Origin of the sequence: Alkalihalobacillus alcalophilus ATCC 27647 = CGMCC 1.3604, assembly GCF_000292245.2 — a bacterium.
GTDB lineage: Bacteria > Bacillota > Bacilli > Bacillales > Bacillaceae_D > Alkalihalobacillus > Alkalihalobacillus alcalophilus.
Genome location: NZ_ALPT02000034.1, coordinates 1 through 48,417, shown reverse-complemented (window position 1 = coordinate 48,417; position 48,417 = coordinate 1). Strand labels below are relative to the sequence as shown.

General features: G+C 38.7%; 47 protein-coding genes and 1 riboswitch. Of the genes, 45 read left to right on the top strand and 2 right to left on the bottom strand.

Features of this window, described 5'->3' with window-relative positions:
• Window positions 1-187: 187 nt before the first annotated feature.
• Window positions 188-1,105 (bottom strand): nuclease-related domain-containing protein, encoded by a 918-nt coding sequence (locus tag BALCAV_RS10870; protein ID WP_040323890.1) that lies wholly within the window; start codon window positions 1,103-1,105, stop codon window positions 188-190.
• A 705-nt stretch (window positions 1,106-1,810) separates the two neighbouring features.
• On the opposite strand from BALCAV_RS10870, the gene BALCAV_RS10865 reads away from it, so the two are divergent.
• The 37 genes from BALCAV_RS10865 (at window position 1,811) to BALCAV_RS10680 (ending at window position 37,807) form a co-directional block, all read left to right on the top strand.
• Entirely contained in the window at window positions 1,811-2,665 is an 855-nt protein-coding gene (locus tag BALCAV_RS10865; RefSeq protein ID WP_003322494.1) for a DegV family protein, read from the top strand.
• A gap of 119 nt (window positions 2,666-2,784) precedes the next feature.
• The gene (locus BALCAV_RS10860; RefSeq protein ID WP_003322493.1) at window positions 2,785-4,281 is read left to right on the top strand and encodes a DEAD/DEAH box helicase; all 1,497 of its coding nucleotides are present in this window, start codon (window positions 2,785-2,787) and stop codon (window positions 4,279-4,281) included.
• Window positions 4,278-4,988, top strand: a complete 711-nt coding sequence (locus tag BALCAV_RS10855; protein WP_003322492.1) for a ComF family protein — start codon at window positions 4,278-4,280, stop codon at window positions 4,986-4,988. Before BALCAV_RS10860 ends, BALCAV_RS10855 begins: the two co-directional genes overlap by 4 nt.
• Window positions 4,989-5,187: 199 nt before the next feature.
• Window positions 5,188-5,613, top strand: a complete 426-nt coding sequence (locus tag BALCAV_RS10850) for a TIGR03826 family flagellar region protein (RefSeq protein WP_003322491.1) — start codon at window positions 5,188-5,190, stop codon at window positions 5,611-5,613.
• A gap of 72 nt (window positions 5,614-5,685) precedes the next feature.
• A complete protein-coding gene (flgM, locus tag BALCAV_RS10845; protein WP_003322490.1) occupies window positions 5,686-5,952 on the top strand; it encodes a flagellar biosynthesis anti-sigma factor FlgM in 267 nt (88 codons plus the stop codon).
• A gap of 12 nt (window positions 5,953-5,964) precedes the next feature.
• Window positions 5,965-6,462, top strand: coding sequence for a flagellar protein FlgN (locus BALCAV_RS10840; RefSeq protein ID WP_040323889.1), 498 nt, complete (start codon window positions 5,965-5,967; stop codon window positions 6,460-6,462).
• 20 nt (window positions 6,463-6,482) lie between these two features.
• Window positions 6,483-8,150, top strand: coding sequence for a flagellar hook-associated protein FlgK (flgK, locus tag BALCAV_RS10835; protein WP_003322487.1), 1,668 nt, complete (start codon window positions 6,483-6,485; stop codon window positions 8,148-8,150).
• A 12-nt stretch (window positions 8,151-8,162) separates the two neighbouring features.
• The gene (gene flgL, locus BALCAV_RS10830) at window positions 8,163-9,341 is read left to right on the top strand and encodes a flagellar hook-associated protein FlgL (RefSeq protein WP_003322486.1); all 1,179 of its coding nucleotides are present in this window, start codon (window positions 8,163-8,165) and stop codon (window positions 9,339-9,341) included.
• Window positions 9,342-9,386: 45 nt separating this feature from the next.
• Window positions 9,387-9,971 (top strand): DUF6470 family protein, encoded by a 585-nt coding sequence (locus BALCAV_RS10825; RefSeq protein WP_003322485.1) that lies wholly within the window; start codon window positions 9,387-9,389, stop codon window positions 9,969-9,971.
• 286 nt (window positions 9,972-10,257) lie between these two features.
• A complete protein-coding gene (gene fliW, locus BALCAV_RS10820) occupies window positions 10,258-10,704 on the top strand; it encodes a flagellar assembly protein FliW (RefSeq protein ID WP_003322484.1) in 447 nt (148 codons plus the stop codon).
• Between the two features lies 1 nt (window position 10,705).
• Window positions 10,706-10,930 carry a carbon storage regulator CsrA gene (csrA, locus tag BALCAV_RS10815; protein ID WP_003322483.1) on the top strand — a complete coding sequence of 75 codons (225 nt, stop codon included), beginning with the start codon at window positions 10,706-10,708 and terminating at the stop codon, window positions 10,928-10,930.
• 765 nt (window positions 10,931-11,695) lie between these two features.
• A complete protein-coding gene (locus BALCAV_RS21190) occupies window positions 11,696-12,316 on the top strand; it encodes a response regulator transcription factor (protein WP_003322482.1) in 621 nt (206 codons plus the stop codon).
• A 373-nt stretch (window positions 12,317-12,689) separates the two neighbouring features.
• A complete protein-coding gene (locus BALCAV_RS23265; RefSeq protein ID WP_040323888.1) occupies window positions 12,690-14,696 on the top strand; it encodes a flagellin N-terminal helical domain-containing protein in 2,007 nt (668 codons plus the stop codon).
• A gap of 134 nt (window positions 14,697-14,830) precedes the next feature.
• Window positions 14,831-15,592, top strand: a complete 762-nt coding sequence (locus BALCAV_RS10800; protein WP_003322769.1) for a hypothetical protein — start codon at window positions 14,831-14,833, stop codon at window positions 15,590-15,592.
• Window positions 15,593-15,857: 265 nt separating this feature from the next.
• Window positions 15,858-16,352, top strand: a complete 495-nt coding sequence (locus BALCAV_RS10795) for a JAB domain-containing protein (protein ID WP_003322770.1) — start codon at window positions 15,858-15,860, stop codon at window positions 16,350-16,352.
• 13 nt (window positions 16,353-16,365) lie between these two features.
• Complete coding sequence (locus BALCAV_RS21185; RefSeq protein WP_003322771.1) at window positions 16,366-16,689, top strand: hypothetical protein; 324 nt, start codon at window positions 16,366-16,368, stop codon at window positions 16,687-16,689.
• 503 nt (window positions 16,690-17,192) lie between these two features.
• A complete protein-coding gene (locus tag BALCAV_RS10785) occupies window positions 17,193-18,068 on the top strand; it encodes a tyrosine-type recombinase/integrase (RefSeq protein WP_003322772.1) in 876 nt (291 codons plus the stop codon).
• A gap of 15 nt (window positions 18,069-18,083) precedes the next feature.
• On the top strand, window positions 18,084-18,482 hold the full coding sequence (locus BALCAV_RS10780) for a hypothetical protein (protein ID WP_003322773.1): 399 nt from the start codon (window positions 18,084-18,086) through the stop codon (window positions 18,480-18,482).
• Complete coding sequence (locus BALCAV_RS10775) at window positions 18,475-18,774, top strand: DUF960 family protein (RefSeq protein ID WP_003322774.1); 300 nt, start codon at window positions 18,475-18,477, stop codon at window positions 18,772-18,774. The genes BALCAV_RS10780 and BALCAV_RS10775 overlap by 8 nt, the downstream gene beginning before the upstream one ends.
• 107 nt (window positions 18,775-18,881) lie before the next feature.
• The gene (locus BALCAV_RS10770) at window positions 18,882-19,079 is read left to right on the top strand and encodes a hypothetical protein (RefSeq protein ID WP_003322775.1); all 198 of its coding nucleotides are present in this window, start codon (window positions 18,882-18,884) and stop codon (window positions 19,077-19,079) included.
• A gap of 267 nt (window positions 19,080-19,346) precedes the next feature.
• Complete coding sequence (locus BALCAV_RS10765; protein ID WP_003322776.1) at window positions 19,347-20,369, top strand: hypothetical protein; 1,023 nt, start codon at window positions 19,347-19,349, stop codon at window positions 20,367-20,369.
• A gap of 260 nt (window positions 20,370-20,629) precedes the next feature.
• Window positions 20,630-21,229, top strand: coding sequence for a hypothetical protein (locus BALCAV_RS10760; RefSeq protein WP_003322778.1), 600 nt, complete (start codon window positions 20,630-20,632; stop codon window positions 21,227-21,229).
• A gap of 82 nt (window positions 21,230-21,311) precedes the next feature.
• Window positions 21,312-23,852, top strand: a complete 2,541-nt coding sequence (locus BALCAV_RS10755) for a hypothetical protein (protein WP_003322780.1) — start codon at window positions 21,312-21,314, stop codon at window positions 23,850-23,852.
• Window positions 23,853-24,034: 182 nt separating this feature from the next.
• Window positions 24,035-24,889, top strand: coding sequence for a tyrosine-type recombinase/integrase (locus tag BALCAV_RS10750; protein ID WP_003322781.1), 855 nt, complete (start codon window positions 24,035-24,037; stop codon window positions 24,887-24,889).
• A gap of 58 nt (window positions 24,890-24,947) precedes the next feature.
• On the top strand, window positions 24,948-25,736 hold the full coding sequence (locus BALCAV_RS10745; RefSeq protein WP_003322782.1) for a hypothetical protein: 789 nt from the start codon (window positions 24,948-24,950) through the stop codon (window positions 25,734-25,736).
• A 405-nt stretch (window positions 25,737-26,141) separates the two neighbouring features.
• Window positions 26,142-27,611 carry a flagellin N-terminal helical domain-containing protein gene (locus tag BALCAV_RS23260; RefSeq protein WP_081939257.1) on the top strand — a complete coding sequence of 490 codons (1,470 nt, stop codon included), beginning with the start codon at window positions 26,142-26,144 and terminating at the stop codon, window positions 27,609-27,611.
• Window positions 27,612-27,819: 208 nt separating this feature from the next.
• Complete coding sequence (locus tag BALCAV_RS10735; RefSeq protein WP_003322784.1) at window positions 27,820-28,410, top strand: hypothetical protein; 591 nt, start codon at window positions 27,820-27,822, stop codon at window positions 28,408-28,410.
• Window positions 28,411-29,031: 621 nt separating this feature from the next.
• On the top strand, window positions 29,032-29,910 hold the full coding sequence (locus BALCAV_RS10730) for an Rpn family recombination-promoting nuclease/putative transposase (protein WP_040323885.1): 879 nt from the start codon (window positions 29,032-29,034) through the stop codon (window positions 29,908-29,910).
• Between the two features lie 121 nt (window positions 29,911-30,031).
• A complete protein-coding gene (locus BALCAV_RS10725) occupies window positions 30,032-30,424 on the top strand; it encodes a PD-(D/E)XK nuclease family transposase (RefSeq protein ID WP_081939253.1) in 393 nt (130 codons plus the stop codon).
• A gap of 453 nt (window positions 30,425-30,877) precedes the next feature.
• A complete protein-coding gene (locus tag BALCAV_RS10715) occupies window positions 30,878-31,117 on the top strand; it encodes a hypothetical protein (protein ID WP_003322786.1) in 240 nt (79 codons plus the stop codon).
• A 490-nt stretch (window positions 31,118-31,607) separates the two neighbouring features.
• Window positions 31,608-31,691, top strand: a riboswitch (cyclic di-GMP riboswitch).
• A 133-nt stretch (window positions 31,692-31,824) separates the two neighbouring features.
• Window positions 31,825-33,909 (top strand): sensor domain-containing protein, encoded by a 2,085-nt coding sequence (locus BALCAV_RS10710; protein ID WP_003323040.1) that lies wholly within the window; start codon window positions 31,825-31,827, stop codon window positions 33,907-33,909.
• Between the two features lie 34 nt (window positions 33,910-33,943).
• Window positions 33,944-34,315, top strand: a complete 372-nt coding sequence (locus tag BALCAV_RS10705; RefSeq protein WP_003323041.1) for a PilZ domain-containing protein — start codon at window positions 33,944-33,946, stop codon at window positions 34,313-34,315.
• A gap of 153 nt (window positions 34,316-34,468) precedes the next feature.
• A complete protein-coding gene (locus BALCAV_RS10700) occupies window positions 34,469-34,669 on the top strand; it encodes a YjfB family protein (RefSeq protein WP_003323042.1) in 201 nt (66 codons plus the stop codon).
• Window positions 34,670-34,788: 119 nt separating this feature from the next.
• The gene (locus BALCAV_RS21180; protein WP_003323043.1) at window positions 34,789-35,163 is read left to right on the top strand and encodes a flagellar protein FlaG; all 375 of its coding nucleotides are present in this window, start codon (window positions 34,789-34,791) and stop codon (window positions 35,161-35,163) included.
• A gap of 141 nt (window positions 35,164-35,304) precedes the next feature.
• Window positions 35,305-36,891, top strand: a complete 1,587-nt coding sequence (gene fliD, locus BALCAV_RS10690) for a flagellar filament capping protein FliD (RefSeq protein WP_003323044.1) — start codon at window positions 35,305-35,307, stop codon at window positions 36,889-36,891.
• 86 nt (window positions 36,892-36,977) lie between these two features.
• Complete coding sequence (gene fliS / locus BALCAV_RS10685; RefSeq protein WP_003323045.1) at window positions 36,978-37,382, top strand: flagellar export chaperone FliS; 405 nt, start codon at window positions 36,978-36,980, stop codon at window positions 37,380-37,382.
• Window positions 37,382-37,807, top strand: coding sequence for a flagellar protein FliT (locus tag BALCAV_RS10680; RefSeq protein WP_040323882.1), 426 nt, complete (start codon window positions 37,382-37,384; stop codon window positions 37,805-37,807). The genes fliS and BALCAV_RS10680 overlap by 1 nt, the downstream gene beginning before the upstream one ends.
• A gap of 231 nt (window positions 37,808-38,038) precedes the next feature.
• Here BALCAV_RS10680 and BALCAV_RS10675 read toward each other — a convergent pair whose 3' ends face one another.
• The gene (locus tag BALCAV_RS10675) at window positions 38,039-38,986 is read right to left on the bottom strand and encodes a DUF6612 family protein (RefSeq protein WP_003323047.1); all 948 of its coding nucleotides are present in this window, start codon (window positions 38,984-38,986) and stop codon (window positions 38,039-38,041) included.
• Window positions 38,987-39,125: 139 nt separating this feature from the next.
• Between BALCAV_RS10675 and BALCAV_RS22795 the strand changes: the two genes are divergently transcribed.
• From BALCAV_RS22795 to prfB, 8 genes are all read left to right on the top strand, one after another.
• The gene (locus BALCAV_RS22795) at window positions 39,126-39,302 is read left to right on the top strand and encodes a hypothetical protein (RefSeq protein ID WP_235213106.1); all 177 of its coding nucleotides are present in this window, start codon (window positions 39,126-39,128) and stop codon (window positions 39,300-39,302) included.
• A 241-nt stretch (window positions 39,303-39,543) separates the two neighbouring features.
• Window positions 39,544-39,741, top strand: coding sequence for a cold shock domain-containing protein (locus BALCAV_RS10670; protein WP_040323881.1), 198 nt, complete (start codon window positions 39,544-39,546; stop codon window positions 39,739-39,741).
• A 454-nt stretch (window positions 39,742-40,195) separates the two neighbouring features.
• Entirely contained in the window at window positions 40,196-40,951 is a 756-nt protein-coding gene (gene pxpB, locus BALCAV_RS10665) for a 5-oxoprolinase subunit PxpB (RefSeq protein WP_003323050.1), read from the top strand.
• Window positions 40,945-41,706, top strand: coding sequence for a LamB/YcsF family protein (locus BALCAV_RS10660; protein ID WP_003323051.1), 762 nt, complete (start codon window positions 40,945-40,947; stop codon window positions 41,704-41,706). Before pxpB ends, BALCAV_RS10660 begins: the two co-directional genes overlap by 7 nt.
• Entirely contained in the window at window positions 41,706-42,671 is a 966-nt protein-coding gene (locus BALCAV_RS10655; protein WP_003323052.1) for a 5-oxoprolinase subunit C family protein, read from the top strand. The genes BALCAV_RS10660 and BALCAV_RS10655 overlap by 1 nt, the downstream gene beginning before the upstream one ends.
• A 380-nt stretch (window positions 42,672-43,051) precedes the next feature.
• The gene (hpf, locus tag BALCAV_RS10650) at window positions 43,052-43,606 is read left to right on the top strand and encodes a ribosome hibernation-promoting factor, HPF/YfiA family (protein ID WP_003323053.1); all 555 of its coding nucleotides are present in this window, start codon (window positions 43,052-43,054) and stop codon (window positions 43,604-43,606) included.
• A 670-nt stretch (window positions 43,607-44,276) separates the two neighbouring features.
• The gene (secA, locus tag BALCAV_RS10645; protein ID WP_003323054.1) at window positions 44,277-46,796 is read left to right on the top strand and encodes a preprotein translocase subunit SecA; all 2,520 of its coding nucleotides are present in this window, start codon (window positions 44,277-44,279) and stop codon (window positions 46,794-46,796) included.
• A gap of 92 nt (window positions 46,797-46,888) precedes the next feature.
• Window positions 46,889-47,993, top strand: a protein-coding gene (gene prfB, locus BALCAV_RS10640) for a peptide chain release factor 2 (RefSeq protein WP_136446155.1) whose coding sequence is annotated in 2 segments (ribosomal slippage) — window positions 46,889-46,960 and window positions 46,962-47,993 — 1,104 coding nt in all. Because the reading frame shifts where the segments join, the coding sequence is not laid out codon by codon here.
• Window positions 47,994-48,417 lie beyond the last annotated feature (424 nt).

Below are 48,417 nucleotides of genomic sequence, written 5' to 3'. Positions count from 1 at the left end.
GTGCTATAGGAAATTACGGTGCGAAAAGTGGTGAATAAGTAATCAAAATTGCGTGTCGGGGAAATTAAGGAGCGAAAAAAAGACCCTCAACCTGTGCCTATTAATAGGTCACTGTTTGAGGGTGAATGAGAGGGGAGTGATCTTCGCTTTTACAACTGGCATTTATTAAATGGGATTTGAAAGTTTTTTAGATATAATAGGCACCTTTAGTTTGTCCAATTCGTTTATAGTTGGTTGTTAAAATTCGACCAATGCTTCTTTTATTAATAGTAGGGATGTTGCACCAATCATATATTTTGTTTGTGGTTATAAAAGAATTGGGGAACAAAGTTTGATAGTCTTCTATGCTTCTTGATATGGATTGGTGGAGCTTCTCTGTTTTAAAACAATTTCTACATTTGGTCATTCGGCCGAGAGGAGAAAGATTAAAGGAAAAACAATATTTACAATAAAGGCCATTTTTGTACTCTCTTTCTTTAAAAGTGGGCTGTTTAAAAAAGGGAGACTCTGAAAGTTGAGAGGAAAGCAATTGACTTGCTATATTTTTATGTGACTGATTGATAGAGCCAGTTTGTTGAGTAAGTTTTTCGAGAAATCGGTTGAGTTGGTTAGGAAAGACAAAAGTAGGGGATTTCGGTCTTGGTAGGAATAAATAAAAATTAGGGTTAATGAAAATAATAAAAGAGGTAATTTGAGGATGTTTGATATTGTGAAGCTGAAACCATTGTCTTAATAAGGATTCATTTCTTTCAAGTTGATTAAGTGGGTTTTTAACCTCGGAGCTATTAAGCGAATAAAAACGCTGATCTTTGTATTCATAATCACCTTCGTAATTTTTAACTTCAAAAAGGAAAAGAAAAGTGGGTGAAATGACAAGAGAGTCGATTTGAAACGGGGAATCATCTTTTTGAAGCCAGAGGTCCTGAATTTGCAGCCAATCTTTAGGGAGCTGAACGGCCCAGTTATCAAAAGCTTGTTCCCCAGCAAAGCCCTTTTCCATTTTAAATAAACGCCTATGATCTTTTGCACTAAAAGACTTGAGCCTCCAGCTGAGTACTCTTTGGAGTAGTAATTCAGAAGACTCCTTTCGTTGTTTAAGAATCATTTAATGAATGGCACCTCCAAACTGTAATGATAATTAAATTATACAAAATTTAACTAGATAGTAGCTCAAGTATGTGCGAAAATATCACATAGTTTTTAGTTTGTGGAGAATTAGTAATGAAAAATCTGGATTGTGGCGATTAGGGTGCGAAAGACTGTGGATAAGTAATGAAAAAGCCGAGCTGTCCAAATTACGGTGTGAAAAACAAGTAATAGGTAATAAAAAAGCCAGCCAGTGAAAATTAGGGAGCGAAAAACCAGTAATAAGTAATAAAAAAGCCAGCCAGTAAAAATTAGGGAGCGAAAAACCAGTAATAAGTAATAAAAAAGCCAGTCAGCGAAAAATACGGTGCGAAAAACTAGGAATAAGTAATAAAAAAACCAGCCAGTCCAAATTACGGTGCGAATAACCAGTAATAAGTAATAAAAAAGCCAGCCAGTCCAAATTACGGTGCGAAAAACCAGGAATAAGTAATAAAAAAGCCAGTCAGTCCAAATTAAGGTACTAAAAGCCTGAAATAGTTCAAGAAATCAGCGAGCTATTACACTTAGAGTACGGTAGTTTAAAAAAATAAAAGAACTAATCAATAAGTCTTGAAAGTAGTCGTGATTCAAGGTACATTTAGATGAGATAGATTGACAGCTTTCGGAAAATGGGAAGAGAGAAAAGTAAGACAATATGAGAGAAAAAGTGAGGACTATTAAGATGAGAAAAGTAGCGATAGTGACAGATAGTACAGCTTATCTTCCAAAAGAATTACGAGATCAGCTCGGTATTCACATGGTTCCACTTAATGTTGTGTTTGGACAAGATTCTTTTCAAGAGGAATTAGACATTGCAACAGAAGAATTTTATTCTAAGATGGAACAGATTAAGGAATTACCAACTACTTCACAACCTGCAATTGGGCAATTTGTTGAGTTATTTGAAGAACTTGCTAAAGAAGGCTATGAGCAAGTCGTTTCAATTCACTTATCTAGTAAAATTAGTGGGACTTATCAATCGGCTGTTGCTGCTGGTGATATGGTCGAATCGATTGAGGTCATTGGTTTTGATTCGGCGATTAGTTGTTCACCACAGGCACGAGTTGTATTAGAAGCGGTTCGTTTGGCAGACGAGGGTAAAAATGCGGAAGAAATTATTGAGCATTTAAATAAAGTGAGAGAAACGATTCGTGCTTACTTCGTGGTCGATGATTTGAATCACTTACATCGCGGTGGTCGTTTAAATACTGCACAGTTATTTGTCGGCAACCTTTTAAAAATTAAGCCAATTCTTCACTTTGTTGATGGGAAAATTGTTCCTTTTGAAAAGGTGAGAACAGAGAAAAAAGCTTTTGCAAAGATTAAAACGATGCTTGAGCAGGAAGTGTCTGAAGGTGGGCAATTCCAAGTGACGATCATTCACGCTAATTGTGAAGAGGAAGCCACAAAGTTATTGGAAGATTTTAAAGCGAGTTTCCCAACCGTTGATTTTGAATTAAGTTATTTTGGACCAGTTATCGGTACGCATTTAGGACAAGGCAGTATCGGGGTTACTTGGTCACAAACAGTGAACTAATTACTATTATTTAAATTTGATTATTCAACAAGACTGTATGCATCCAGAAATCGGACATGCAGTCTTTTTATAGTTATCCTTCCTCCTATATTAAAAATCCCCTAATCGAGGTGAATTTGATGAAAGTTCCACCACCACTCGACTCCCTCAAAACAGAAAAAGCTCAAAGGCTGTATGTCACTAACGCCAAGAACCAGGAAGTTTCTTTTCACCCTCCTATTCCTGACCTCATTCCACACACAATACCGACGTTAGAACCTGAGCAATCTTTAGTCCCCAAAAAAAGTGAGCCCTATCTCTATGGAAAACTGTTATTAAAACGAGAACTCCCCCTTTCTGAAGAAAAACTCCAGCAACTTATTAATGAAAATAAAATCGAAGCCATTTCTGCCATGATTAAAAAGGGAGGTAAATTGGTTTGCGTGCGTTGTAATAATCAAAAGAAAAGTGAGTTTGGCCAGCATCCTTGTGCACTGTGTGGGCAGTTATGTTTGTATTGTCGTCATTGTCTTTCGTTAGGGAAGGTGCAAAGCTGTCAGAAGCTCTACCGCTGGATTGGCTTGGTCCCACCACAACGGCAGAAGCCGAACACCTTAAAATGGGACGGGCGTTTATCGTTAGGACAAGAAAGGGCATCGGTAGCGATTGGTGAGTGGATTCGAGAGCAGAAGCGTGGTCTCATTTGGGCGGTTTGTGGGGCAGGGAAAACGGAAATTGTCTTTAATGGGTTGGAGGAGGTTTTTGAAAAAGGGGGACGAGCGTTGCTGGCGACACCGAGGACGGATGTGGTGAAGGAGCTTGTGCCGAGGTTCAAAAGTGCTTTTCCTTCGATAAAAATCGCGGCGTTATTTGGTGGAAGCGAGGACCGAGATGAATATGCGGATTTTGTAATAGCTACTACTCATCAAATTTTGCGGTATGAGCGGTCTTTTGATTTTATTATTGTTGATGAAGTCGATGCGTTTCCATATTCCTTTGATAAGAGTTTGCAGTTTGCCGTTCGACGTGCTCGTAAAGAGAATTACCCCCTCGTTTATTTAAGTGCGACTCCTAGTCGAGAACTGCTGAGACAAAAATCGCTTGAGGTTACCAAAATTCCGAAACGATTTCATGGTCATCCTTTACCAGTTCCTACGATGGTTTGGGGAGGGGATTGGCAAAAGAGGATGAAAAAAGGAAAGTTGCCGGCTCGTCTAAAAAAATGGTTAATCAGCCATCAACACCAGCCTGTTCTGTTGTTTGTGCCAACCATTTTTGCTCTGGAGAAAGTCTCGGCGATTTTGACAAAGGAAGGAATGGTACACGGAGCGGTTCATGCAAGTGCGAAAACGCGGCACCAGGCAGTCAACTCGTTTCGTTCAGGAGAGATTCCATTACTAGTGACGACAACTATTTTAGAACGTGGTGTGACGATTTCGAATGTCGCTGTCGCGGTATTAGGAGCAGAAAATGGTGTTTTTAATGAAGCGGCACTTGTACAAATTGCGGGGCGAGTAGGGCGAGACCCACACTTCCCAAGTGGTGATGTTTGTTTTTTTCATTATGGGAAGTCGTTAGCGATGAAACGGGCCATTCAACAAATCAAAAGGATGAATCAGGAAGGTGGGGGCTTATGAGTGAATGTTTATTTTGTCGAAATGCTTATAAAGACGTCCCGAGTTGGTTTTCTGTACTACTCAACCAAAAAAGAGAGCCAATTTGTGAGCGGTGTTTATCACAGTTAAAACCGCTGGAAGGGAATCGTTGTCAAATTTGTTCACGGCAGTTAATGGAGACAAACCGTTTTAAAGATGTTTGTTTTGATTGTTACCGCTGGGAACAGCAGTCAGCAACAAGGCTTTTATTAAATGAAAATCACTCTCTCTATCATTATAATGGATTTATGAAAGAGCTTTTGGCGACGTATAAATATCGTGGAGATGCCATGATGGCCACGTTTTTTGCTCCCAAACTACTCGCTCTTTATGAAAAAAAGTTTCGAGGGTTTCAAGTGATGTCCATCCCTTTAAGTCAGGAACGTTTGCAAGAGCGAACCTTTAATCAAACTGAATTGCTTCTTCAGAATTGGCCGCAAGACTGTATTTGTCTTCATTTGAAGAGGAAAAATCGTGAGAAACAAAGCAAAAAAACACGCCAAAATCGGATACGGTCGTTTGGGGATAACCCGTTTGAACTGGATGCCAACATCTTCTTAGCCGAAAAGCTAAACAAAATTGTCTTAGTGGACGATATTTATACTACGGGGACAACATTAAGACAAGCTGCTAAGACATTAAAGCAAGCAGGAGCAAAACAAGTTGTTTCCTTGACGATTGCTAGGTAAGACTAAGCGATTGAAAAAGTAGATTTTATTTTTCTAATGAAAGAAAATCGCTCAGAAAGTTCATCGTGATGTCCTGTTCCGAACGATGCTTCGTTACCAATATGAAGATTCAAAATGTAGCTAGCTGAATATATTTTATATTACTATAAAGTCATAAATAAAACTAAAGAGATACATCCGTTTGGGAGGAGTAGGGAAGATGAGAGATCTGACCAATTGTCCGAAGTGTGGGGCCTTATTTGTAAAGGCATTACGGCCGATTTGTAACCCTTGTTTTAAAGAGCAGGAAGACTGCTTTATGAAAGTGAAAACCTATATGAGCAAAAAAGAAAATCGAATGGCAACCGTACAAGAGGTGCATGAGTATACCGGTGTTTCCTATGAGATGATGCATCAGTTTATTCGTGAAGGAAGATTGTTGACGACACAGTTTCCAAACCTTGGTTATCCATGTGAATCATGTGGGGAATCGATTAATGAGGGAAGAATTTGTAGCGATTGTCGTGGTCAAATTACAAAGGGACTTGATCAAATCGAGCGTGAGGAGCAATTAAAACAAAAGATGAAAGAAGAGGAAAAACGTTCTTATCAGACATATCGTTCGATTGAAATTGAGCGTGATTAACTAATAAAGATTAACGGTAATAATCCGATAAAAGAAATAAGAGAATGTGAAGCTAGAAAGAAGGTGTTCAGTTTGGAAATTAATCCATACCGTCGCGTCGCAAATTATAGCTATCAAAAACCAGTAGAGAAAATGGGAGCAACTCCAAAAAAGGCGTTGCAGCGTGATCAATTACAAATCTCCACAGAGGCTTTGAAATTGCAGCAAACAAACCCTCTTATTACGGAACGTCAAGTACGTGTAGACGAACTTAAGAAACAAGTGGAACGTGGCGAATATAAAGTCAATCCAGAGAAAGTCGCTCAAGCTTTTTATGATTATTGGAATGATAAATTCTAAAAGAGGGAGCAGATGATGATTGAAAAAATTAAACAAGCGTTAAGTCAACTTGTTGAAGTACAGCAACAGTTGCTAGAAATCGCTGTGAATAAGACGGAGCTCATTAAAGAAAATCGAATGAAAGATTTGGAACTAGTAGTGCGAGAAGAAGCAAAAGCGATCCAAAAACTTAGAATAACGGAAATGGTTAGGGTTAAAGAAGTGAAGAGCTTTTTTGAGACGAGGAACAAACCATTGCTAGAACCGACGATGACAGATTTAATAGCAGAAGTGGAACCGAGTGACCGAGAAGGACTCCAGAGCTTGCAACAGTTACTTCTTGAGCAGATTTTAGAATTAAAAAAGGTGAATGAGCATAATGAGGAGCTAATTCAAGAATCGATGAAGTTTGTCCATTTCTCGCTTGATGTGCTCTCGCCTCAGTTATCTGAGATGCAGTATCAACGAAAACCACAAAATGGTAATGGATACGAAAATGGAGAGCATTCCATTTTTGATTCAAGAGCGTAAAAGCGAAGGAGCGAGAAACGATGCTATCGACATTTACAGGATTAGAAACGGCTCGTCGTGCATTAATGACGCAGCAAAAAGCCCTTTATACATTAGGACACAATGTCGCGAATGCGAATACGCAAGGGTATTCAAGACAGCGGGTTAATTTCCAAACAACAGAAGCGTATCCTTCTGCCGGTATGAATAGCCCAGCCATCCCTGGTTCGATGGGAACAGGGGTTAAAGCAGGGTCGATTCAACGGGTAAGAGATCAGTTTTTAGATGTACAATTTCGTAATGAAAACAATAAGACAGGGTATTGGAATTCTCGTTATCTAGCGTTTGAAAAGATGGAGTCGATTTTAAATGAGCCATCAACAGATGGTTTAGCTGCACAAATCGAGTCTTTTTGGTCAGCCTTTCAAGATTTAGTGATGAACCCTGCTGAATCTGGAGAACGCTCAGTCATTCGAGAAACGGCGAAAGCTTTAACCGAAACGTTTAATTATTTATCTGATTCGCTCACACAAGTTCAAAGTGATTATCAAAATGAGCTAGAAGTGAATACAAAAGATTTAAATTCGCTCTTAACGCAATTAAATAATGTTAATAAACAAATTCGTGATGTTGAGCCACATGGGTATGTACCGAATGACTTATATGATGAACAGGACCGCTTATTGGATGAAATCTCTGGTTATATTAACATCTCAACAGAACGGATGGAAAGCAAAGGCCAACCGAACTCAGCTGCAGAAGGTGCTGTAACCCTTTATTTTGTCGATGCAAATGGAACAAAGCATCAGCTTGTGAATGGTGCTGATCACAATGATCTTCAGCAGTTAGAAATCGAGAGTGATGAGGATGGACATTTTGTTTCGATGAATTTCGGTACACAATCTTTTTCGTTTGAAGAGATGTCTAATGGAGCATTAAAAGGAATTGTTGAGGCATTGGGATATGTGACGGAGAGTGGAGAGGTCAAAGGGACGTATCCAGATATGTTAGCGGAACTAGATGAAATGGCTTGGGTATTTGCCGAGAGAATAAATCAAATTCATCAAATTGGTTTTACTTTGCCTGATATTAATGGGGAAGTCCATCAAGGGGGATTGTTTTTTGACTTTAAACCTGGTGCCCCAGATGAAACCGATCCGAAAAAAGGAGCTGCCGCACGATTAATCGTGGCTGAAAATCTTAATGATAGTATTGACAATATTGCAGCGGCTGGTGTCAATAAGGAAGCTTTAGTTGATAAAGATGAATATGAACGGCTGTATAAACAAGCACTAGAAGCTGGAAATTATGAAGAGCTTATTCAGTTTTTAGGGAATGATGGAAACTTTAAAGAGGGTGTTCCTAAAGCGTTTCCTGGCGATGCTTCCAACGCGGCTCTATTAGCGGATGCCAAAAAAATGCAACTTCATTTTGGAACGAAAATCGCAACGATTGGTGGTTTTTACCAAGGGTTGATAGGGAAAATGGCCGTTGATACAAAAGAAGCTGGGCGAATGCTTGCGAACTCAGCCAACCTTCTCTCAAGTGTTGACTACAACCGCCAATCCGTTAGTAACGTCTCTTTGGATGAAGAGTTGACGTTAATGATCCAATATCAGCATGCCTATAGTGCTGCGGCACGAAATATTACAATGGTCGATGAGATGTTAGATACAATTATTAATAGAATGGGCCTTGTCGGTAGATAGGAGGAATAAGAAATGCGTGTAACACCAACGATGATTTCTCATAATACACTTCGCAATATTAATCAAAGTTACCAGAAGCTCGGGATGTTGTCTGATCAAATGGCGACTCAGAAAAAAATTACCCGTGCTTCACAAGATCCAGTAGTTGCGATGAAAGGAATGCTCTATCGCTCGCAAGTCGCGGAGGTTACCCAATTTAAGCGTAATTTAAGCGAAGTGTATCATTGGATGGATACAGCTGATTCGGCACTCGATGAAGCGACCGAAACGTTAAAACGAATTCGCGATCTAGCAACTCAAGCGTCGAATGATTCCTATGATGCGAGTGAACGAGCGAATATAGCCAAAGAAATTAAGCAGTTACGTCTTCACTTAGAGTCGATTGCCAATACAAAATCAGGTACTAAGTATATTTTTAATGGGACAGATACAATGTCTCCACCTGTCATTAATTCAGATAATATGAACTTGCCAATCTCTTCACTATTTGAGGGGGAAACAAATCTCGAAGGTTTTCAATTGATTCATGGAGGTAGAACCTTTGAAGTAGTTGGGGAAGATGAAGAGTCTGGTCAATTAATCTTTCAAGACGTGAAGCAAATTGGAAATCCAGCTTACGGCGAGGAAGGTTTTGAAGAAAATGCGTTCCAGTTGAAAGTGACGGAAGGTGGAGAAATCACGTTTTCACAGCCGAACCGTGAAACAGGTGAAGCGACTACGAGTAACGTTCGAACAAACGATTTAGTTATTGCGAGCAAGGACGCTGTTTCAGCTAATTCACAGCCCGTTGAAATTGAGCTTTTAAATGGTGTCAAAGTCCAAGTGAACATCAATCCAAATGATGTGTTTAGCAACCAATTATTTGGCGATATTATTCGCCTTGAGCAAGCACTAGAAGATGGTTCTGTCACGGGTGAAGAACTAACGGGCTATATTGATGAATTTTTTGCCCATATCGATCATTTTGTTTCCCAACGAGCTGAGCTTGGGGCGAGGACAAATCGTGTCGAGATGATTGAGAACCGCATTCTTGATCAAGAAATCAGCGCGAAGAAAATGATGTCTGATAACGAAGATGTTGATATGGAAGAAGTTATTATGAATCTAGTCATCCAGGAAAATATCCATAACGCGGCTTTAGCAGCCGGAGCGAGAATTATGCAACCATCCTTATTAGACTTTTTAAGATAAGATTGCTGTGAAAGGTTTTTAAATACGTACAGAGGGGAAGTTTTAATGATGCAAATGCCGAGTATAAGAATTAATCAAGTCCATGCTCAAATCGCGATCCAAAAAAACGAACCCCCTGTGCAAATCAAGCAACGTCAAGCCGATATGCATATTGACCAAAAAATCAACGAAATTATCCAAATTCAAACAACACCAAGTCGGCTTCACATCGACCAAACGGAAGCATTTGCCGATGCTAATCTCAAACACCCTTTAAGGTTTTCTTCTGAATTTTATGGGAAAATGATCAGTTCGGTTTATTCTTATATTGCGAAAAAAGTAGGCGAAGGGAAGCAGTTAGCGGCGATTCACACAGGTCAAAATGCGATCGCTAATATTGCGAGACAAACAACCACTTCTCCTCCTCCAAGTAGTCAAATCGCTTATATGCCAAAAGGTTTAGACCGCGTGAGGTTTTCTTATCAACCTAGTACGGTCCATTATGACGTGCCAAATGGGCATATAGATATTCATGTCCAAAAAAACGATCCGATTATTCAAATGGCAAAATGGCAGTCAGATGTATATTTAAAGCAGAAGAACCAGATCATATTTGATGTAGTCGGTGGACATATTGATCGGGGGATGTAGAGAGTAGTATCAAATGTATCACTCATGATCCTTCGACAATAAATGTCATACTGTATAAATCAGTTTAGCTCAACCTACAAATACTACCAGTCTCCTACTCGCCATTTCTCCAAATAGAGCTTATTCGCTTTACCATCCTGTTTTTCTCTCAATCTTTTACATAATCACTCCAGACTTTTTACTTTTTCCCAAATTTAGGTCGATACCTCATAAAAGAGGATATGCTACAATGAATTTATTCCATAAACGAACTAGTGATGATGATTTTATATAAGGAAGTGTTGTCATGTACATACGAACAAAATATAACGGAGAAGTGGAAGTAGATGCTAATCAACTGTTCCACTTTGACAAAGGAATTCCAGCTTTTGAAGAGGAAAAAGAATTTGCTCTTATCTCACTTGAAGAAGGCACTCCATTTTTTGTTTTACAATCAATAAAAACGGCGGATGTTGCCTTTATATGTGTTGATCCTTTTCCATATGTCCATAACTATAAGGTGAAACTACCAGATTCACTTATTGATTCATTACAAATAGCAAAAGAAGAGGATGTTGCGATTTTTGTGTTTTTGACCATTCAAGAGCCTTTCCATGAAACGACCGCTAATTTACAGGCACCGCTCATTTTAAATACTGTGACGAAACAAGGAAAACAATTTATGATGAGTGATTCCACTTATCGAACGAAGCAACCTATTTTTCAGCAGCCTGCTATGAAAGGGGACCGCTAATATGCTTGTGCTTTCTAGAAAAAAAAATGAAGCCATTCAAATAGGCGACGATATTGAAATTACGATTCTTGCAATTGAAGGAGAACAAGTGAAACTAGGTATTCAAGCCCCAAAACACATTGAAATTCATCGTAAGGAAATTTATTTAGCGATTCAAACAGAAAATCATGAAGCTGTCAAAACAGTTTCTTTAGAGAGCCTAAAATCATTTATTCACAACAAGTAGGCAAATAAGCAGGCTACAAAAGATGTAGTCTGTTTTGTTTGGCACAAAGGTAACATTTTTGGAGAAATATTCTCCTTTTTTCAAAAAATAATCGGTACAAATACCAATTTACAAGCGACTAGAAGTTTAATAAGATAAAATTAGCAACATTATGTAATTGAAATCAAATAAGTTTTAATAAAATGACACCTAATCCCACTAATTTCTAACATTTCGTATATAGTAATTTTCGTTGCACTCATCTCATTCCAGGTTATTAGACTATTCATTCGATTTCCATTTCAACCCATTTTCGTTTGTTTTTTCTCCCAATTTATCCAATGAGAGCGACAACAAACAACAATTTTCGATCTTTTTTGTTCGTTTCATAGAATGGATGGGTATAAAGTCCTTGTGTGATACTGACAAAATTTGATGGAGAAACAAACTTTTTTTGGTTAAATGCGCATAAACAGATTAATACTTTTCTGGGAAAATATTAGAGTATTAATAAAATGCAACTAATCGAACAGAAAAAATTAAAATTTTGGTATTTAAGGAGTGAATTATTCTTGAAAATGTCAATTTTGTTCTAAATAATGAACGGATTGGGTCTATCTATCTATGAAAAAGACCTATTCACACATACTTCTGTTAGTAGTACATTCATTATAGTAAAGTGTGATGGTAAGAATGAGACTTAGGGAGCAGTTGGAGTCATAATCACGATAGTGTTTTAACTTTTTTGAAAATATATATATTAAGATAACAAGGAGGAGAGGGCTAGTGGATTCTGTACAATCACTGCGAGAACGACAAGTAAGTATTTTATGTAGCGAGAGAAATTTAAAAACGAAGCTATATACAGAATTTATTAATGAATCCATCGAGTCAGTCCAGATTATTTGCCATCGGGAATTAGAGACAATCATTGAGAACGTTAGTATTAAAGACAACGAACAACTCTATGTCATTTTATTTGATGACCAAAGTCAATATATGCAAAAGCTTTTATTAAAATTTTCAAGAGTTCATATTTTTAAGTATTCAGATCAATTTTCTATACTGATTCAAAAGCTGCACTCAGCGAAGTCTTGTCAGCAATATATTGACCAAGCATATCAACAGGAAGTATTAAAAACCGTACAGCAGCACTCAGGTTCTGAACTTGAAACAGAGTTATTTAGCCTCACACCAAAGGCGAAAGAAGTATTTACAGAGACTGAGGGCATCGTACTTAGTTTAATGATTGAAGGGTTTTCCATTAAAGAAATCGCCGAAAAGATTTATCTATCCCCATACACTGTAACGGGTTATGTAGAAGCGATAAAACGAAAATTAAAAGTGTCAAGTAAACTCCAACTAATTAATCGAATGTTCAAAAATGGTTATGTTAACAGAGGCTGAGTTTAAACAATAAACTGGAATAAATAAAATGAAACGTATTTAGACATTGAGGGAAATCTCTTAGTGTCTTTTTTCAATATATTGAAAAAAGAAGAATTCGGTACTTGACGAAATTATAAAAAGACTCATAAAAACGTGTATCATTTCACGTTCGACAAGAAACATCCATAACTTAAGACCTAGAAACCCCCTAAGAAAAAAATCATAAAAAAAGTGAAAAAAACATTAAACATCCCAAACACAATGTCGATATAAGTAATGTAGGGACAAGCAGAAGAAATGTGGCCGGCATTTCAACTGATTCGTTTCAAACAAAAATAACAATATCCAACCACAAGGACGTGGGCGGAGCAAACTCAAGGAGGAAATGTAAATGATTATCAACAACAATATCCCAGCAATGAACACGTACCGTCAGATGGGAATCAACCAAGCTGCAGGACAAAACTCAATGTCTAAGCTTGCTACAGGTCTTCGAATTAACCAAGCAGCTGATGATGCAGCTGGTCTATCAATCTCTGAAAAAATGCGTGCACAAATTCGCGGTTTGGACCAAGCTTCTCGTAATGCTCAAGATGGTATTTCGATGATTCAGACAGCAGAGGGTGCTCTTCAAGAAACGCACAACATTCTTCAACGTATGCGTGAATTAGCGACTCAAGCTTCAAACGATACAAACGTAGAAGTTGACCGTAATGCAATCCAAGATGAGATTAACCAATTAAAAGAAGAGATTGATCGCATTGGTAATACTACTGAGTTCAATACACAGAAGTTAGTGGATGGATCAATTGGTGCGAAGAAAGCTCCTGGTGTTGATAATGCAGCGGTGTTGACTGAAGGATTAGGTAAGGCAACGGCTGCTAAGTTGGCTGGAGCAGTTGATTTTAATGATGGTACCGCTAAGATCAGTGATGTAACTTCTGCTATTAATGATGCTACGCAAACAATTACTGTTGACGGAGCTAAAATTGATTTTAATGTAACGCAATCTGGCTTACAAGCCACGGCTGGAGATACAACAGGTGCAAGTTTTGCTACCTATTTACAAAGCCAAATTAATGAAGGTATTGATGCTTATAACTCAAAGTATGGTACGGATGTTAAACATGTATCTGTAACAGCTGCTGACGATCAAATTTCGATTGAATCAGGATCAACGGGAGCTAACTCTGGTGTTGCAACGACAGTAGCTACTACTGGAGCAAATAATTTATGGGAGATCGCAGGTTTAGACGTTTCTTCTGCTACAACACATTCTGTTTCAGGTACTGATGGTCAATTTACAACTGCTGGTGCAGCAAATGTAGCGGCTATTAATGGAACAGAAGTTGCAGAAGGTACTTTAACCTTTACAGATGGACATGAACTAACAATTACTGGGACTACAGCAGCAGGTGAAAAAGGGAACATTGATATTGCAACAACAGTTGGAGATGGTGCTGCACCTACAGCAAGTATCATTGATGGCGTTTTAACTATTGCAATGGGAACTGAAGCATCCAATAATACAGTTACTGATATTGAATCACTTGTTCAAGGATTAGGAACAATTGACGGTGTAGATTACTCAGAGTTTACAGTTACAGGAACTGGGGACTTTGTTACTGCTACTGGAGTTACTGCTGCAGCTCAAACTGGTGCTATGACTGGGGGCGGTAACGCAAATGCGGATACGTCAGTGGTTACAATTGACGGTAAGGCTATCAATGTAACTTGGGGAGCAGTTGGTTCTAATGATCCTTCTCAAGGAGATTCAATGAACAGCTATGCTCAACATATCCAAAATGACATCAATGCTGCAATTGCTTCTTACAATGAAACTGTACCAGCTTCTGAAAGAGTAAATAATGTTACTGTTTCTGTTCAAGACGGAGCGTTTGTTGTACAAAGCGGTTCAGATAAAGCAACAAGCAGTATTAAATTTGATAACAGTGAAGCATCTCAGTTATTGGGATTAGCTAATCAAAGCAGTGCTACTCAAGGTGGCGGAGTGAGCTTCCAAATTGGTGCTAACCAAGGACAAACAATCAAATTAACAATTGAAGATATGCGTGCAGATGCTCTTGGTGTTGCTGATGTTGACCTTTCAACTCGTGAAGGTGCAGAAGCAGCAATCACTAGCATTAACAATGCGATTGAGTCTGTGTCTAAGCAACGTTCTTCACTTGGTGCAGTTCAAAACCGTTTAGAGCACACAATCTCTAACTTAAACAACTCTGCTGAAAACTTACAAGCTGCAGAATCTCGTATCCGTGACGTAGACATGGCTCGTGAAGTTATGGAAATGACGAAGAACAACATTCTTTCTCAAGCTTCTCAAGCAATGCTTGCACAAGCGAACCAAGCTCCACAAGCTGTATTACAGTTACTTGGATAATTTTAATATTCAATTTAAGGGAGACTCTAGTTATGCTAGGGTCTCTTTTTACATAGAACTATTTGATAAATAGATTCATCTAATAGTAAACTAACGAGAGATTTAGTACTAGTGGACTATATGGAGGAATGAAAATGAACAGGAAAAGACTAGAGGAAGATTTCGACAAACAAATTCTTCTCTTAAAAGGTATAAGAAATGAAGAAAAGTACGTTAAGGATATAGAAAATCAATTACTATATTTTACAAACGCAGAAGTATTCAGAAAAATTGGTAGAGAAACTAAGAATGATCTATTTGGAGACACTTTAGAAGGCTATTATATTTCTCCTAACAAACCGAAAGATAATTTTTTGAATATTAATAAAGGTCAAGATAGTGGTTTTGACAAGGAATATTTAGCAAAAATATATGCTTGGATGAAAGAAGTGTATATATGTAGCTTTTTTTATATTACTTTGGATGAGTTTGAAAATAATACAATTCCCAAAAGTATATTGAATGTCTTTGATAATGAATTCTCGGGTAGGAAAATCGCGGTTTTTCATGGAGTTCAGGACTTGTTAGATGGTTTAATAAGAGAACAAGGTAAAGAAGGGTATTCTTGGGCTAATTACGTTCATTACCAAGGTATAGAGGAAGATCCTATTTTTGAAGAGCGAGAGTATGATGAAGATCCTAGAATTGGTTATTTATTAAAAAGAAAAGGTTTGTATCACAATCAAAGAGAATTTAGAATTTGTTATCATAAGAATTGTTTTAGCGAAACCTTTATCAAGGAAAATAAATCAGGATTTAACCTATATTTTGGTAATATAGGTAAAAATGGAGTCCCAAGTGTGACTGTTATCGATGATGTTAGGAGCCTTAAGTATTTGTCGATTGAAAATAAATAATTTTTATAGATCAAGGGTCAGCCCTCGAATCTACTAATATGCCTCCTCTATGGAAATCGGGGCAATTCCACAAAGTCCAACTAGGCATGACAAGTATTCTACACAAAACAACATTCCTCCTAAACCTGTACCAACTTAACCTTTAACTATATATTATAACTATGATCGTTTGTTCTATGAGCACTAGATGCCCAAGAAACAAGCAACCTGCCCCTACTTCCTATTGTGGAAGTAGGGGCTATTTCTATTTTAGGAGGAATGTAAAGTGAGGAAGAATGAGTACAGTAAACAGTTACAATTGAATGAAGAGAAGGTGCAACCAGCCAAGCGAGTAAACATTGTTAGTCTAAGGATGGTAAGGGAGTCGAGTCTGTTGTACAAGGAACGAAAGATTACATCACCAGATGATGCATACAATCTACTGAAGCCAATCTTAGTAGATTCTGACAGAGAGCAATTCATTGTCGTTTGCTTAGACACAAAGAATCAGCCAACAGCGATTAACGTTTGTCATGTTGGAAGCCTAAACTCATCCATCGTACATCCAAGGGAGGTCATGAAAGCAGCTATTTTGAGCAATAGTGCATCAATTATTGTAGCACACAACCATCCTTCACAAGATCCAACTCCAAGTCGAGAAGATGTGGAAGTTACCAAACGACTAGCAGAAGCAGGTAAGGTGCTAGGGATTGAATTGCTTGATCACTTGGTTGTCTGTGATGAAAAGTATGTATCACTCAAAGAAAAAGGGCACATCTAGGAGGAGTGAGAAAGTGATAGATAAGGCTACAATGTTGTTTGTGAGTTACATGGAAAGAAAGCAAAACCTTGTAATTGAGTACAATGAGAACATCTGGGAGGCAGTCACCTTGTATCATGAAGAAATTTACCCTGAACTAATTCCAGCAGAAACACTAAAAGCTTTACCTGATCCCCTTTTGTTCATTACGACAAGCTATGAAGATGACCAAGATCAGGAGTGGATCTTTTGTATTGTTGCAGACAACGACACCTCATCAAAATGGTACACCGCTGTTTGCTCACTAGATGGAAAACTGGTGGAATCGGGTATACCGTTAGAATTGGATTTGAAGTGAAACTGCCGACAAAACTAAAGACTAGCTCACGACAAAACTTCGTCATGCTAGGTATGAATTAGTAAAACTTAGCATTACCAAGTATTACAGTAGAATTAGTTCAGAAAAAACTCACGACGTAAATATAGTACTGACATGAGTCATACCGTTGTCCCTAAAATAGCGTCAATGGTGGCAAAACCGTCAATTGTCGGTACAGTCGCAACTGACGATACGTGGGGGACAAAAAAGGAGAGAGGAGTGAGGTCGAATGTGGGGAAAAATCGCAGCAACCATTCTTGTGGCGGTAGCAACAGAAGTCATCAAGGATCTAACCAATGATGACTAGTAAGAACTAAAAAACGAAGGGAAGGTGGAAAAGATGATAATGATATTTCCATGCTCATGCCATTGTGAATGTCCGCTTTGTACAATCAAATCAATCATTGAGATCGTCAAGAACTAAATCCATTGGTGCTAACTCAGGCATCAATGGATTTTTGTATATTAGGAGTTGAATTTGTATGAACCTAGTCCAAGAATTTGAACAGTGGCTCCATGAGGAAGGAAAGGTACAAGCAACGATTCAGTCCTACGTTGGAGATGTGCAAGGATTCCAGAAATACCTAAATGAGAAAGTGGCTGACGAGAACCAGCTGCTTTCCCGTTTTGCATTTGTCAGGTACAAGCAGTATCTCTTAGACGAAGGCTTTGCCATTGCAACAATCAACAAGAAAATCAACAGTCTCAAAGTCTACAATGATTTTCTTAGAATGAAAGGAATGGTTAGTGAATCCTTCATACACATGAAACGTGATCGAGTTATGATCGCTGCAGGCAGTGAGCATGTGGTGACTGCACTGTCAGACAAAGAGGTTGAACAGCTTCTTTTTTACCTAGAGGTTTCTAGGAAAGTGACAATGAGAAATAAGCTGATTGTTTACTTACTTTTGTACACAGGAGTTCGGGTGTCAGAACTCATCAACATCAAGCTTAGCGACATCGAGTTCCTCACCCACATGCTCACGGTTCAGGGAAAAGGGGGAAAGATAAGAGAAATCAGCATGAGAAAGGACGTTCTTGAACTGATCAATCAGTACATGAAAGGTGAACGAGTGGCATCCAAATTTCAGGATAGTGAGTATCTACTAGTAAGTCAAAGAGCCCCAAAGATGCATAGAGATGCCGTTCGTGATTGGCTAGCGAAGATTTCTAATGAACTAGGATTCAAGCTGCACCCACACTTGTTCCGCCACACCTTCTGCACAAGGCTTCTAAAGAAAGGAGTTGACCTCACAACTGTAAGCAAATTGGCTGGTCATGCCACAGTAAACATGACCGCAAAATTCTATATTCAAACATCAAGAGAGGAAAAGCAAAGAGCTGTTGATTTACTTTAGGAAGGAGCAAAGGAAATGAGGATCATTCAAACAATAAATGATTTAGAATGGTTAAAAGCTGAAAAAGTTGCACCAAATGAATTAGTGGCAGTGATTGAACAAGATTTCCTAACATTGTACGAAGCAACTGGAAGAGATGATGAACTAGTAGCCTTTCGATTACCAAGCCAGGAAGCTATCATTCTATTAGAAAAAGGTGACAATGTACTAGCGTGGTTAGATCCTGATTCAATGGATCTTGAGTACGTAGAAAAGCATAAACATGGTGGAATTGAATTCTACCGCATAGCTAGGCGAATCGAACATGAATTCCAACTCATTTATACCTTAGTTGGAATTCATTCTGAAGATACAGAGCAATTTTTTCAAGAACACGCTGAATGGAATGAAGGGTTAGGTGACTTTCATGTTTGAGTCAACGAAACCGCTTTACATGACAAGAGCAGTGGCAGAAGAGTTACCAGATGAACATAAGCATTTCATGGTTCAATATTTTCATGAGAATCATGAAATGCTTAAGGATTATCTCCAAGTGTTTGAGTTCAGCATCACAGGGAAGAAGCAGCTGCTTAGACAAAAACAGGAACAACCACATCGAGAAACGCAAATTTTTGTAGCGTTGAAGGAAACTAAGGCTATTTCCAGAACAGTCTGGGCAATGGACCAAGTCGATCATGTGATAATTTTGTTTCCAGAAGACTACTAAACCCATGAATACTAAATATAAGGAGAAAATGAAAAGTAGACAAAAAAGCAGATAAAAAAATAAACAATAAATTAAATAAAAACGTCTACAACATGGGAGGAAAAAGCATGGAGAACAAACAAGTACCAACAGAAATGAAGCAATTACTAAAGCGTCCAGAAGAAAGAGAAGATGTGCGAATCACGACCTACCTAGAGTCAGAACTGTACGAAGAAGTCATGAGGCTAAAAAAAGCAGGCATAAGCGTGAAGAAAGTGGTTAATGAAGCAGTGGCTGACCTACTGAAGAAATATAATATTTTATAGTAAGTGACATTAATTTGTAGCAATTTTCATCAATAAACCCTAATCTCCTAAGTTGGAGATTGGGGCATTTTTTTTGTCATGTTTGGCGTCAGTCCTGTCAGTCTTGACAGAGTATGTCGGCAAGGACGGTACTGACGGTAAAAACAGATCATAAGGAGTAATGTTCTTGCTAACAATGTAAGTGGTGCTATACTGATGGTACATACGGTAGAAAAGATACGCTTGAATGGCAGTAGCTCAATGTTCACAAAAAAGGAAGTGAGAATCATGTTATACGAAAAAGTGAAAGAAGCCACTTTGCTAGCTCAAAATAATAATCCTGGAGCTAATTTTTATATACCATTAGAAGATTTCATGGAATTTGTGACCTATCATTTGATTGCTTTTATCAAGATGAGAAATCCGATTTCTAGTAAAAAAATGAGTATGAATCAGTATCTACGGCATGATGAAGCATATTCAACCTCCTACAAAAAGGTAGTTATCACTGACGAGGAAGAATATAAAATATTTCATAATACGCTAAGAAATGCGATTAACCGATTTAATGCACTTAACCATAAAACAAAAGCAGAGGCAGAGATTAGAAAACAGGCAGAATCTGAAAAAGGATCAAGAGGTAACCGTTTCGAAACGCCTATTACAATTCATGATTTTCAAGTAATTGGTGAAATGCCGACCTTGATGGATCTAAAGGCAACAAAAGATCCACTAAATACAGTGTATCAACGAATACTAAAAAATAACATTCATAATATTACCTTTACGAACTACAAGCTATTTTCAGAGCATTTGAATGATAGTATAACTGAACAGAATCTGACAATGGATGAAAAGCAACTGCATCACTACTTGATTGAGAAACATCTGAAATTACATACGCTAAAGTCAATTTGCAAAGAATATGAAAATATGGTTCAATCGAAAAATTTAAGTTTAACAGATGAAGAGAGAAAAGCTAGGCTACAGCTATTGTTGTATGCAACAAACATGCCAATGGTACAGCAGTGGAAAACGTATATCGATTTAGTGAAAGAACTACCGCCTTACAAATTCCATGCATTCATTCAAGAAATCGATTCTATCACCAACTTTATTAAGTGGATATTATTAATGTATTTTCAACAAAATGAAGATGTAGTTTTCGATGAGCAGGATTTAATCTACTTTAACAGCTATGTCGATCCGAAGCGTTTTGAAAACGATTTTGTGTTGCGAAGAGATTTTTCTAGTCAAACATTTAGCATAGTCATGGATGAAATTAAACAAGGGAACGAAAAAGATAAGTGAAGACTAATGGGAAGAGCGAACTTAAAAAGGTTTGTTCTTTTTTGTTTTTAATGAAATACACGGTTTTTTTTCCAGAGGGAAAAGCACTTTTCCAACTTATACTTAGAACTAGTTTCACAGGAGAAGCAACTCCTAAAAACACTCTCCTAACCCTAAATTACTGTCAGTGTTGACAGTGCGAGCAATCCTTGACGACATCGACCGTACTGACGGTAAAAACGGGGCAAAGTGGAGACAAAAAATCACTGGAGGAATGAAAAATGAGATTAGAAGATTTAGCAGTAAGAAATGTACTAGCAAGACCAGAAGGGAACAAAAGAAATGTTGATGATGGCTCCTACAAAGGGATTACAACTTTTGCTGAACTGGCTGAAAGGGATAGCCAATTCTCAGATGATGGTAAACGTGTGGTTCTAAATATCAAAGTTGAGATTGAAGATGATGAAGGCGAAATGGTTGATCTCTATATTGCTCCTAACTATTCATGGAGTAAAAAAGGGAAAATGATTAAGTTGTTAGAAAAGCTTGATTGCTTACCAGCTCCTGGGGAATCGATTGATCTTGATGACCTAGTAGGCATTCCTGTTCAAGTCATTGTTGAGAATGTTGAAAAAGACGGAGAAGTGTACTCTAACATCGTCAGCATCAAAAGAGATAAGACAGAAAAGGTAAAGAAAAAGCCAAAGCCAACTAAAGAAGCAATTAGAAAAAAGGCTTTAGCTAAGGCTGCAGAAGAACGAATCAACGCCTCAGAAAAATTGTTTAGCAACGATTCAACCGATTTAGACCTAGATGATGAGGAAGAGTTTGACGAAGTTCAACTAGATGATGAAGATGACATTGATTTGGATGATATTTAAAAGAAGGAAATAAGAAACGATTTCCCTTGTAGACGGAACGAATCGTCTACAAGGGAGTAAAAATGAAGGGGGAAAATTGGTCATGATTGATGGAACAAAGCAATCAGAACTACTAAGCACATTAGAAAAATTGAAAAAGGACAATGAAGTAATAGAGGTTCGTATTCTCAAAACAGACAAAGGAACAATCTCAGGCTACTTTGATGACCATGATTCACTAGTACAAGCCGTGAAGAAGTACATCGGAAAGTATGACATCTACATTACGTTGAATCCAGTAAAAAAAGAACTACTAGCTAGATGCAAGAACCGCTTACAAACGTATGCGAAAACGTCTAGTCAAGATGGTGATATCGAAAGAATACAGAAAATCTTGATTGACATTGATCCCATGAGAGCTAGTGGTATTTCGTCCTCAGAGGACGAAAAGAAATCCGCTCTAGAATTGGTAAAAAAGATTAGAAAAGATCTAATGGAAGAGGGCTTTTCAGAACCCGTTGTGGCAGACAGTGGGAATGGCTATCATATGTTGCTAGCAGTTGACCTAGATAATACGAAGGGAAATGTTGAAATGATCAAAGCTTTTTTAGCAGCATTGGATTTTCTCTACTCAACAGACAAGGCTCAAGTAGATGTGACGACTTACAACCCATCTAGAATCGTCAAGTTCTACGGTACAAAAGCATGTAAAGGTGATAATACAACAGATCGTCCACATCGTTGGTCCAAAATTGTAAAAGTACCTGCCCAATTGAATGGGATAAGTCAAAGTCAGATCCAAAAGATTGCTGCTAAAAAGCCTAAAGAAGAGAAACCTTCAAAGAAAGTTGCTAAAGGAAAAACGTTAGATGTGAATGAGTTCATTCAAAAGCATAATCTAGATCTAGCCTATAGTGCTGCCTATGGTGGGAATGCCACAAAGTATATTCTCGGTACATGCCCATGGAACAGTGACCATACAGACAATTCTGCCTACATCATACAATACGACAGTGGAGGACTAGCTGCTGGATGCCATCATAATACTTGTAGTGGTGAGAACTGGAAGTCCTTGCGTGATTTAGTGCAAGAAGATGAAGTTACTTCAGTTGGAGAAGAAGAAAAACAATCAGACATTATCATCAAACTAGCGGAAAACTTTCAATACTTTAGAAACGACATCGAAGAGCCTTTTGTTGCCATTCAAAAGAATGGACATTGGGAAGTGATGGAGATGAAAAGCCAAAAGTTCAAGCTGTACCTAACGAAGCTGTACTTTGAGCATACGAACTCAGCTCCTGGTAGTGACGCAATAAGTCAAGCCCTAAAGGTGCTAGAGATGAAAGCTATTTTTTCTGATGATAATGATGAAAGGACGCTCCAAAAGCGGATTGCTGAGGAGGATGGAAGTTTCTACTATGATCTTTGTGACTCTGACTGGCGAGTAGTGAAAGTCAACGAAGAAGGTTGCTGGATCGAGGAGAATCCACCTATTCTTTTTACACGTAATCGAAACATGAAAGAACAGGTGGAGCCAGACTTTGCGGTGCAGCCTAATCAGCTATTCGATCTTGTGAAAAAGCACTTTCGTTTCAAAAAGCATTCTGACACAGTTCTGTTTACAACCTATCTAGTGAGTTGTTTTTTACCAGAGATTGCTCATGTCATTCTCGTACTCTTTGGCGAAAAAGGAGCCGCCAAGTCAACCACGATGAGAATGGTCAAGCGAATTGTTGATCCAGCCATGCAGGATCTCTTGTCCATGCCGACATCAAAATCAGATTTAGCAATTGTCCTTTCCAACAACTATATGCCTTGCTTTGACAACCTAGACACATTATCAGCTGAGAAAAGTGACATGCTTTGTATGGCTGCGACTGGTGGGGCTTTTACGAAAAGAACACTTTACACGGATAGTGATGAGACCATTCTAAGATTCAAAAGAAGTGTTTCTTTGAATGGTATTAACATTGTTGCAACTAGACCTGACTTACTTGATCGTTCCATCGTTTTAGAATTAGAAAGAATCCCTAAATCAGAAAGACAGTCTGAGAGAACGATATGGAAGTCATTTGAAGCAGATATACCTAAGTTTTTAGGTGCTATCTTCAATGGCATCTCAGAAGCCATCCCTCAATATGATGAGACTGAGCTAGAAGAGGTTGGAAGAATGGCAGACTTCACGTATTGGGGTTATGCCATTGCAGAAGTTCTTGGCTTAGGAGGAGATGAATTCCGTAAAGCCTATCTGAGTAACCAAGACACAGCGAATGAGGAAGCTTTAGCCTCTCATCCAGTAGCGGCTGCAGTGATCGCACTGCTCAAAAATACGTCGAATTGGTCAGGAAGTGTGTCCTCACTTCTAAAAGAGCTAGAAAGAACAGCCGAGAGAGAACGGATCAACACCAGAGTCAAAACATGGGCGAAAGATGCCAATGTTCTCAGCAAACGTCTCAAAGAAGTGAAGTCCAACCTAGAAGAGATCGGGATCTATTATGACATTCGCCATGCAGGAGACTTTAAGAAAATCACCTTAGAAAAGCATGTTGAGATGAAACAAGAAGGCGGAACAGGTGAAAAAGCATTACACCGTCCTCTCCATGACGAAGATGATGACTATGATTTTGAGGAAGATCTAGCCTAGTTGATTGCGGGCTAACCACCAACTTGACCCATTTTTGTCGGCAGTGTTGTCCTTACCGTCCATTGATGGTACTGACGGCACTGACGGTATTTAGGGGACAAAACAATTTACAGAAATTGGATTAACTTATTTTATATCCATATATTATATACCAGATATAGGAAATGAGAGGAGATGGTATGATGCTTTTTCAAGAGCACATTTCATTGTTTGTTGATGACCTAAAGGCACTAGGCAGGAGCAAAGCAACGATTACTGGTTACACCCAGGATTTGACCTTCTTTGAGAAGTGGCTGCAACAACAGTTCAACTGTCAGGTCTTTACCGAAGACATTGTGTTAGAGGACGTTGAGAAGTTTCTGTTCATGCTTAGAGAAGAACGGCAGTACAAGCCATCTAGCATGAAGCGTATGCACATTGCTTTGAAGATGTTTTTTCAGTTGGCTTGGAAGAAGAAATGGTGCACTGTTGACATTGCTTCTGAAATCAAGCCTGTTCGCATTCCACAGAAGGAGCGTGACTATTTGACAGAGCAAGAAGTGATGGAGTTTGTAGCGAAGATGACACACAAACTTGGCAAGGTCGTTGTTCTTACGCTTTTCTACTCAGGACTAAGAATTGCTGAAGCGTTGGCACTTGATGTGGAAGATGTTGATATGGAGAAGAGGAAGATCTATGTTCGTAATGGGAAGGGAAACAAGTCTAGGACGATTCCTATTGCAGACAAGTTGTATGACATCTTAGTGGATTATTGCCAGTGGAGAGTGGAATCTGATGCCTTCTTTGCGACAGAGAAAACAGGTCGATTGTCAAAGGTACGAGTCCAAGCCCTTGTTCGTGAGACTAGACAAGCATTGGGGTGGAAGCGAACCATTACACCGCACTCGTTCAGGCACTCGTTTGCATCACGTTTGGTCGAGAAGAATGTTAACATCGTCAGTGTGTCCAAACTTTTGGGACATTCTGATCTCAAGACCACTTCAATTTATACCCATGCGTCTATGTCACAGTTAGAGGAAGCAGTTGATGTACTATAATCACAAAGGACTTTCTTAGCAGATGTTAAGGAAGTCCTTTTCAAAGGAGAGAAGAATGATGGAAAAAGCGATTCATGAATTGACCAAAAGAGAAAAGTTACAGTTAGCGAGGGAAGAAATTAGTCGTGGAAAAAGCAGGGAAGAGGTTGCTGCCGATTTAGGTTACAGTACCTATCGTTCTTTAGACAATGCTTTTCGATTAGAGGGTTACACCTTTGACAAAAGCATTGGAAACTATATCCTCAATGGTCAGAATAGCTCAACACAAAGTGTCAATTTTAGAGTTAGTAAAGCTGATGAAGTGGTTGCCTTGTTTGCGAAGAAGCAATGGAATGCGAAGGAGATTGCAGAGAAACTAGATTTTGAGAATGCGAGAGCACTAGCTTTGTACATGACTTCCAAAGGGTATGTTTGGGATGCAGACAGAAACAACTACATCTTAGATCAAGAGCCTGGTCCAGAAGTTGTGGCAACTGGGGCAGCCCCTAAAGACCACGAAGATGATGTTGAGGGAGTAGTGGCTTTTCCATCTACGAGTGAGCTAGGTTCGTTGGGCAGGTACTTACCATTATTGCAGTACCTAGACGAAAATCAACAAGTATTGGTTGAGTTGATTGACAAGATGTCAGTTCAATCGAAGGGAGCACAAGGTCTTCCAAGGTACTCAGTTCCAGGTATCTTTGTCACGAAGTCAGTCCACATGAGCAATCAGTTAGATCAAATGATTCGAGATTACAGCAAGGAGAAAAATATTGCTCAGCGTGACATCTTTGAGATTGCTCTTGTTCGATTCTTTCTAGAATTCGGTTACGAGAGAGAAGTGACGACTATGTTAGAGAGAGGTTAGCAAGTCGTAGCCGTTTTGTGCCGTTTTCATCGTCAGTAGCGACCAAGTTGACAATGATGTTGGTTCTGACACTACGTTAGGGTCAAGTGGGGGTTTACTGGAAAAACTAGATTGCACAACTAGAGAAGGTTTTCTTAGAGTTTGTCACAAGATCAGGTGGAGAGAAAGCCATTGTCACCATTGGGATTGCCACACTACCATTTGGTGATCTAATGGAAATCTTTCTTTTGAGCATTATGCTTCCAAACTATTGAGGCATTCTATGTTTTGAGAACGGAACTTTCCGTTCTGTTTTTTTGCACTAATGTTGCTCAACTAGGATTGCTGGAGTGCTTGCTACGAGTAGGTTTGAGAGTCATTGGGATTCCTTTTGGGATTGGAAAAAGTGAGGTCACTCTTCGTCAGATGGGTGTTAACCAACAAAACGGACAAAATGCAATGGAGAAGTTGGCTTCAGGTCTTCGTATTAACAAAGCTGGAGACGATGCAGCAGGTTTAGCAATCTCTGAGAAAATGCGTGGACAGATTCGTGGTTTGGATCAAGCTTCTCGTAATGCTCAAGATGGGATTTCTATGATTCAGACTGCTGAGGGTGGACTTCAAGAAACACATTCTATCCTTCAACGTATGCGTGAATTAGCAGTTCAATCTGCGAATGATACTAATACTGAAGTTGACCGTGGAGAAATTCAAAAAGAGGTTGATCAGTTAGCAGCGGAAATTACTCGTATTGCTGATACTACTGAATTTAATACACAAAATCTTCTTGGCGGAGATTTCAAAGGGAAGTTCCATATTGGTGCAAACAAAGATCAAAATATTTCTTTATCCATTAATGCAATGAGTGCTCAAGCATTGGGTGTTTCTGGCGGTGGTGAAGGACAAGCAACATATAAGATTGAAGGTTCAGGCACTGCTGCTACTGGTGGGGACTTAGATGATGTAGGTTTAGTAGCTGGTGAGCAAACTCTAAATGTTGTAAAACTTGACAATGTAACTTTAGCTGATGGTGAAGTAGCTAACTATGGTTTAGCTAATGACAAAGGTGAAGTTGTTGCTACAAGCCAAGACGGTAAAGATTTCAAACTTTTAGATGGAGCTTATAAAGCTAGTAATTTAAGCTCAGCGAATACCGATGCTGCTGGAGAGATTAGTTTTGATGATAAAGTTACTAATGGAACTGTAACATTGTCAGCTGATAATAGTGATGGTTCTATTAGTAATATTAAAGCAACTGCAACTATCGATACTAATGGTCTCCAAACAGGGACATATAAAGTAGTTACGGAAGCAGGAGGAAATCTTGCTGCTGATGATGCCGATTACTTTGAAGGAATTTCATGGCATGCTACTGAGTCTGCTTATGATGAAATCGATTCTGTTTTACTTGATTCTAATGGAAAGTTAGCTGGAATTTCATTTAACGGAACTGACTACTACAATCCAGCTGATTTGAGTTTAGATGGAGATGCTACTGGTTTAGCTGCAAATGTAATTGGTGATGCTAAAGTTATGTTCTCTGTTGGTGCAGCATTAGATGACAATGCAACTCTTGAAGTAAAAGGTTCTGGCGGTATTGATGTTTCTTCTCAGGAAGCAGCAAATGCAGCTATTAAAACGATCAACAATGCTATTGAAAAAGTTTCTGCAGAGCGTTCTATGCTTGGTGCTACTCAAAACCGTTTAGATCACACAATCAACAACCTAAACACATCTGCTGAAAACCTACAAGCAGCAGAATCTCGAGTTCGTGACGTAGACATGGCTCGTGAAGTAATGGAAATGACGAAGAACAACATTCTTTCTCAAGCTTCTCAAGCAATGCTTGCACAAGCTAACCAAGCTCCACAAGCTGTTCTTCAGTTACTTGGATAATTTTAATTTTTAACTTAAGGGAGGCTCTAGTTATGCTAGGGTCTCTTTTTAATGAAGGAGAAGGAAATGTCTTTAATTGTAATGCAAAAATGCACTTCTATAAGGTATTTATGATTCGGCGAGAGCCTGGGTTACTAAAGATTTACAAGTAAAGCATAAAGTAAATAGGTTAATATTTTATTGTTATTATTATTTGGGGGTTATATCTTTGCAAAAGTTTTATTCAATTATCTTGTTTAGTGCTTTATTAACAACTCTTATCGGTTGTCAAAACGAAACGGATGCTAAATCTAATATATCATCTAATGTGGATAGTGAAAAAGTAGTTGAGGAAACGATTTATAAGATCAATGAAGAGGCGTTTATTACAAATGAGAACTCAGAAAATGTCTATTCTATCACGATGGATTCAGTTGAAGTTGTAGAGGTAGATGGTAATTATCAAGACTATTTAGAGTTAGACTGGTTGCCTCGAGATACTAAGCAGATGTTAGTTCTTACATATACTTATAAATATGTGAGTGAGGATGATAAATTAGATGAATTAGAAATTAACCCTGAAGATTTTCAAGTTTTTGATGAGGATAATCGTGCACTTGAATATATCACAATTGGTTCTAGTGATTATCCTTTTGATGCTACTATCTTTCAGGCAATAAAGCACGGGAGAAGCGTACAGACATATGGTCCTTATGCATTAAAAAAGGATACAAATTTAATTCAAGTAGATTTTAGTAGTGAACTTTACCAACAAACACTTACTTTTGAAATTTCTCTAGGGCCAAATGATGCTTCATAAGCAACTGCTGCAATTACAGTGATTGAGCAAGTGATTTTGAGCGTTTCTTTATGTAGTGGTGCACTGTCACTCCCCGAAGATTGTAAGAATTTGTCCAGTTTTTAGAGGGAGGAAGAATGGGAAATTTAGCGAATTGTGGGGTAGCCAATGTGGGTTACTCTTTTTCTTTTTTAGTACAAGGATCGAACCCCGAAAGCTCGAAGTTTTGTAGATAGTGTGCCCTAAACATTTGTTGTAAGTGTATAACCAGTAATGATTGAATATTTAACTATTATTATTACTTTTGAGCACTAGATGCCTAAGAAACAAGCAACCAATGCCTCTACTTCCATTGTAGGAGTAGGGGCTATTTCAATTTTAGGAATGTGAAATGAGAAAGTATGATTACAGTAAGCAGTTACAGTTGCCCTTGGTTGATGTAGTGAAAGAAGAGAAGGTGCGGCCAGCTAAGTGAGTGAATATTGCTCAGCATAACATCTTTGAAATTGTCTACGAGAGGGAGCGGAAAAATAACTGAGAGAAACCTGAAAATGACTTGTGTTTTTGTCAAGTGTTTTTTATGATGAAATTGAAAATATGTTATACTGTTAGCAAGGAATACACGAGGGGGAAGTGGAACCGATGTCAGGTCAAACACCGATTAAATGGTTGAAGCCAAAGAATGATTTTGTGTTTAAACTTCTGTTTGGAAGCGAGGATGAAGCATCAAATCAACTATTATTAGCCTTTTTAAATGATGTGTTTGATGTTCCAGAAGGGCAAAGTCTTGTGAAGGTGGAGGTCCTTAATCCAACATTAAATAAAGAAAGTTTAGAAGATAAGGAGTCCATCCTAGATGTAAGGGCAAAAGTGTTAGGGCATGGATATATTAATATAGAAATTCAGTTATCGAATCAAAAGAATATCTACAAACGTTCGTTGTACTATGCATCGAAGCTGTATGAAGGTCAATTAGGGGAAGGTGGAGAATACATCGAGTTAACAAAAGTAGTAGCGATTAATCTGATTGACTTTCGATTTTTTCCGTCAGACTCTTACCGCAGTTGCTATCGATTACGGGAAGATCATACACTAGAAGCCTATCCAGATGACTTAATGAAGTTATATTTTTTTGAAATGCCAAAGTTCAAGATTCTAGATCAAAAAGGGGAGGTTGCCCCGAATGACCGTATGGCCAAATGGCTACGTTTCTTAACAAATTCTGATGAGTCGAGGTGGGAAGAAATGGCGAAACAAGACCCAATGTTAGAAATTGGAGTAGACAAATTAAGGATTGCAAGTATGGATCCGAAGATCAGAATGCAATATGAGGCTCGTGAAAAGGCATTAAAGGACATGGCTTCTCTTCGCGGGGAAGGTAGACAAGAAGGAAAACAAGAAGAAAGAGAGAGAATGGCAATCAGGATGCTTGAAAAGGAAATGGATTTAGATTTAATTATGGAATTGACTAGATTATCTCATGTAGAGTTGATAGAGCTAAGGAATAAGTTAAACAGCTAATGTGATCAACAATGGGCCGAACGGGGCGATTTTGAATTATCGATTGCCTCTTTTTGTTTTGAATGCAAACATGATATAGAGGGTTGTTGTTCAACTAGAGAATGTTGTCAAAGAAAACTTATTGATTTTCGATCCATTTTATCAAACTCTTACCGCAGTTGTTATCGATTACGGGGAGATTACCGCGAATGACCGTATGGCCAAATGGCTACGTTTCTTAACAAATTCTGATGAGTCGAGGTGGGAAGAAATGGCGAAACAAGGCCCAATGTTAGAAATTGGAGTAGACAAATTAAGGATTGCAAGTATGGATCCAAAGATCAGGATGCAATATGAAGCCCGTGAGAAAGCATTGAAGGATATGGCTTCTCTTCGAGGAGAAGGAAGACAAGAAGAAAGAGAGAGAATGGCAATTGGTATGCTTGAAAAGGAAATGGATTTAGATTTAATTATGGAATTGACTAAATTATCCCAGGCAGAATTGATGGAGCTAAAGAATAAGTTAAACAACTAATGTGATCAACAAGGGGGCGAACGGGGCGATTTTGAACCATCGATTGCCTCTTTTTGTTATGAATGAAAACAGGACAATAAGGATTGTTGCTCAACTAGAGAATGTTGTCAAAGAAAACTTATTGACTTTCGATTCTTTACATCAAACTCTTACCGCAGTTGTTATCGGTTACGCTGGTGTTCTTAGGAATCCCCTTTTTCAAACAACTTGTAAAGGTGTTAAGGAGGAGTAGTGTCACTTTTAGAAGACTTTGAAAAGTAGAATATAGGTGAGTAATACTTAGAGTAGTCAAGTGAGGTTACTCTTTTTATTTTTGGACAAATGAGGTATCTTTTACTTGTAAAATTTAAAGAGTAACAGTTCTAGAATTTATATTAATGTTTCTAGATTTTTTACCGATATATTAAAATAAACAACTGATTACTCATCCAACCACCCTCGGAGGCCATTTAAATGAACAAAGAAACCCAAGAACATAAGAGGTACCTAGAAAATCAATTACAACAGGCGAAACAACAAGACCAAATCTTAGCCCAGATAGAAGAAAAACTCTATAAAATGAAAGAAATCGCCGAATTTGCACGTGATTTTCAGTTATCTATGAGTGAGAGAAACAAACTAAACACCCGAATAAATGATTTAAAAGTAGAAGTCTCCTTACTAGAGAAAAAATTACAGCCCACTGTACATTAGAAATAAAAAGTATCACTACCTCATTATGATCCTAACAACTTTTATGAGTGAAGTAGTTAAAATAGGGATCATATGTCTAACGGCACTGAATCAATCAAAAGGATTCACTACTAGTTGAACCCCAATCGTTTTCGATAACCAAAACGGAGCCGGCGGAATGCCCGGAGACTCCTGCGGGAATAGTGAGGGACGTGAGACCCCGCAACGAAGTGAGGAGGCTCACGCTCACCCGCGGAACGCGTAGGGCATGCAGCTGGCGGAGTAAACAAACTCCACTTGTTCTCGCTTGAGACTATACAATCAATCTAGCCTTAGGCCGTTAGAAGCTCGAGAAAAACCCCTAGAAATATTCACTACTAAATTACAAATAACGAATTATTATCATAAGTATTTTCAAGCTTATCAAAAATTGTTCACTGAATATTAATTGATTTTTAGTTTTTTAGTCCTATAATAGAGGTAAGTATATCGTAGAAACTAGTAAAATATACATAGATTTGGAAGCGAGGAATGGCTATTTGTATGTGGGCACTTAAATAGCTGGGAGCGAGTAGTGCAACCGACCGTCAAGTTGAGGGTCTTTTTTTATTTATATAAAAAGAAACAAGAGAGAACTTCGCTGTAGATTTATGTAATTCTTGTTTTTGCTTTTTACAAAGATGATTACTTGGGGAGCTTTTTTAGAAAGAAAATATGGGGGAATTCAAATGGTGGAGCAACAAGTAAGTTTAAATGAAGAGGTTTTAAGGGAATTAAGAGATGTCAAATATGCGTTGGATCAATCCTCGATTGTGGCGATGACCGACCAACGTGGCGTGATTCTTTATGCCAATGAGCAGTTTTGTAAAATTTCTCAGTATTCGTTGGAGGAACTAATTGGTCAAAACCATCGGATTTTAAATTCAAGTTATCATTCGGCTCCTTTTTTTAAAGAAATGTGGAAAACGATTGGAAGTGGGGAGACATGGAAAGGGGAAATCCGAAACCAGGCGAAAGATGGGTCTTATTATTGGGTCGATACGACGATTGTGCCTTTTTTAAATGAGCAAGGAAAACCTTATCAGTATGTTTCTATTCGAAACGATATCACGCTCCAAAAACAGATGGAAGCGGATATTCGCAAAAGTGAAGAGAAATACCGGCTAATTACCGAAAATTCCTCCGATCTAATCGTAACGCTCGATTCAAACATGAATGTGCTGTATTGTTCGCCTTCATCAATTCAGTTTTTAGGGAAGCGCCTAGAAGGTGAAGCCAAGACGAATTTACTTGATTGGATTCACCTAGAAGACCACAAGCATTTTAGTGAGGGGATATCCGTTATGAGTGGGAAGGAATCGCAATCCACTGCATTAGAATTTCGGATTCAACAAAAATCAGGCCAGTATATTGATGCGGAAGCGAAGTTAAACTCGATTTATAATGAACAGGAAAAGAGTGAATATTTTTTATTAGTGATTCGTGATGTGACAGCTAGGAAAAAGAATGAGCGCTTAATCTATCAATTAGCCTATCATGATACATTGACAGAACTGCCGAACCGTCGTTTTTTTATTGATCGCTTACGGAAGGAAGTACAAAACCATAAGCATTCGCAACTCCAATTGGCTGTTTTGTATATCGATGTTGATAAATATAAATACATCAATGATTCATATGGGCATGAGGTCGGGGACTTAGCCTTGATTGAAGTAGCCAAACGGATTAGGCAATGCCTGCGTTCTTCTGATATTGTCGCTCGAATTGGGGGAGATGAGTTTACGATTTTACTTACGAGTCTATCCAGCAAAACAGAAGTAGAAACCGTTTCACAAAGAATTATCGAGAGCTTTCGAGACCCTGTTGAAATCGGTGAAAGAATGGTTGAACTTTCGTGTAGTGTCGGGATTTCGCTATTTCCTTCAGACGGAAATAGTGTCGATGAATTGTTAAAAAGAGCGGATATTTCTCTTTATACGGTCAAAGCGCAAGGGGGGAATAACTTTCTTTTCTTTCATTCGGATATGGAAGAACGCTCATTGGAACGAATTTTGCTCGAAAATGAGTTAAGAAAGGCGATTCAGCAAGAGCAGTTTTATATCGAGTATCAGCCTAAAAAAAATATCGAGACAGGAGCATTAATGGGGATGGAAGCCCTTATTCGTTGGAATCATCCAGAATTAGGAAGGATTGCCCCGAATAAATTTATCCCAATAGCTGAAGAGACGGGGTTAATTATTCCGCTTGGAGAATGGGTCCTTCGAGAAGGCTGTAAGCAAAATAAAAAGTGGCAAAAGCAAGGACACACACCTTTAACATTGTCGGTCAATTTATCGACACGCCAATTCTCTCAACCGAATTTAGCGGAGAAGATTAAATCGATTCTTGATGAGACAGAATTAAACGCAAAATGGCTGGAATTAGAAGTGACAGAAAGTATTATGATTGATTTAGAAAACACGGTCAAAACGCTTCAAGAAATTCGTGATTTAGGTGTTCATATTTCCATTGATGATTTTGGGACAGGCTATAGCTCGTTTAGTTATATTAAACATCTTCCGGTCGATACGTTAAAAATAGATGCGTCCTTTATTAGGGATATTCATGTAAATAAAGAAAGCTTGGCGATTGTTAAAGGGATTGTCGACATTGCTCAAGCATTAAATATGAATGTCATCGCCGAAGGAATCGAAAGCCAAGAACAACTGAACCGTTTAAGTGAGCAAGGTTGTAGTCAAGGGCAAGGATTTTTATTTAGCCAACCGTTATCAAACAATGAATTTGAAGACTATTTGAATAGCCAATTTAATTAGTTGGGAAAGAGACGTTTATACAGGAGTGTGAAAAATGAAATATCCAGCCGATGGGATTTTTAAGCGAAATGAAGGGTTTCGATTATCTTTTAAAGAGCGGATCGTTGGAAAGATGAGTACGAGGGGTATTCAAGGTATAGATATAGAAAGTAATACAGGCTCGATTCAAATTATCGATATGAGCTTAAAGGGAATGAAAGTCATTTCAGAACTGCAGCTCCCTGTTGCCACGAACGTTTTGCTAGTGTTTATGATTCTTGACCAACCGTTTTATCTAAGTGGTGAGCTTATTTGGAGGAAGGATCGTCAGCAAAGCTGTATGTATGGAGTGAAGCTTGAGCCTGATTCTTATTCGGAAAAAGAGTTATTGGGTGCTTTGAAAAAATATGTAGTAGTAAATAAGTAATGTGTATAAGAGGACCTTTAACTAGACGGAAAGCTGATTTATATTTATAATTTACCAAATAGAGAAGGGCGAATGGGTTCCAATCGCCTACGTTTTTAGAAGGTAATAATGTTCAGCTATTTTTGTTTTGCAATCAAATTGGAGGTTTCTAAAATGGATATTCCACTATTATCAATCGCTCTAAGTCAAGGCAAGGTTCAGCAGCAAGTAGGTGTTTCTTTATTAAAACAAAACTTAGGACAAGCTGAACAGCAAGGTCAAGCGATCCAAAAATTGATGAGTTCAGCCGATGTAAATGCAATTGAAAGAGCAGTTCATCCACATTTAGGTCATTCAATCGATATTAAATTATAGAAAAAAGGTTTCCTTCGTGGGAGCTTTTTTCTTTTTTATGATTGTCATAGGTCTTTGTTCCCTTTATTTATCGTTTTTATGTCCGATATAAGTAAAAATGAGATGTGGAGGAGACAAAAATGGAGATTAAGCCAACAACTGATGCTTATGCTTTATTTAAAGCCAAACCAGCCAATGATGATGCCAAATTTAAATTTAACTTTGAAACTCCAACTTCAATTGTGACCAAAGGAGAAACGGAATTTAAGAAAAATTATCAAGGGGCGATTCCGGCTGAAGTATTAATGAAAAAAGTAGATAGCATGAATGAACTACTAAAGTCTAACCAGACAGCTGTAAAGTTCAATGTTCATGACGATTTAGACCGTATTTACGTCCAGCTAATAAGTAGGGATACAGATGAAGTGATCAAGGAAATCCCTCCAGAGATGTTTCTTGATATGGTCGCTTCGATGTTACGAAATGCCGGCTTAATTGTCGATGAACGTATTTAAGGTGAACCTATTTAAATAGAAGAAACGAGGAGCTGATTCAATTCAGTTCTTTTTTTGTAAGAAAATTAGGAAGAAACGTAAACAAAGCGTCGACAAAAACCGATATAGTAAGTAAGAGGAAACAGGTAGAGGAGTGGGGAAATGGGAATTAGAATGGCTGGAATGGCTTCTGGAATGGATATCCAGGAGATAGTCAATAATTTAATGATGGCTGAAAGAATGCCGATGAATAAAATGCTACGCGAGCAACAAACAATCAATTGGAAAATGGAAAGTTATCGCGAAATCAATACAAAATTTAATACATTCAGAAACAATATTTTTGATAACGTCATGCGTGCTTCGACAATGTTAGCGAAAACGGTCACGAGTTCGAATTCAAATTTAGTGACAGCAACAGGAAATTCGACTGTTGGTAATACGACGATGCGGTTGTCAGAAGTGAAACAGCTTGCATCCGCTGCCTCGACCGCCAGTACTGGAAGCATTGGCGGGGCAGATTTTGATCCTGGTAAGCCGATAGGAGAACAGCCTGGGTTTGAGGACTTTAATGAAGATGATGAATTAACCATTACTACCTATGGCCCAAATGGTGAGCCTGTGCCAACGGAATTTAAATTTTCAAAGGATCAATCATTAAATCAAATTTTACAACAGATTAATTCTTCAAATGCGGGAGTCACGGCTTTTTATGATGATGTATCAAAAAAGGTGAGTTTTTCTCGCACGGAAACAGGGAGATTTAACCCAGATAATGTAGATCCAATGCCAGATGAGTCAGACCCTGATAATGGAGAGCCAGGTGGGTCAAACCCTGTTGTAAGGGGAAAAGAAATCGAGTTTGCAGGGGATTTCTTTTTAAAAAGTTTAAAATTGGAAGACGCTATGGAATCTGGCGGCCAAAATGCTAAATTCACCATCAATGGATTAACAACCGAACGACCTACGAATACGTTTACGATCTCTGGGATGACGATCACATTAAAAGAAACGTTCGACAACGAAGTTACCTTATCGCCTTCAACGAACACAGACGAAGTGTTTGATACGATCAAAGCGTTTGTTGATGAATATAATGAATTGCTTGCCCACGTGAATGGCGTGTTAACGGAGGACCGAAACCGGAATTATCAACCTTTAACTGATGAGGAAAGAGAAGCTTTATCGGAGCGGGAAGCCGAAAAATGGGAAGATTTAGCTCGACAAGGCCTTTTGAAAAATGATCCGATTTTACGAAATCAGATGGATCGTTTACGTAGTGATTTATATACGCCGATTGAAACGGGCATGGATACAGTCTTCAAGCACCTATCAGCGATCGGAATTACAACATCTGCTGATTATATGGAACGTGGGAAACTTGAGATTAATGAAGATAAATTAAGAGCGGCAATTGAAGAAGATGCAGAAGGAGTCTTTAACTTGTTTGCGGCTGATGGTGATACGTTTGCCGAAAAAGGCCTAGCGAGAAGACTTCGTGATACTCTTGATACCGCGATTACCCAAGTCGCTGAACGTGCTGGTGGATTGCGCGGAAAAGTCGCCAATCATCAATTTACACTAGGAAAAAACTTAGAAGACTTAAATACGAGAATAGCCAATTTTGAAAGACGTCTTGAGCAAAGAGAACAGCGTTATTGGTCGCAATTTACGGCGATGGAAAAGGCAATTCACCAGATGAACTCCCAATCTGACTTTATTTATGCCCAGTTGTTTAATCAAGGATAATTGGTGAATTTTTAGGAGAAAAGTCCCTTGGTCGCCAAGGGTATATTATAATAGAAGCAAGATGAGAAAAGAAAAGGATGTGTCATATGGCTACAGCCCAAATGCAAGCAACGTATAAACAAAATGCTTTAAAAACAGCGAGTCCAGGTGAACTGACTCTGATGTTATATAATGGCTGCCTGAAGTTTATGAAACAAGCTGAAAAAGCCATGGGGGCAGAGCAAACGGAAGCTCGAAACACGGCGATTACGAAAGCACAAAATATCATTCGGGAACTAATGGTTACGTTAAAAACCGACTCAGAACTCGGTGTGAATATGATGAGAATGTATGATTTTACTTTGAATCGACTTGTTGATGCAAACGTAAAAAATGACCTACAAGCATTAAAAGAAGCAGAGGATATTGTCGTCCAGTTTCGTGATACGTGGAAAGAAGTTATTCAACTTGATCGTAAGCAACGATTTGGTACGACCGGTGGACAAGCTTAATGTCGAAGGTTGTTGAATTAAAGGAACAAGCCGAACTTTTTTTTACAGAAATAAACGAAGCCTTTCCAGAGCAAGATGAAAAAAGAGCCGCCTTTATTTTGAATGTAGAAAAAAGGTTAAGTGAACGTGAGCAGTTGCTCGAGGCTTTAGCTGATTATGAAATAAAAGTTGAAGAAGAGCAGGCTGCAAAAGAATTAGTGGAGCTAGACAAACAAATCAATGGACGTCTAGCTGAGGTTAAAGGTTTTATTCAAACCGATATCCGTCAGTTAAAAAATAAAAACAAAACTTTCGTAAATACGAAAATCCATATGCTGGTCCAACTCCCGAAGGAATATTTTTCGACAAACGGGAATAATGGTGGAAATACTCTGAGCAGGTTATGCTTGGGGTATTTTTTTGTAGAGGAAATGGTGGATAAGTAATGAAAGTTCTGTGTTGGTGAGATTAGGGTGCGAATAACTTTGGATTGGTAATGAAAATTCCGTGCTGGAAAAATTAGGGTGCGAATAACTTGTGATAAGTAATGAAAATCACGTGTTGACCGAATTAGGGTGCGAATAACACCCAAATAGGCTGTCCCCCCCTCCCAATTACCAATACCATTCACAAAAAAACCTCCGCAGCCTTAGCTGCGAAGGTATCTTCATTCATTATTATTCTATTTCGAATCCGCTTAACATGTCTTCGTCGAGCTCAATAGCTGACTCGATAATGTCTTCTGGAATTGTGATCTCGTCAACACCGTCATAATTGGAGAATGTTCCTGATGTTGTTTGGATCATTTTCATTGAGATGCCTTCTTCTTCCATGTTTAATTCCATTGTCATCGTCATATCGATTGATTCTTGTAGGAATGTTTCTTTGTTAATGTAAAGCGAGTATGACAAGTCAGAGATGTTCATCATTTCCATAATCATTTCCATCTCTGCACCAGCTGCTCCGGTCATGCTCATTACTTCATCAGCTAGGTCTTCAATGAGTGAATCAGCACCACTAACTGTTAAAATATAGTGATCGCCTTCTTCAGTTACTTCAATTTCTCCACCGAAACCTTGTAGCATAGCAAGTTGTTCTTCAGGAGTTACTTCTAATGCACCAAGTGCCATGATTTCAGAGTAAAATTCTTCTGGGTACTTATACCATACATCTTCAGTTGGCTCATATTCGAACATGCCATCTTCAGTTAAATAGGATTCAGATGAGAAAGATTCGCCAAATTCAGCAACTGAAAAATCCATCACTTGATGCATAGCAAATGGCTCTAATACCGCATCCATTGTCATGTTAATATCTGTTGTCATCGTACTGTCGCCTAATTCTGGGTCAATTTCTCCCATATCTACTTCTTGGCTAATGACCATTTCGGATGAAAAGCTATTAATCTCATTCATCGCTTCCATACTTTTTGTCAAAATATCTTCAGCAGATAGTTCTCCTGCTAGTGTTTCATCCTCTGCTCCATTTCCCTCATCTACAACTTCTTCTGTGTTATTGTCAGCATCGGTTGATTCGTCCGCTGGAGTCGCATCTGATTCCTCGTTACTACAAGCACCAAGAATTAAAGCGCCTGATAAAAATATACTTAACCAGAATTTTTTCATGTATTCGTACTCCTTCTCTCTATATTTAGTGAACGTTTGTTATTTTACTAGAAATTAGGGAAGTTGAACAGGAAAAACCATTGGAAAATAAAAGTGAAGCAATGAGACTCATTTAAAAATAAGGCTAAAGAATGAGGTAATGATTAGGTTAGTGGGGATGGGTGAAGCATATAAAGGAGAGAAAAAGGGGAAAATGGAGACCGTTAAGGAAAGGGGCAGGTGTAGTACAGTTATGGCGCTTAGAAGGAAAAGGAGGAAAAAAGTAGAAGGAATAGCCGTATATACCTGTCCTCGTTTATATAAAGAAATGAAATAATGAGCTTTTCCATATTGTTGAATAATCTGATAAATTTTAGTTGAATGATAAAAATGTGACTTTTGAACTATTTTTATAATAAAAAGAAAGCGATACCATTTATTCACGTATTTTCGCTAAATTCCAACATTCAACGACAAAAAACCTGCTACAAAAGCGTTTGACAATATTTACAGGCGCTGATATAGTAAAACTGTGGAAATTATCCACAGTATTTTAGTAACGAAGGGAATGTGAAAACATGCAAGGAAAAGTAAAATGGTTTAACGCAGAAAAAGGTTTTGGTTTCATCGAGCGCGAAGACGGAGATGACGTATTCGTACACTTCTCAGCTATCAATGCTGATGGTTTCAAATCTTTAGATGAAGGTCAAGACGTAGAATTTGAAATCGTAGAAGGTGCTCGTGTTCCTCAAGCTGCGAACGTAGTTAAGCTTTAATTCACATTCCTGGGTAGGAAATGAATCATAGCTAATAACCATTCAAACCCATCTCTTTAGGAGGTGGGTTTTTTCATTTTTTAGGGCAGATTCGAATCTTATCAACAGGTATAAAAAGAACAACTTGTGCATATCTAATTTTTCAGATTTTAAATCGGTTCGTCACAGTTTTAGTTTAAAAAGCGTTATAATAGATATATTCAATTTTATTTTTTGTCAAAAGTGGGTAAAGGATGGTAAGTAAGGATGGGGAAAATTGTTGTGGTCGGTAGTTTGAATATCGATTTGGTGACTAAGCAGAGCGCTTTCCATTAAGTGGTGAAACGATTCTTGGTCAAGCTTTTTATGAGTTTCCAGGTGGGAAAGGGGCTAATCAAGCAGTTGCACAATCTCGGATGCCGACAAGTGAAGAGGTTTTGGAGTTTTGAAGGAATAGAGAGGAGCTGTGTTTGTTTTGAAGGATCTGGATGTTCAACCACTAGGAGATCGGGCAATTCGAATTGGGTTTGGAGAGGAAATTACCTTACAAACTCAGCAAAAAATAGCGGTTGCCGCCAAGGTATTAGAAGAAGCTAACTTAGATAGTGTCGAACATTGGATTCCTGGCTATACCGCTTTAACCGTGCTGTATGATCCTGTGATCCAATCTTATTCTCAAATAAAGGACCTGTTGGTGGAACACTTAAAGGATGTTCCTCAAACAACGATTAATTATGGTCGATTAATTACGATACCGGTTTGTTACGGTGGAAATTATGGTCCGGACTTAACTTATGTTGCCAACTATCATCAGTTGACGGAACGAGAAGTGATTGATTTACACAGTGAGCCGATTTATCCCATTTATATGATTGGATTTTCACCTGGCTTTCCTTATTTAGGAGGGTTAAATGAGCAGTTGCAAACCCCACGCTTGGAACAGCCGCGAGAGCAAGTAAAGGCTGGCTCAGTTGGAATCGGTGGAAAACAAACAGGGATTTACCCGATTCAAACCCCAGGAGGTTGGCAAATTATTGGCCGCACTCCTGCCCCGCTTTTTCAAAAAGAGAAGGAGCGCCCGTCTATTTTAGAGGCTGGTTCTTTCCTTAAATTTACCCCAATTGGTGATGGGGAGTTCCGTAGATTAGCTCATTTAGTTGCAGAAAACCGATTTGAGTGGCAAATTGAACATTATCATGGAAAAAGAGATGGGGAGGGCTTTTATTGCTAATTGATTTAAATAGTGATATTGGAGAAAGTTATGGAGCTTTTAAAGTGGGACAAGATGAGGCGATTATTCCATATGTCACTTCAGTCAATATTGCTTGTGGTTATCATGCCGGCGATCATGGGGTCATGGCGAAAACCGTTCAACTCGCAGCAGCGAATGGGGTGGCGATTGGGGCTCATCCAGGCTATCCGGATTTACAGGGGTTTGGTCGGAGGTTCATTCCGATGCAAAATGAAGAAATTTATCAAGCGGTCGTTTATCAGCTCGGGGCCCTGCAAGCGATGTGTAAAGCATATGGAACAGAAATGAAACATGTGAAACCGCACGGGGCTCTCTATAATGTAGCCGCGGTGAATATAGCAGTTGCTCAAGCCATTGTTGATGCGACTTTTGACGTTGATCCTCAATTGATTTTATATGGATTATCCGGTAGTGAATTAGTCAAAGCCGGAGAGCGTTCTGGTTTACGAGTCGCACATGAAGTTTTTGCTGATCGCACATATCAAAAAAATGGTACTTTAATGCCGCGAACGGATGTAAACGCCTTAATTCATAATCCAGAGGTAGCGGCTAATCGTATTATTCAGTTAGTCAAAACGGGAACGATTATTTGTCATACAGGGGAAGAAATCCAATTAAAAGCTGATACGGTTTGTGTTCATGGCGATCACGCTGAGGCATTATTATTTGTCAAAAAGCTTCGTGAACGGATACAAGCGGAAGGAATGACGCTGAAAGAAGTAGGTGCTCATTAATGGAGTCCGCTCTTTTTACGGTTGAGAAACCAGGTCTGTTGACAACACTTCAAGATCGAGGGAGGTACCAATTTCTTCGTGATGGCATGAGTCCCTCAGGAGCGATTGATTTTTTCGCCTTTCAAATGGCCAATCTCCTGCTTGGAAATGAAAAAAATGCACCAGCGTTAGAATTGACAATTGTCGGTCCGATTTTAAAAGCGTTAGCGACATGCCAAATTTGCATCACAGGTGCTGATCTAGAGGCTAAAATTGATGGTAAGGGTATTGGTTGTTGGAAAGTGGTCACAATTAAAAAAGGACAACGACTTACTTTTTCGGTCGCTAAAAAAGGGATGCGAGCTTATTTAGCAGTTCGTGGTGGTTTTGCCGCAAACTACCTATTTGGCAGTTATTCTACGTATTTACGGGCAAACATCGGTGGATATGATGGTCGAACACTAGAACGCGATGATATCCTGCATCGTTTGAAGGGTGAGCGGGAAACTCTCAGGAACGGATTTGGTTTAGGACGAGACGTGATTCCTACCTATCACAATACAGAAAAAATTCGTGTTATGTTAGGGCCGGACCAAGCTTATTTTACAGAAGAGGCTTTTTTTGATTTTATAAGTAAACCTTTTACCGTTTCCAATCAATCTGATCGAATGGGCGTACGGTTAGAGGGGGCACCGCTTTCGCACCGAAACGGGAAAACCGATATTTTATCAGAAGCAGTTACATTTGGGACGATCCAAGTTCCCGCCTCAGGAAAACCGATTATTTTAATGGCTGACCGTCAGACAACAGGTGGGTATCCTCGCATTGGACATGTCATTTCTGTTGATTTGCCTAAAGTCGCTCAAGCACGGCCGGGTGATCGTTTTTTCTTTGAAGTCGTATCAGTCGAAGAAGCACAGCAGCTTTGGAAAGAATATCGTCAATTTATGAAAATGCTTGAATGTTTTGTAAAGAGACATGGATAAAGGGGCTTTGACTTTAAATAACGGTGGTACTATACCCATTTTTGGCTTTTTTTAGTGCTGGACTTTACAAAATTAACAAAAAAGACGAATTTTTATGACTTTTTATGTACTTTGTAAAATTCATTTGGATAAGTTCTCAATTGTCTATTATAATAGAAGTAAGCCAACTAATTGAGACATACCTTTTACCGAAATGCTGATTGATTTATCCGGCGGTTAATGGGGAGAGGGTAGTCACAATGAATGGATGGATTCCTTTTAAAAAGGGAGGCACATTCTTGTTGGTCGACTTAAAGGCTTGTCTAAAAACAGGCGTTTAAGAAGGGTTTTAGATAGGGTATGTAGAAGAGTAAGGTACTTAGAAAAGGAGGAGTTCTTAAATGCAATATAATATTCGTGGTGAAAACATCGAAGTAACTCCAGCTTTAAGAGAATATGTTGAGAAAAAGGTAGGCAAGCTTGAACGCTATTTTGACACAACTCCTGTGGCGGATGTAAATGTGAAAATGCAAGTGCTTAACAATCAACATATTATTGAAATTACGATTCCGCTTCCACAGTTATTACTTAGAGGGGAAGAAGTTCATACCGATATGTATGCAGCGATTGATGTCGTGATTGAAAAATTAGAACGTCAAATCCGCAAGCATAAAACGAAAGTTAACCGTAAATTCCGCCAAGAAGGCAGCTTAAAATATATGTTTAAAAATGAGCTAGAGCCACTTGAGCAAGAAGTAATTGTCGATGAGGACGAGCTAGAGGTTGTTCGTACGAAGCGATTTAACTTAAAACCAATGGATGCTGAAGAAGCCATTTTACAAATGGATTTACTCGGGCATAGTTTCTTCGTCTTCTCCAACTCTGAAAATGGCGACACTAACGTCGTTTACAAGCGTAAAGACGGAAGATACGGCCTAATCGAGCCCGAAGCTTAATAGATGAATAAAGAACAACGAAAGAAACATGGCTGATGCTGTGTTTCTTTTTTTGTGATGAGGAGAGAAAGGGAAACAAAGAGCTCGAATGATTCCAAAAGAGAGCGAATAAGAGGGGGGAAGGGAATCAAAGAGGGGCAATGATTCCAAAAGCAATCGAATAAGAGGGGGAAAGGGAATCAAACGGTGGCTATGAAGCCAAAAGCAACCTCTCTAAGCACTCAATTCCCATCTACAGTAGCCTCCCTATTTTAAATGGCACTTTATCAATAAAATAACCGCACATAATCTCAAACGAAAATACGTCCACAATTTTCGTTATTTTAAAAATAGCAATCCGTGTGAAGTCTGCTTGTAAGCCATGTCTGAAACTGTTAAAATTAATCAAATAGAAGGTTCATTTTTATATGTGGGGAGCCTCTTTATTTGGAGAGTGGTTTGGGTGAGGATGTTCGTTTTTTCACAACAGTTTTTTGAGGTGATGCCGAAGTGAATAGGACCTTAATCACAATGAACACTGAATCGAGTTAACTCCACCTTTAATACAAAAGCAGGTTGAAAAAGGAATCTGGGCCTGATTTTTATCTTTCAATTTTTATAAAATGCTTGGAATCTTGTAGTGAATAAATTCGTAAATACATTAAGCTCAATAAAAGAAAGGACGAATTTAATGCTAGGTTTGTTAAAGAAAGTCGGAAATTATCAAATAACACGTCAATTAAAAAAGAATGAAAAAATTGCGGATGAAATTGAAGCGCTCGCTGATGAGATTAAATTATTAAGCGATGAGCAATTAAAAGAGAAAACAACTCAATTCAAAGAACGCTATGAGAAGGGCGAGGACCTGGACAAGCTTTTACCGGAAGCTTTTGCGGTCGCACGTGAGGCAGCTGGTCGTGTCGTTAATGAATTTCCATACCGTGTCCAATTATTAGGGGCGATTGCTCTTCATCAAGGGAATATTGCTGAGATGAAAACAGGGGAAGGGAAAACCCTAGTGGGGACTCTTGCCGTTTATTTAAATGCCCTAGCTGGAAAAGGGGTTCATATCGTCACGGTGAATAACTACTTAGCGAGTCGTGATATGGGCAACTATGGTCGAATTTTTGAATTCCTTGGTTTAACGGTTGGATTAAATGAGACGGGCCTTTCGAAAGAGGAAAAACAAAAAGCTTATAATGCGGATGTCACATATAGCACAAATAATGAACTTGGTTTTGATTATCTCCGTGATAATATGGTGCTTTATAAAGAGCAAAAAGTGCAACGTCCTCTTCATTTTGCTTTAATAGATGAAGTTGACTCGATTTTAATTGATGAAGCTCGTACACCTTTAATTATTTCTGGTTCGGTTGAGCGTTCAACACAACTGTATCAGCAAACGAATTCCTTTGTTCGTGTATTGAAAAAGGAAGAAGATTATGTGTTAGATGAAAAGACGAAAAATGTTCAGTTAACAGAGGAAGGGGTTAATAAAGCCGAGCGTGCCTTTGGAATTGAGAATTTATATGACCAAAATCATGTTCAGTTAAATCATCACCTGACTCAAGCGTTAAAGGCTCATGTTGTCATGCTGCGTGACGGCGATTATGTCGTCGAGGATGGCGAAGTGGTCATCGTTGACCAATTTACTGGTCGTCTCATGAAAGGACGTCGTTATAGTGATGGCTTACACCAAGCAATCGAGGCGAAAGAAGGGCTTCAAGTACAACGTGAAAGTATGACTCTTGCTTCGATTACGTTCCAAAACTATTTCCGTATGTATCAAAAGTTAGCGGGAATGACGGGTACGGCCAAAACAGAGGAAGAAGAATTCCGCAATATTTATGGAATGGACGTTCTCCAAATTGCAACGAATAAACCAATTGCTCGTATCGATAAACCAGATTTGATTTATAAAACGTTAGAGTCTAAGTTCAAAGCGGTTGTTGAGGAGATTGTTGAACTTTATCAAAAGGGCCAGCCTGTTCTTGTTGGTACAGTTAGCGTCGAGACATCAGAACTTGTTTCAAAACTTTTAAATAAACGTAAAATCCCACATCACGTCTTAAATGCGAAAAACCATGAGCGTGAAGCGGAAATTATTGAAAAAGCGGGTCATAAAGGCTCGGTGACGATTGCGACAAACATGGCTGGTCGTGGTACCGATATTAAATTGGGAGAAGGGGTTCGTGAACTAGGTGGACTCCACGTTTTAGGGACGGAGCGTCATGAAAGTAGACGTATTGATAATCAGCTCCGTGGACGTGCTGGACGTCAAGGGCACCCAGGTTCGTCCCAATTTTATTTATCATTAGATGATGAATTGTTACGCCGTTTTGGTGGCGACAATATGAAAAACTTACTTGATAAAATCGGCATGGATGAAGATGACCGCTTAGAAAGCAAGATGTTGTCTAAACGAGTAGAAGGCGCCCAAAAACGAGTGGAAGGCAATAACTTTGATTCTCGTAAACAAATTCTTCAATATGATGATGTGATGAGAGAGCAACGAGAGATCATCTATAAACAACGTGATGAAGTACTTGAATCGGATAACCTTCGTAAAATCGTGGAAAACATGATGAAGTCTGTGGTTGAGACAAATGTTCGTCTGCATACTCCTGAAAGTGAAGTGCCTGAGGATTGGGATTTACAAGCGATTGTCAACTATATGACGGCCCAACTTTTAACGGAAGATGATTTGACGGAAAAAGAAATCAAAGGTCTTGATCCGGAAGAAATCATTGATCTTATTTATGGTAAAGTGATTACCGCTTATAATGCGAAGGAAGAACAGTTCACAGCCGATCATATGCGTGAATTTGAAAAAGTGATTATGCTTCGTACGGTCGATCGTAAATGGATGAATCATATTGACCAAATGGATCAATTACGTCAAGGGATTCATTTACGAGCTTACGGGCAAAATGATCCATTACGTGAATATCGTTTTGAAGGATATGAAATGTTTGAGCAAATGATTGCCTCGATTGAAGAAGAAGTATCGATGTATATCATGAAAGCTCAAGTCCAACAAAATCTTGAGCGTCAAAAAGTCGCTGAAGGGAAAGCCGTTCAACAGTCGACAAATGGTAAAGAAAAACAAAAACGCAAACCGATTCGTAAAGGAGAAACGGTTGGACGTAATGAACAATGTCCTTGTGGTAGTGGCAAAAAGTACAAAAATTGTCATGGTGGGAATGAGTAATTCACTCACGAGCGTTAATAATAGCTAGAAATGAAACAGGTCCCCTCGCATATGATGTTGAGGGGACAATTAATGAATGAGGTGGAATAGAAATGGATTTAGTAGAAGTAAAACAAGAGCTTGCGATCATTTCGAAACGATTAAACGACTTTAGGGGGTCTCTTTGACTTAGAACAAAAGCAAGAGCGGATGGCTGAACTTGATGAATTGATGACTGACCCTGATTTTTGGAATAATCAAGAGAGAGCCCAAACGGTTATTAATGAATCCAATGCTTTAAAGGAACAAGTGAACACGTTTTTAAAGCTAGAAGGTGAATATGAGGATTTAGAAGTTTCGTATGAGCTTGTCAAAGAAGAAGACGATGAGGATTTAGCGGCTGAGCTTTTCACAGGTGTTAAATCATTAACGGAGCAAATGAATGCTTTTGAACTGCAACTGTTATTAAGTGAACCTTATGATAAAAACAATGCGATCTTAGAGCTTCACCCGGGTGCTGGTGGGACCGAGTCACAAGACTGGGCTTCCATGCTTTTACGGATGTACAATCGTTGGGCAGATTCAAAAGGGTTTAAAGTGGAGACAATGGACTACTTACCAGGTGATGAAGCGGGAGTTAAAAGTGTCACTTTGTTAATTAAGGGTCATAATGCTTACGGATATTTGAAAGCGGAAAAAGGCGTGCACCGTTTAGTGCGTATTTCACCTTTTGATTCCTCTGGTCGCCGTCATACGTCATTTGTTTCGTGTGAAGTGATGCCGGAGCTTGATGACACGGTTGAAATTGAAATTAATACCGAAGATTTAAAAATTGATACGTACCGAGCAAGTGGAGCCGGTGGTCAGCATATTAATACGACTGATTCAGCTGTTCGGATTACCCATTTGCCAACAAATACGGTCGTTACTTGTCAAAGCGAACGTTCTCAAATTAAAAACCGCGATCAAGCGATGAAAATGATGAAAGCTAAGCTCTATCAGTTAAGAATTGAAGAACAACAACGTGAGCTTGATGAAATTCGTGGCGAGCAAAAGGAAATTGGCTGGGGAAGCCAAATCCGTTCCTACGTCTTCCATCCATACAGCTTAGTTAAAGACCATCGTACAAACCATGAAAGTGGGAATACAAATGCTGTTATGGATGGCGAACTTGATGGGTTTATTGACGCTTATCTGCGCTCGTCATTGAAAGTGTAATTTTATTTGAAAATTAGTACAATCTAGTTGAATAAACCTGTTGCAGTTAGGTTGAGCTGAAGTCCTTTTGGAGGACTTCAGCTTTTTCGTGTTTATGCCGAAGAGGACGTATGTGGATTGGTGGATGATTTGAATAGTAATGAATCTGGGATTAGTGAATGTGAAGAGAGGGGACAAAAGAAGGGAAATGAGGCCGAAGCGATTGAATCTGAAGGAGCGAAGGGAATCGGGGGGTGGCTATGAAGCCAAAGCCCATGAATAAAAGCCGCAAAGGGAATCAAAGTCGTGCAATGATTTCAAAAGCAAATGAATAAGAGCCGTAAAGGGAATCAAAGGCGTGCAATGATTTCAAAAGCAAATGAATAAAAGCCGCAAAGGGAATCAAAGTCGTGCAATGATTCCAAAAGCAAATGAATAAAAGCCG

Bases quoted from the DNA above. Each gene is read 5' to 3' on its own strand.
- BALCAV_RS10870 (WP_040323890.1), bottom strand. From the start codon at position 1,105: ATGATTCTTAAACAACGAAAGGAGTCTTCTGAATTACTACTCCAAAGA.
- BALCAV_RS10865 (WP_003322494.1), top strand. From the start codon at position 1,811: ATGAGAAAAGTAGCGATAGTGACAGATAGTACAGCTTATCTTCCAAAA.
- BALCAV_RS10860 (WP_003322493.1), top strand. From the start codon at position 2,785: ATGAAAGTTCCACCACCACTCGACTCCCTCAAAACAGAAAAAGCTCAA.
- BALCAV_RS10855 (WP_003322492.1), top strand. From the start codon at position 4,278: ATGAGTGAATGTTTATTTTGTCGAAATGCTTATAAAGACGTCCCGAGT.
- BALCAV_RS10850 (WP_003322491.1), top strand. From the start codon at position 5,188: ATGAGAGATCTGACCAATTGTCCGAAGTGTGGGGCCTTATTTGTAAAG.
- BALCAV_RS10840 (WP_040323889.1), top strand. From the start codon at position 5,965: ATGATGATTGAAAAAATTAAACAAGCGTTAAGTCAACTTGTTGAAGTA.
- flgK (WP_003322487.1), top strand. From the start codon at position 6,483: ATGCTATCGACATTTACAGGATTAGAAACGGCTCGTCGTGCATTAATG.
- flgL (WP_003322486.1), top strand. From the start codon at position 8,163: ATGCGTGTAACACCAACGATGATTTCTCATAATACACTTCGCAATATT.
- BALCAV_RS10825 (WP_003322485.1), top strand. From the start codon at position 9,387: ATGATGCAAATGCCGAGTATAAGAATTAATCAAGTCCATGCTCAAATC.
- fliW (WP_003322484.1), top strand. From the start codon at position 10,258: ATGTACATACGAACAAAATATAACGGAGAAGTGGAAGTAGATGCTAAT.
- csrA (WP_003322483.1), top strand. From the start codon at position 10,706: ATGCTTGTGCTTTCTAGAAAAAAAAATGAAGCCATTCAAATAGGCGAC.
- BALCAV_RS23265 (WP_040323888.1), top strand. From the start codon at position 12,690: ATGATTATCAACAACAATATCCCAGCAATGAACACGTACCGTCAGATG.
- BALCAV_RS10800 (WP_003322769.1), top strand. From the start codon at position 14,831: ATGAACAGGAAAAGACTAGAGGAAGATTTCGACAAACAAATTCTTCTC.
- BALCAV_RS10785 (WP_003322772.1), top strand. From the start codon at position 17,193: ATGAACCTAGTCCAAGAATTTGAACAGTGGCTCCATGAGGAAGGAAAG.
- BALCAV_RS10780 (WP_003322773.1), top strand. From the start codon at position 18,084: ATGAGGATCATTCAAACAATAAATGATTTAGAATGGTTAAAAGCTGAA.
- BALCAV_RS10775 (WP_003322774.1), top strand. From the start codon at position 18,475: ATGTTTGAGTCAACGAAACCGCTTTACATGACAAGAGCAGTGGCAGAA.
- BALCAV_RS10770 (WP_003322775.1), top strand. From the start codon at position 18,882: ATGGAGAACAAACAAGTACCAACAGAAATGAAGCAATTACTAAAGCGT.
- BALCAV_RS10765 (WP_003322776.1), top strand. From the start codon at position 19,347: ATGTTATACGAAAAAGTGAAAGAAGCCACTTTGCTAGCTCAAAATAAT.
- BALCAV_RS10760 (WP_003322778.1), top strand. From the start codon at position 20,630: ATGAGATTAGAAGATTTAGCAGTAAGAAATGTACTAGCAAGACCAGAA.
- BALCAV_RS10755 (WP_003322780.1), top strand. From the start codon at position 21,312: ATGATTGATGGAACAAAGCAATCAGAACTACTAAGCACATTAGAAAAA.
- BALCAV_RS10750 (WP_003322781.1), top strand. From the start codon at position 24,035: ATGCTTTTTCAAGAGCACATTTCATTGTTTGTTGATGACCTAAAGGCA.
- BALCAV_RS10745 (WP_003322782.1), top strand. From the start codon at position 24,948: ATGGAAAAAGCGATTCATGAATTGACCAAAAGAGAAAAGTTACAGTTA.
- BALCAV_RS23260 (WP_081939257.1), top strand. From the start codon at position 26,142: ATGGGTGTTAACCAACAAAACGGACAAAATGCAATGGAGAAGTTGGCT.
- BALCAV_RS10730 (WP_040323885.1), top strand. From the start codon at position 29,032: ATGTCAGGTCAAACACCGATTAAATGGTTGAAGCCAAAGAATGATTTT.
- BALCAV_RS10715 (WP_003322786.1), top strand. From the start codon at position 30,878: ATGAACAAAGAAACCCAAGAACATAAGAGGTACCTAGAAAATCAATTA.
- BALCAV_RS10710 (WP_003323040.1), top strand. From the start codon at position 31,825: ATGGTGGAGCAACAAGTAAGTTTAAATGAAGAGGTTTTAAGGGAATTA.
- BALCAV_RS10705 (WP_003323041.1), top strand. From the start codon at position 33,944: ATGAAATATCCAGCCGATGGGATTTTTAAGCGAAATGAAGGGTTTCGA.
- BALCAV_RS10700 (WP_003323042.1), top strand. From the start codon at position 34,469: ATGGATATTCCACTATTATCAATCGCTCTAAGTCAAGGCAAGGTTCAG.
- BALCAV_RS21180 (WP_003323043.1), top strand. From the start codon at position 34,789: ATGGAGATTAAGCCAACAACTGATGCTTATGCTTTATTTAAAGCCAAA.
- fliD (WP_003323044.1), top strand. From the start codon at position 35,305: ATGGGAATTAGAATGGCTGGAATGGCTTCTGGAATGGATATCCAGGAG.
- fliS (WP_003323045.1), top strand. From the start codon at position 36,978: ATGGCTACAGCCCAAATGCAAGCAACGTATAAACAAAATGCTTTAAAA.
- BALCAV_RS10680 (WP_040323882.1), top strand. From the start codon at position 37,382: ATGTCGAAGGTTGTTGAATTAAAGGAACAAGCCGAACTTTTTTTTACA.
- BALCAV_RS10675 (WP_003323047.1), bottom strand. From the start codon at position 38,986: ATGAAAAAATTCTGGTTAAGTATATTTTTATCAGGCGCTTTAATTCTT.
- BALCAV_RS22795 (WP_235213106.1), top strand. From the start codon at position 39,126: ATGATTAGGTTAGTGGGGATGGGTGAAGCATATAAAGGAGAGAAAAAG.
- BALCAV_RS10670 (WP_040323881.1), top strand. From the start codon at position 39,544: ATGCAAGGAAAAGTAAAATGGTTTAACGCAGAAAAAGGTTTTGGTTTC.
- BALCAV_RS10655 (WP_003323052.1), top strand. From the start codon at position 41,706: ATGGAGTCCGCTCTTTTTACGGTTGAGAAACCAGGTCTGTTGACAACA.
- hpf (WP_003323053.1), top strand. From the start codon at position 43,052: ATGCAATATAATATTCGTGGTGAAAACATCGAAGTAACTCCAGCTTTA.
- secA (WP_003323054.1), top strand. From the start codon at position 44,277: ATGCTAGGTTTGTTAAAGAAAGTCGGAAATTATCAAATAACACGTCAA.